This window comes from Mesorhizobium sp. M0159 (assembly GCF_040322295.1).
Lineage (GTDB): Bacteria > Pseudomonadota > Alphaproteobacteria > Rhizobiales > Rhizobiaceae > Mesorhizobium.
The window spans coordinates 1-53,028 of the sequence record NZ_JAMYTF010000039.1; the positions used below are offsets into that span (position 1 = coordinate 1).

General features: G+C 62.8%; 54 protein-coding genes. 37 read left to right on the forward strand and 17 right to left on the reverse strand.

The window, feature by feature from the left end; translation table 11 throughout:
• Nucleotides 1-446: 446 nt before the first annotated feature.
• Nucleotides 447-1,268, forward strand: a complete 822-nt coding sequence (fabI, locus tag NKJ32_RS27155; RefSeq protein WP_352449903.1) for an enoyl-ACP reductase FabI — start codon at nt 447-449, stop codon at nt 1,266-1,268.
• Nucleotides 1,269-1,299: 31 nt separating this feature from the next.
• The gene (locus NKJ32_RS27160) at nt 1,300-1,887 is read left to right on the forward strand and encodes a histidine phosphatase family protein (protein ID WP_352456876.1); all 588 of its coding nucleotides are present in this window, start codon (nt 1,300-1,302) and stop codon (nt 1,885-1,887) included.
• 63 nt (nt 1,888-1,950) lie between these two features.
• Here the strand turns inward: NKJ32_RS27160 and NKJ32_RS27165 are convergent, their stop codons facing one another.
• Nucleotides 1,951-2,214 (reverse strand): DUF1344 domain-containing protein, encoded by a 264-nt coding sequence (locus tag NKJ32_RS27165; RefSeq protein WP_023716902.1) that lies wholly within the window; start codon nt 2,212-2,214, stop codon nt 1,951-1,953.
• A 274-nt stretch (nt 2,215-2,488) separates the two neighbouring features.
• On the opposite strand from NKJ32_RS27165, the gene aroC reads away from it, so the two are divergent.
• Together aroC and ribB are read left to right on the forward strand one after the other, a co-directional pair.
• Nucleotides 2,489-3,589, forward strand: coding sequence for a chorismate synthase (gene aroC, locus NKJ32_RS27170; protein WP_352829435.1), 1,101 nt, complete (start codon nt 2,489-2,491; stop codon nt 3,587-3,589).
• A 97-nt stretch (nt 3,590-3,686) separates the two neighbouring features.
• Complete coding sequence (gene ribB / locus NKJ32_RS27175; protein ID WP_352449900.1) at nt 3,687-4,787, forward strand: 3,4-dihydroxy-2-butanone-4-phosphate synthase; 1,101 nt, start codon at nt 3,687-3,689, stop codon at nt 4,785-4,787.
• Nucleotides 4,788-4,844: 57 nt separating this feature from the next.
• Here the strand turns inward: ribB and NKJ32_RS27180 are convergent, their stop codons facing one another.
• Nucleotides 4,845-6,068: an MFS transporter gene (locus NKJ32_RS27180; RefSeq protein WP_352708197.1), complete on the reverse strand. Its 1,224-nt coding sequence runs from the start codon at nt 6,066-6,068 to the stop codon at nt 4,845-4,847.
• Nucleotides 6,069-6,186: 118 nt separating this feature from the next.
• Between NKJ32_RS27180 and NKJ32_RS27185 the strand changes: the two genes are divergently transcribed.
• From NKJ32_RS27185 to NKJ32_RS27215, 7 genes are all read left to right on the forward strand, one after another.
• Nucleotides 6,187-6,840 carry a TetR/AcrR family transcriptional regulator gene (locus tag NKJ32_RS27185; protein WP_352593335.1) on the forward strand — a complete coding sequence of 218 codons (654 nt, stop codon included), beginning with the start codon at nt 6,187-6,189 and terminating at the stop codon, nt 6,838-6,840.
• Between the two features lie 133 nt (nt 6,841-6,973).
• Entirely contained in the window at nt 6,974-7,900 is a 927-nt protein-coding gene (locus tag NKJ32_RS27190) for a histone deacetylase family protein (RefSeq protein ID WP_352456880.1), read from the forward strand.
• Between the two features lie 3 nt (nt 7,901-7,903).
• A complete protein-coding gene (locus NKJ32_RS27195) occupies nt 7,904-8,155 on the forward strand; it encodes an exodeoxyribonuclease VII small subunit (protein WP_352829437.1) in 252 nt (83 codons plus the stop codon).
• Nucleotides 8,156-8,264: 109 nt separating this feature from the next.
• Entirely contained in the window at nt 8,265-8,531 is a 267-nt protein-coding gene (locus NKJ32_RS27200; RefSeq protein WP_023716908.1) for a DUF2277 domain-containing protein, read from the forward strand.
• 9 nt (nt 8,532-8,540) lie between these two features.
• Complete coding sequence (locus NKJ32_RS27205) at nt 8,541-9,461, forward strand: pirin family protein (protein ID WP_352593341.1); 921 nt, start codon at nt 8,541-8,543, stop codon at nt 9,459-9,461.
• An 81-nt stretch (nt 9,462-9,542) separates the two neighbouring features.
• The gene (dxs, locus tag NKJ32_RS27210) at nt 9,543-11,456 is read left to right on the forward strand and encodes a 1-deoxy-D-xylulose-5-phosphate synthase (RefSeq protein WP_352593344.1); all 1,914 of its coding nucleotides are present in this window, start codon (nt 9,543-9,545) and stop codon (nt 11,454-11,456) included.
• 210 nt (nt 11,457-11,666) lie between these two features.
• Nucleotides 11,667-11,960: a hypothetical protein gene (locus tag NKJ32_RS27215; RefSeq protein ID WP_352593347.1), complete on the forward strand. Its 294-nt coding sequence runs from the start codon at nt 11,667-11,669 to the stop codon at nt 11,958-11,960.
• A 27-nt stretch (nt 11,961-11,987) separates the two neighbouring features.
• Here the strand turns inward: NKJ32_RS27215 and NKJ32_RS27220 are convergent, their stop codons facing one another.
• Entirely contained in the window at nt 11,988-12,389 is a 402-nt protein-coding gene (locus NKJ32_RS27220; protein WP_352622973.1) for a GFA family protein, read from the reverse strand.
• A gap of 175 nt (nt 12,390-12,564) precedes the next feature.
• On the opposite strand from NKJ32_RS27220, the gene NKJ32_RS27225 reads away from it, so the two are divergent.
• Genes NKJ32_RS27225 through NKJ32_RS27235 form a run of 3 tightly spaced genes read left to right on the forward strand, consistent with a single transcriptional unit; the run spans nt 12,565 to nt 15,028 of the window.
• Nucleotides 12,565-13,344: a TlyA family RNA methyltransferase gene (locus tag NKJ32_RS27225; RefSeq protein WP_352622972.1), complete on the forward strand. Its 780-nt coding sequence runs from the start codon at nt 12,565-12,567 to the stop codon at nt 13,342-13,344.
• Nucleotides 13,341-14,582, forward strand: a complete 1,242-nt coding sequence (locus NKJ32_RS27230) for a class I SAM-dependent RNA methyltransferase (RefSeq protein ID WP_352622971.1) — start codon at nt 13,341-13,343, stop codon at nt 14,580-14,582. Before NKJ32_RS27225 ends, NKJ32_RS27230 begins: the two co-directional genes overlap by 4 nt.
• Nucleotides 14,583-14,641: 59 nt before the next feature.
• Nucleotides 14,642-15,028, forward strand: a complete 387-nt coding sequence (locus NKJ32_RS27235) for an antitoxin Xre/MbcA/ParS toxin-binding domain-containing protein (RefSeq protein WP_352622970.1) — start codon at nt 14,642-14,644, stop codon at nt 15,026-15,028.
• Between the two features lie 54 nt (nt 15,029-15,082).
• Here the strand turns inward: NKJ32_RS27235 and NKJ32_RS27240 are convergent, their stop codons facing one another.
• The 4 genes from NKJ32_RS27240 to NKJ32_RS27255 all read right to left on the reverse strand — a co-directional run bounded on the left by NKJ32_RS27240 (nt 15,083) and on the right by NKJ32_RS27255 (nt 17,950).
• Complete coding sequence (locus NKJ32_RS27240) at nt 15,083-15,472, reverse strand: type II toxin-antitoxin system VapC family toxin (protein WP_023674128.1); 390 nt, start codon at nt 15,470-15,472, stop codon at nt 15,083-15,085.
• Nucleotides 15,459-15,734 (reverse strand): AbrB/MazE/SpoVT family DNA-binding domain-containing protein, encoded by a 276-nt coding sequence (locus NKJ32_RS27245; protein WP_023674129.1) that lies wholly within the window; start codon nt 15,732-15,734, stop codon nt 15,459-15,461. Before NKJ32_RS27245 ends, NKJ32_RS27240 begins: the two co-directional genes overlap by 14 nt.
• Nucleotides 15,735-15,885: 151 nt before the next feature.
• Nucleotides 15,886-17,298, reverse strand: a complete 1,413-nt coding sequence (gene tldD, locus NKJ32_RS27250; protein WP_352622969.1) for a metalloprotease TldD — start codon at nt 17,296-17,298, stop codon at nt 15,886-15,888.
• 127 nt (nt 17,299-17,425) lie between these two features.
• A complete protein-coding gene (locus tag NKJ32_RS27255; RefSeq protein ID WP_023674131.1) occupies nt 17,426-17,950 on the reverse strand; it encodes an invasion associated locus B family protein in 525 nt (174 codons plus the stop codon).
• A gap of 359 nt (nt 17,951-18,309) precedes the next feature.
• Here NKJ32_RS27255 and coxB point away from each other — a divergent pair, with 359 nt between their 5' ends.
• The 12 genes from coxB to NKJ32_RS27315 all read left to right on the forward strand — a co-directional run bounded on the left by coxB (nt 18,310) and on the right by NKJ32_RS27315 (nt 28,091).
• Nucleotides 18,310-19,200, forward strand: coding sequence for a cytochrome c oxidase subunit II (coxB, locus tag NKJ32_RS27260; RefSeq protein WP_352622968.1), 891 nt, complete (start codon nt 18,310-18,312; stop codon nt 19,198-19,200).
• A 38-nt stretch (nt 19,201-19,238) separates the two neighbouring features.
• The gene (ctaD, locus tag NKJ32_RS27265) at nt 19,239-20,891 is read left to right on the forward strand and encodes a cytochrome c oxidase subunit I (protein ID WP_352622967.1); all 1,653 of its coding nucleotides are present in this window, start codon (nt 19,239-19,241) and stop codon (nt 20,889-20,891) included.
• 75 nt (nt 20,892-20,966) lie between these two features.
• Nucleotides 20,967-21,911, forward strand: a complete 945-nt coding sequence (locus NKJ32_RS27270; RefSeq protein WP_352622966.1) for a heme o synthase — start codon at nt 20,967-20,969, stop codon at nt 21,909-21,911.
• Nucleotides 21,908-22,075 (forward strand): cytochrome c oxidase system small membrane protein, encoded by a 168-nt coding sequence (locus NKJ32_RS27275; RefSeq protein WP_502894815.1) that lies wholly within the window; start codon nt 21,908-21,910, stop codon nt 22,073-22,075. Before NKJ32_RS27270 ends, NKJ32_RS27275 begins: the two co-directional genes overlap by 4 nt.
• A 7-nt stretch (nt 22,076-22,082) precedes the next feature.
• Nucleotides 22,083-22,715, forward strand: a complete 633-nt coding sequence (locus NKJ32_RS27280) for a cytochrome c oxidase assembly protein (RefSeq protein ID WP_352622965.1) — start codon at nt 22,083-22,085, stop codon at nt 22,713-22,715.
• A 1-nt stretch (nt 22,716) separates the two neighbouring features.
• Nucleotides 22,717-23,598 carry a cytochrome c oxidase subunit 3 gene (locus NKJ32_RS27285; protein ID WP_352578608.1) on the forward strand — a complete coding sequence of 294 codons (882 nt, stop codon included), beginning with the start codon at nt 22,717-22,719 and terminating at the stop codon, nt 23,596-23,598.
• A gap of 113 nt (nt 23,599-23,711) precedes the next feature.
• On the forward strand, nt 23,712-24,098 hold the full coding sequence (locus NKJ32_RS27290) for a DUF983 domain-containing protein (protein ID WP_352621654.1): 387 nt from the start codon (nt 23,712-23,714) through the stop codon (nt 24,096-24,098).
• A complete protein-coding gene (locus tag NKJ32_RS27295) occupies nt 24,095-24,850 on the forward strand; it encodes an SURF1 family protein (RefSeq protein WP_352622964.1) in 756 nt (251 codons plus the stop codon). Before NKJ32_RS27290 ends, NKJ32_RS27295 begins: the two co-directional genes overlap by 4 nt.
• Before the next feature lie 107 nt (nt 24,851-24,957).
• Entirely contained in the window at nt 24,958-25,962 is a 1,005-nt protein-coding gene (gene ispH, locus NKJ32_RS27300; protein WP_352829439.1) for a 4-hydroxy-3-methylbut-2-enyl diphosphate reductase, read from the forward strand.
• Between the two features lie 5 nt (nt 25,963-25,967).
• Nucleotides 25,968-26,930: a homoserine kinase gene (locus NKJ32_RS27305; protein WP_023674141.1), complete on the forward strand. Its 963-nt coding sequence runs from the start codon at nt 25,968-25,970 to the stop codon at nt 26,928-26,930.
• Nucleotides 26,927-27,454, forward strand: a complete 528-nt coding sequence (gene rnhA / locus NKJ32_RS27310; RefSeq protein ID WP_023674142.1) for a ribonuclease HI — start codon at nt 26,927-26,929, stop codon at nt 27,452-27,454. Before NKJ32_RS27305 ends, rnhA begins: the two co-directional genes overlap by 4 nt.
• Before the next feature lie 43 nt (nt 27,455-27,497).
• Nucleotides 27,498-28,091 (forward strand): histidine phosphatase family protein, encoded by a 594-nt coding sequence (locus tag NKJ32_RS27315; RefSeq protein WP_352829441.1) that lies wholly within the window; start codon nt 27,498-27,500, stop codon nt 28,089-28,091.
• Nucleotides 28,092-28,095: 4 nt separating this feature from the next.
• Here NKJ32_RS27315 and NKJ32_RS27320 read toward each other — a convergent pair whose 3' ends face one another.
• The 3 genes from NKJ32_RS27320 to NKJ32_RS27330 form a co-directional block, all read right to left on the reverse strand.
• On the reverse strand, nt 28,096-28,575 hold the full coding sequence (locus tag NKJ32_RS27320) for a DUF2938 domain-containing protein (protein ID WP_352571387.1): 480 nt from the start codon (nt 28,573-28,575) through the stop codon (nt 28,096-28,098).
• 147 nt (nt 28,576-28,722) lie between these two features.
• Nucleotides 28,723-29,223, reverse strand: coding sequence for a peroxiredoxin (locus NKJ32_RS27325; protein WP_023674145.1), 501 nt, complete (start codon nt 29,221-29,223; stop codon nt 28,723-28,725).
• An 81-nt stretch (nt 29,224-29,304) separates the two neighbouring features.
• Complete coding sequence (locus tag NKJ32_RS27330; protein ID WP_023674146.1) at nt 29,305-30,111, reverse strand: protein-disulfide reductase DsbD domain-containing protein; 807 nt, start codon at nt 30,109-30,111, stop codon at nt 29,305-29,307.
• A 147-nt stretch (nt 30,112-30,258) separates the two neighbouring features.
• On the opposite strand from NKJ32_RS27330, the gene NKJ32_RS27335 reads away from it, so the two are divergent.
• Nucleotides 30,259-30,867 (forward strand): YqgE/AlgH family protein, encoded by a 609-nt coding sequence (locus NKJ32_RS27335; protein ID WP_031211061.1) that lies wholly within the window; start codon nt 30,259-30,261, stop codon nt 30,865-30,867.
• A gap of 24 nt (nt 30,868-30,891) precedes the next feature.
• Here the strand turns inward: NKJ32_RS27335 and NKJ32_RS27340 are convergent, their stop codons facing one another.
• The 4 genes from NKJ32_RS27340 to thrC are packed head-to-tail and all read right to left on the reverse strand — an operon-like array spanning nt 30,892 to nt 37,099.
• The gene (locus NKJ32_RS27340; protein ID WP_352829443.1) at nt 30,892-33,780 is read right to left on the reverse strand and encodes an EAL domain-containing protein; all 2,889 of its coding nucleotides are present in this window, start codon (nt 33,778-33,780) and stop codon (nt 30,892-30,894) included.
• A gap of 2 nt (nt 33,781-33,782) precedes the next feature.
• Nucleotides 33,783-34,379, reverse strand: a complete 597-nt coding sequence (locus NKJ32_RS27345; RefSeq protein ID WP_023674149.1) for a GNAT family N-acetyltransferase — start codon at nt 34,377-34,379, stop codon at nt 33,783-33,785.
• A 15-nt stretch (nt 34,380-34,394) separates the two neighbouring features.
• The gene (locus NKJ32_RS27350; protein ID WP_023674150.1) at nt 34,395-35,687 is read right to left on the reverse strand and encodes a M16 family metallopeptidase; all 1,293 of its coding nucleotides are present in this window, start codon (nt 35,685-35,687) and stop codon (nt 34,395-34,397) included.
• 14 nt (nt 35,688-35,701) lie between these two features.
• Nucleotides 35,702-37,099, reverse strand: coding sequence for a threonine synthase (gene thrC / locus NKJ32_RS27355; protein ID WP_023674151.1), 1,398 nt, complete (start codon nt 37,097-37,099; stop codon nt 35,702-35,704).
• Between the two features lie 128 nt (nt 37,100-37,227).
• Between thrC and NKJ32_RS27360 the strand changes: the two genes are divergently transcribed.
• Nucleotides 37,228-37,926 carry a hypothetical protein gene (locus NKJ32_RS27360; protein WP_023674152.1) on the forward strand — a complete coding sequence of 233 codons (699 nt, stop codon included), beginning with the start codon at nt 37,228-37,230 and terminating at the stop codon, nt 37,924-37,926.
• Between the two features lie 38 nt (nt 37,927-37,964).
• Here the strand turns inward: NKJ32_RS27360 and NKJ32_RS27365 are convergent, their stop codons facing one another.
• Entirely contained in the window at nt 37,965-38,654 is a 690-nt protein-coding gene (locus NKJ32_RS27365) for an HAD family hydrolase (RefSeq protein ID WP_023674153.1), read from the reverse strand.
• A 180-nt stretch (nt 38,655-38,834) separates the two neighbouring features.
• On the opposite strand from NKJ32_RS27365, the gene NKJ32_RS27370 reads away from it, so the two are divergent.
• Nucleotides 38,835-39,968: a site-specific DNA-methyltransferase gene (locus NKJ32_RS27370; RefSeq protein ID WP_023674154.1), complete on the forward strand. Its 1,134-nt coding sequence runs from the start codon at nt 38,835-38,837 to the stop codon at nt 39,966-39,968.
• A 65-nt stretch (nt 39,969-40,033) separates the two neighbouring features.
• Here the strand turns inward: NKJ32_RS27370 and NKJ32_RS27375 are convergent, their stop codons facing one another.
• Both NKJ32_RS27375 and mutY read right to left on the reverse strand, forming a co-directional pair.
• Nucleotides 40,034-40,645 (reverse strand): HAD family hydrolase, encoded by a 612-nt coding sequence (locus NKJ32_RS27375; RefSeq protein WP_352829445.1) that lies wholly within the window; start codon nt 40,643-40,645, stop codon nt 40,034-40,036.
• 11 nt (nt 40,646-40,656) lie between these two features.
• A complete protein-coding gene (gene mutY / locus NKJ32_RS27380) occupies nt 40,657-41,769 on the reverse strand; it encodes an A/G-specific adenine glycosylase (protein ID WP_352829447.1) in 1,113 nt (370 codons plus the stop codon).
• A 49-nt stretch (nt 41,770-41,818) separates the two neighbouring features.
• Between mutY and NKJ32_RS27385 the strand changes: the two genes are divergently transcribed.
• The 8 genes from NKJ32_RS27385 to nadE all read left to right on the forward strand — a co-directional run bounded on the left by NKJ32_RS27385 (nt 41,819) and on the right by nadE (nt 52,811).
• Nucleotides 41,819-42,319, forward strand: coding sequence for a DUF721 domain-containing protein (locus NKJ32_RS27385; RefSeq protein WP_023674157.1), 501 nt, complete (start codon nt 41,819-41,821; stop codon nt 42,317-42,319).
• A gap of 129 nt (nt 42,320-42,448) precedes the next feature.
• Entirely contained in the window at nt 42,449-43,174 is a 726-nt protein-coding gene (locus NKJ32_RS27390; protein ID WP_023674158.1) for a DsbA family protein, read from the forward strand.
• Nucleotides 43,175-43,291: 117 nt separating this feature from the next.
• Nucleotides 43,292-46,750, forward strand: a complete 3,459-nt coding sequence (gene smc / locus NKJ32_RS27395) for a chromosome segregation protein SMC (RefSeq protein ID WP_352829449.1) — start codon at nt 43,292-43,294, stop codon at nt 46,748-46,750.
• 109 nt (nt 46,751-46,859) lie between these two features.
• Nucleotides 46,860-47,831 (forward strand): NAD-dependent epimerase/dehydratase family protein, encoded by a 972-nt coding sequence (locus NKJ32_RS27400; RefSeq protein WP_352829451.1) that lies wholly within the window; start codon nt 46,860-46,862, stop codon nt 47,829-47,831.
• Nucleotides 47,832-48,016: 185 nt separating this feature from the next.
• Complete coding sequence (gene asnB / locus NKJ32_RS27405; protein ID WP_352829453.1) at nt 48,017-49,954, forward strand: asparagine synthase (glutamine-hydrolyzing); 1,938 nt, start codon at nt 48,017-48,019, stop codon at nt 49,952-49,954.
• Nucleotides 49,955-49,973: 19 nt separating this feature from the next.
• Nucleotides 49,974-50,237, forward strand: a complete 264-nt coding sequence (locus NKJ32_RS27410; RefSeq protein ID WP_352635421.1) for an acyl carrier protein — start codon at nt 49,974-49,976, stop codon at nt 50,235-50,237.
• Between the two features lie 22 nt (nt 50,238-50,259).
• On the forward strand, nt 50,260-51,807 hold the full coding sequence (locus tag NKJ32_RS27415) for a class I adenylate-forming enzyme family protein (RefSeq protein WP_352829455.1): 1,548 nt from the start codon (nt 50,260-50,262) through the stop codon (nt 51,805-51,807).
• Entirely contained in the window at nt 51,804-52,811 is a 1,008-nt protein-coding gene (gene nadE, locus NKJ32_RS27420; RefSeq protein WP_352829457.1) for an NAD(+) synthase, read from the forward strand. Before NKJ32_RS27415 ends, nadE begins: the two co-directional genes overlap by 4 nt.
• Nucleotides 52,812-53,028 lie beyond the last annotated feature (217 nt).

Genomic DNA, 53,028 nt, shown 5'->3' on the forward strand with positions numbered 1-53,028 from the left:
CTCCGCTAAACACGGGGGCTGCGCGGCGGACACGCCGACGTCACCGCAATGCCACGCCATTTTGCAGAACTTGACGCACACAACTGGATTCGAGACGGGATTTCTGCTGTGACGGAAGGACTCGGTAGCGACGTCAAGCGGTCGTTCGATGTAAGCGGTCCCATTGTCGGCTTGGGGTCATGAGCGTGACTTCGGCCGCTGGCCAGCGAACTTTCCGCCAAAGGGTCATCTTCCGCCGTGACACACCGATACCAGTGTCGGATTTTTCCACTGGCCCACGACTGCAAGGTCAAGGCGCTATAGCGTCCTTTGCGCGCCCAAAGGACGCGCGGCTCTGTAGACCAGCGGCTTTGTCCCCCGAACTGTCCGCTTTGAACGCTTGAAGGGGCACTGTGGCTGTGCGATAGGCACTCCACAAAGTAGAGAACCTTGCGGAGAGCGCTGAGATGGCGGGTGGACGGGGCCTTATGGCCGGCAAGCGCGGCCTTATCCTTGGCATCGCCAACAATCGCTCGATCGCTTACGGCATCGCCAAGGCCTGTGTCGACCATGGCGCCGAGATCGCGCTGACCTATCAGGGCGAGGCGTTCAAGAAACGCGTCGAGCCGCTCGCGGCGGAACTGGGCGCGCATGTCGCCGGCCATTGTGATGTGACCGACCCGGCCAGCCTCGATGCGGTGTTCGAAAATGTCAGCAAGCACTGGGGTGGCAAGCTCGATTTCCTCGTCCACGCAATCGCCTTTTCCGACAAGGACGAACTGACCGGCCGCTATGTCGAGACGACGCGCGACAATTTCCTGCGCACAATGGATATTTCGGTCTATTCCTTCACGACCATCGCCAAACGTGCCGAGGCGCTGATGACCGACGGCGGCTCGCTGCTGACGCTGACCTATTACGGCGCGGAAAAGGTGATGCCGCACTACAACGTCATGGGTGTCGCCAAGGCGGCACTCGAAGCCAGCGTGCGCTATCTGGCCGTCGATCTCGGCGCCAAGAAGATCCGTGTCAACGCGATCTCCGCCGGCCCGATCAAGACGCTTGCCGCATCTGGCATCGGCGATTTCCGCTATATCCTGAAATGGAACGAATACAATTCGCCGTTGAAGCAGACGGTCACGCAGGAGGAGGTTGGCGATTCCGGCGTCTATTTCCTATCCGACCTTTCGCGCGGCGTCACCGGCGAGATCCATCATGTCGATTCCGGCTATCATGTCGTCGGCATGAAGGCGGTCGACGCGCCGGATATTTCGACGGTCAAGGACTGACGCCACCGCCTGACCTCTTCCGGAAGACCTGATGTACCCGCTCGTCTATATCGTGCGCCACGGCCAGACGGCGTGGAACGCCGAGGCCCGGCTGCAGGGGCAGGCCGATACCGACCTCAACGAGCTTGGCCGCGAGCAGGCTAGCCGCAACGGGCGCAGACTGGCCGAACTCATCGACAAGCCCGAAGATTTCGACTTTGTCGCCAGCCCGATGCGGCGCACGCGCGAGACGATGGAGCGCCTGCGCGCGGCGATGAAGCTCGATCCGCACGCCTATCGTACCGAGCCGCTGCTCGTGGAATTGAGCTTTGGCGACTGGCAGGGTTTCACCTTTGCCGAACTCGAGGCGAACAATCCCGGTTCGACCAGGCGCCGCCGCCTCGATAAATGGAATTTCCAGCCGCCCGGCGAGGGCGCCGAAAGCTACCAGATGCTGCTCGAACGGGTGAAGCCGTGGTTCGACGCGCTCGATCGCCAGACGGTCTGCGTAACCCATGGTGGCATCATGCGCGTAATGTTCCGCTTGGTACTGGGGATGTCCGAACAAGATGCGGTCAGCATGGAAGTGCCGCAGGACCGCGTGCTCAGGCTGGACGGCCGGCGCCTGGAGTGGCTTTGAGACCGATGACGTAGCCTATGTTGAGATCAGGTCGGGCCGGCCTCAGCTGAATATCGACGCGCCCTATTCCGTCGATCCGGTGTCCGGCAGTTCCATGTCGGTGACGACGTTCTCGCCATTCGTCACGTCGTAGGCGAGGACGATGTCCATGCCTGGCTTCAGCGCATCGAGGTCGGTTTCGGCGTTCAGCTTGTAGGATTTGCCGTCGTCCAGCGTCAGCGTCAGCGCATCCTTGTCGACCTTCTTGATCAGGCCTTCGGTCTGGCCGGCGAAGGCGGCGGTGGAAATCAACAGCGTGGCGGCAACAGCGCCAATCAGGATACGCATCATCGTCCTCTTTAATCATTGCCGGTACAGCGGCTCGGTCCAACGGAACGGAACTGAGCAGAAACCAATCGAATGTGTCAAAACTAAATCCGCGGGATCACAGTTTGACCACTGTGGAAAACGCCAATAGAAGGCAGGCGACAGCGCCGCGCGTCCTCCTGGACGCGCAAGGACGCTGTAGCACTTTTGATTTTGTGCATGATCCTTTCCGAAAATCGCTCCGATTTTCGGGGTCATGCGCTGAGCCGGCTCCGACGCTGGCAGGGCTGGTTCCATGTCGCACAACACGTTCGGCCATCTTTTCCGCGTCACCACCTGGGGCGAAAGCCACGGGCCGGCGCTGGGCTGCGTCGTCGACGGCTGTCCGCCCGGCATCCGCTTCAGCCGCGACGAGATCCAGGCCGAACTCGACAAGCGCCGCCCCGGCCAGTCACGTTTTGTGACGCAGCGTCGCGAACCTGACGAGGTCAAGGTCCTGTCCGGCTTCATTCTCGATGAGGACGGCGAGACGATGATCACCACCGGCACGCCGGTGTCGATGCTGATCGAGAATGTCGACCAGCGCTCCAAGGATTATGGCGACATAGCCCGTCAGTTCCGGCCGGGCCATGCCGATTACACTTACGAGGTCAAATACGGCCTGCGCGATTACCGCGGCGGCGGCCGCTCCTCGGCGCGTGAGACGGCGGCGCGGGTGGCGGCCGGAGCGCTTGCCCGCAAGGTCGTGCCCGGCATGGTGGTGCGCGGCGCGCTGGTGTCGATGGGCGATAAATCGATCGATCGCCCCAATTGGAACTGGAATTTCGTCGGCGACGCTGAAAACCCGTTCTTCACGCCTGATCCGGCGTCCGTCGCCGTCTTCACCAAATATCTGGACGGCATCCGCAAGGCGGGCTCCTCGGTCGGTGCGGTCATCGAGATCGTCGCCGACGGCGTTCCGGCGGGGCTTGGCGCGCCGATCTATGCCAAGCTCGACCAGGACATCGCCGCCGGCCTGATGTCGATCAACGCCGTCAAGGGCGTCGAGATCGGCAACGGTTTCGAGGCCGCCCGCATCACCGGCGAGGAGAATGCCGATGAGATGCGCATGGGCAATGACGGCAAGCCGGTCTTCCTATCCAACAATGCCGGCGGTATCCTCGGCGGCATCTCGACCGGCCAGGCGATCGTCGCGCGTTTCGCCGTCAAGCCGACCTCGTCGATCCTGACGCCGCGAAAGTCGATCGACAAGGACGGTAACGACGTCGAGATCATGACCAAGGGCCGGCACGATCCATGCGTCGGCATCCGCGCCGTACCGATCGGCGAGGCGATGGTTGCCTGCGCCATTGCCGATCATTATCTGCGTCATCGGGGACAAACGGGAGGGGAGTAGGGGAGTAGGTTACGCAACTCCCACAACAGCATTTTTTCCTTTCCCCTACTCCCGTACTGCCCTACTCCCCTATTCCCTGCGAGCGAAGCGAGCACTTATGCCTTACGACCAGAAGAAGATCGTTGAAGCCCTGCGCGCCTTCGAGCGCGGCGAGATCGTCGTCGTTATGGACGATGACGGCCGCGAGAACGAGGGCGATCTGATCGTCGCCGCCGTCCATTGCACGCCGGAAAAGATGGCGTTCATCGTCCGCAACACGTCAGGCATCGTCTGCACGCCGATGCCGCGCGAGGAAGCAAAGCGGCTCAACCTGTCGCCGATGGTGGCCGACAATGATTCGGCCCACACCACCGCCTTTACCGTCAGCGTCGACTTCAAGCACGGCACCACGACCGGCATTTCGGCCGACGACCGCACGCTGACGGTGCGCAATCTGGCCAACGGCAATGTCGGCGCCTCCGATTTCGTCCGCCCCGGCCACATCTTTCCGCTGATCGCGCGTGAAGGCGGCGTGCTGATGCGTTCGGGCCATACCGAAGCCGCTGTCGACCTCTGCAAGCTCGCCGGCCTGCCGCCGGTCGGCGTCATTTCCGAGCTGGTCAATGATGACGGCACCGTCATGCGTGGCCCGCAGGTGCAGGCGTTCGCCGAAAAGCACGGGTTGAAGCAGATCTCGGTTGCCGACCTTATCGGCTACCGGCAACGCAAGGAAACGCTGGTCGAGCGCGTCGCCTGTTCCGACATCGAGACGCCGGGCGGCAAGGCGCAGGTCTTCACCTACACGCTGCCCTGGGACTCCATGCATCACGTGGCGGTCGTCTTCGGCGATATCCGTGACGGCGTCGAGGTGCCGGTGCGCCTTCATTCCGAGGACGTGGTCAGCGACGTCTTCGGCACCAGCCACCGGCTGGACGCCATCATGAAGGCGATGGGCGAGCGCCAGCGCGGCGTCATCGTCTATCTGCGCGAAGGCTCGGTCGGCGTCGCCCATCAGGAGCGCAAGCGCCCGGCTGCCGGCGATCGCGAGGATCACGAAGAGGCTCGTCGCCGCGAAAACGAATGGCGCGAGATCGGCCTCGGCGCGCAAATCCTCAAGGATCTCGGCATTTCCTCGATTAATCTGATCGCCTCGCGCGAGCGCCATTATGTCGGCCTCGAAGGTTTTGGCATCCACATCGCCAAGACCGAGATTCTTTAGGCCATTCTCACGGTGCTGGTATGCGTCCGGCCCGGCGCGGGCCGGACGCACCGGAAACTATTCCGCAGCGACCGCGGCTGCGTCGCATGCAGCCATGTCGCAGCCCGGCGCGGCAAGGCTGCGCTGGCCGGCGAGCACGATGACCAGCGCGATTGTGCCCGATGCCACCGATACCCAGAACCCGTTCTGCGCGCCGAAAGCGTCCACCACCCAGCCGGCGGCGAACGAGCCGAGCGCCATGCCGATGCCGATGCCGGTCATCACCCAGGTCACGCCCTCGGTCAGCACCGCCTCGGGCACGCGCCGCTCGATCAGGCCGAATGCCGTGATGAAGGTCGGCGAGATTGCCACGCCGCTGACAAAGACGGCCAGTGCCAGCAGCGGCACGGTGTCGGCGACGAGCAGCGGCAGCGTGGTAAGCGCAATGATGGCGATTGCGATGGCAAGCTGAATCTGCAGCGGCACTTTCAGGTTCAGGGCGCCGATGATGATGCTGACGACGAACGATCCGAGCGCGTAGACGCCGATGACGAAGCTGGCGGCGCCCGGCTGGGCAAGCTCCTTGGTGATCGCCACGGTGCTCACCTCCGTGGTGGCAAAGGTCGCGCCGATGAAGATCAGGGCCAAGGTGATGATCTGGACCGGCCGCAGGCGGATTGCCGAGCCGCCTGAACCATGTTCCACCGGTCGGGCTCGCGGTTCGGTCGAGCGCTGCAGGATGAAGGCCGTCGAACCGAAGGCGAGGAACAATGTGCTCGCGAGCACTCCCGCTTCCGGGAAAAGCGCGACACTCAGTCCGACCGACAGCGATGCGCCGGCGATGTAGACCAGTTCGTCCGCCGCCGACTCGAAGGCGAACGCCGTGTTCAACTCGGGGCGGTTGCGAAAAATCTCGGTCCAGCGTGCGCGCACCATTGCCGGTATGCTGGGCATGACGGCGGCGAGCAGCGCCGAGACGAATAGCGTCCATATCGGCCAATGCTGATTGGCCGCTGCAGTCAGGATCGCGAAAGCGAGCGTGGAAATGATGGTGGTCGGCACCACAATCCGCGTCTGGCCGAGGCGGTCCACCAGTCGCGATACCTGCGGGGCGACGAAAGCGTTGGCCAGCGCATATGTCGCGGAGACGGCACCGGCCAGCCAGTATTCGCCATCGGTCTGCGACAGCATCGCGACGATCCCGATCGGAGCCATGGCCATCGGCAGCCGGGCAACGAAGCCGGCGGCGGCAAAGCCCTTGGCGCCCGGCGCGCGAAAGATCTGGGAGTAGGGATTTTGCATGGTCTGGTTCCTCGACAACGGCCGGTTCGGCGATTACATACGTGGCGTATGAGTCTAAATAGATCATACGCGGCGTATGTCAATTGGCATACGAGACGTATGTTAATAGGGCCAGAGCATGCATAGACCACGCAAGGAGATGATTGCCGAAACCCGCGCCAAGCTGATCGGGGCGGCGCGCCAGGCCTTCGGCACGCTCGGCTATGCCGAAGCCTCGATGGACGATTTCACGGCATCGGCCGGGCTGACGCGCGGTGCGCTCTATCATCACTTCGGCGACAAGAAGGGCCTGCTCCAGGCGGTTATCGCCGAGATCGACGCCGAAATGTCGGCCCGGCTGAAGGTCGTTTCGGCCAAGCCGGACAATCTCTGGCAGGGCTTTGTCGACGAATGCACCGCCTATATCGAGATGGCGCTGGAGCCGGAGATCCAGCGTATCGTGCTTCGTGACGGGCCGGCGGTGCTCGGCGATCCATCGCAATGGCCAAGCCAGAGCACATGCATCCGCTCGATGACAGAGAGCCTGCAAAGACTGAGCGACGAGGGGACAATTCTCGCCGTCGATCCCGAAGCCGCGGCAAGGCTGGTCAGCGGCGCCTCGTTGCATGCGGCGCAGTGGATCGCAACTTCGAACGATCCCGAAGCGACGTCGAAGAAGGCAGTGAAGGCGTTCAAGGTTCTTCTGGAAGGGCTGCTCAATCGCACCGGCAGGCTGCCTCAGCCTGATCGATCGTCAGCGAAGCAGCCCCAGATTGACCGATCACCGGCCTGAGGTCATTCTTTTCGCAGATCCCAGGCGGCTCGCGGTGGGCTCAGCCGACGCCGGTTGCCTAAACCCTGTTGAACATCGCCTCACCAGCGCGCGAAAACATGGCCAAAGCGGCGAGGCGCGCCTATATCGGGGCATGGTCACGAGACTTTACACCCACCCGATTTTCCTCGAGCACATAACACCGCCCGGTCATCCGGAGCGGCCGGACCGTTTGCGCGCCATAGAGCGTGTGCTTGACGACGAGGCCTTCGCGGCGCTCGATCGCGTCCAGGCGCCCGAAGGCGACGAGGCAACCATCCTCTACGCGCATCCGCCCGAATTCGTCGAACGTGTCCGCGCAGCGATACCGGACACCGGCATCGCCCGTATCGACGCCGATACCACCGCCAGCCCAAAGAGCTGGCAGGCGGCCGTGACCGCGATCGGCGCAGCCAACGCCGCGGTCGACGACGTCTTCACCGACCGTGCCGAAAACGTCTTCGTCGCCGCACGGCCGCCCGGCCATCATGCCGAAAAGACCACCTCCATGGGTTTTTGCCTGTTCAACACCGCCGCGATCGCGGCACGCTACGCGCAGAAGAACCATGGCGCCGACCGCGTCGCCGTCGTCGACTGGGATGTGCATCACGGCAACGGCACGCAGGACATTTTCTGGGACGATCCATCGGTGCTCTATTGCTCGACACACCAGATGCCGCTTTACCCGGGAACCGGGGCCGTGAGCGAAACCGGCGCCGGCAACATCGTCAACGCGCCGCTGGCGCCGCAGAGCGGCAGCGATAGTTTCCGCGACGCCTTTCTGTCGCGCATCCTGCCGGCGCTCGACAATTTTGCGCCCGACCTCATCATCATCTCCGCCGGTTTCGATGCCCACCACCGCGATCCGCTGGCCGAGATCAACCTGACTGAGGATGATTTCGACTGGGCGACCGGCCAGTTGCTCGAACGAGCCGGGCGCCATAGCCGCAACCGGCTCGTCAGCGTGCTCGAGGGCGGCTACGATCTGCAGGGATTGGCATTTTCAGTCGCCGCCCATGTCGGGCGGCTGATGAAGGGATAGACGATGGCTGGTGAGACCAACGAAGATGTCAAGGCGATGAGCTTCGAGCAGGCGCTCGAGGCGCTGGAGAGGATCGTCGACGATCTGGAGCGCGGCGACGTTCCGCTCGACCAGTCGATCCGCATCTACGAGCGCGGCGAGGCGCTGAAGTCGCGTTGCGACCGGCTGCTGAAGGCGGCCGAGGACAAGGTCGAGAAAATCAGGCTGTCGCGTGACGGCAAGCCGGCGGGGACAGAGCCGTTGGACGCGGATTGAGGCGCGGCCTCGAACGACAATTTTGCTTACCGGCTTTGGACATCATCACGATTGAGGATAAAACTCATCCCGTTTGAAACGGCTCCAGGACGAGAGGAGATTGCGAACGATGTGCAGAAACATCAAAACCCTGTTCAATTTCGATCCGCCGGCAACCAATGACGAGGTCCGCGATGCCGCGCTTCAGTTTGTCCGCAAGCTGAGCGGAACGACGCGGCCGTCGAAACAGAACCAGCATGCGTTCGACCATGCCGTCGAGGCCATTGCCGCCTCGGCGCGCGAATTGCTCGACAGCCTCGAGACGACGCAGCACCCGCGCAATCGCGAAGAGGTGGCGGCCAAGGCGAAGGCCAAATCTGCACTTCGCTTCGCCTGAGGGGACCGCGTGAGCTTCTTTCCCGGAAACGATCCGCAGATGGGCGATGCCTTCGCCAGCGATCAGATCGAGCTGATGGTCATTCCGAACGCCAAAGATATTGGCGGATTTCAGGTTCGCCGCGCCTTGCCGACGGCCAGGCGCCGGCTGGTCGGACCCTTCATCTTCTTCGACCGCATGGGTCCAGCCGTTCTGCGAGCGGGCCAGGCGCTGGACGTGCGTCCGCACCCACATATCGGCCTGTCTACGGTGACTTACCTGTTCGATGGCAAGATCAGGCACCGCGATTCGCTCGGCACCGAGATGGTAATCCAGCCCGGGGACGTGAATTTGATGACCGCCGGCCGTGGCATCGTCCATTCGGAGCGGACGCCGGAAGAACTCCGCGGCGCGCCGATGTCGGTTTCCGGCCTGCAGACATGGCTGGCGCTGCCGGACGGCAAGGAAGAAGTCGCGCCGGTCTTCGAGAACACCCCGGCCCTGCGCCTGCCCGAAATCGATGCGGAGGGGGTTAGCGGCCGTGTGATCATCGGTGCGTTTTCCGGACTGCGCTCCCCGGTCGCCACCGCTTCGGACACGCTTTATGCCGATCTCAGGCTGGCGCCGGGTGCCAGCGTGAAAATCCCGGCCGATGCCGAGGAGCGCGCCATCTATACGCTGGAAGGCCAGGTTTCGATATCCGGTGACCGCTTCCCGGCCGAGCGGCTGCTGGTTTTCCGGCCCGGCGATGAGATCGTTGTCTCATCGGAACGCGGCGCCCATTTCATGCTTTTTGGCGGCGCTTCGCTCGGTTCGAAACGTTATATCTGGTGGAATTTCGTATCGTCCTCAAAGGAACGCATCGAGCAGGCGAAAGAAGAATGGAAGACGGGCCGCTTCGATATCGTTCCTGGAGACGAGCAAGAGTTCATCCCGCTGCCCGAAAGCTGATGCGCGTTACCGCCACATTTACATTCGCCGGCCAGCGGCATATTTCACGATGAACAGAAAATCTGACCAGGCTCGCAAACAGTGAACGCAAAGCCCGATACGCCGCTTCTCGACAAGGTCCGCGTCCCAGCCGATTTGCGCACGCTTGCCGAAGGCGACCTGCCGCAGCTGGCGTCAGAGCTTCGCGCCGAACTGATCGACGTCGTTTCCCACACCGGCGGCCATCTCGGCGCCGGCCTTGGCGTGGTCGAGTTGACCGTCGCGCTGCACTACGTCTTCAACACGCCGGACGACCGGCTGATCTGGGACGTCGGCCACCAGGCCTATCCGCACAAGATCCTGACCGGCCGCCGCGATCGCATCCGCACGCTGCGCCAGGAGGGCGGCCTGTCCGGCTTCACGCGTCGCGTCGAGAGCGAATACGATCCGTTCGGCGCAGCCCACTCCTCGACCTCGATTTCAGCCGGCCTCGGCATGGCGATGGCGCGCGATCTGTCCGATGGCCGCAACAATGTCATTGCCGTCATCGGCGACGGCGCCATGTCGGCCGGCATGGCCTATGAGGCGATGAACAATGCCGGCGCACTCGATGCCCGGCTGATCGTCATCTTGAACGACAACGATATGTCGATCGCTCCGCCGACCGGCGCAATGAGCGCCTATCTGGCCCGTCTGGCGTCGGGCAAGACCTATCTGGGCTTGCGCGATTTCGGCAAGAAGCTGACGTCGTATCTCGGCGAGCGCGCCGATCGCGCCATCAAGCGAGCGGTCGAGCATGCGCGCGGTTACGTCACCGGCGGCACGTTGTTCGAGGAAATGGGGTTCTACCACATCGGCCCGATCGACGGTCACAACCTCGAGCACCTGATCCCGGTGCTGAAGAACGTCCGCGACAATGCCGACGGCCCGGTGCTGATCCATGTCGTGACCCAGAAGGGCAAGGGCTACGCCCCGGCCGAGGCGGCGGCCGACAAATATCATGGCGTCAACAAATTCGACGTCATCACTGGCGCCCAGGCCAAGGCGCCCGCCAATGCGCCGAGCTACACCAAGGTGTTTGCCGAAAGCCTGATCCAGGAGGCCCGAGAGGACGACCGCATCGTCGCTATCACCGCCGCCATGCCGAACGGCACCGGGCTTGATCTGTTCGGCGAAGCGTTTCCGGCGAGGACCTTCGATGTCGGCATCGCCGAGCAACATGCGGTGACCTTCGCCGCCGGCCTTGCCACGGAAGGCTTCAAGCCTTTCGCGGCGATCTACTCGACCTTCCTGCAGCGCGCCTACGATCAGGTCGTCCACGACGTGGCGATCCAGAATTTGCCGGTGCGCTTTCCGATCGACCGCGCCGGCTTCGTCGGCGCCGATGGTGCCACCCATTGCGGCGCCTTCGACACGACCTTCCTGGCGACGCTGCCCGGTTTCGTCGTCATGGCCGCGGCCGATGAGGCCGAGCTGCGCCACATGGTACGCACCGCCGCAAGCTACGATGACGGCCCGATCGCGTTCCGCTACCCGCGCGGCAACGGCGTTGGCGTCGAGATGCCGCAACGTGGCTCGGTATTGGAGATCGGCAAGGGCCGGATCGTCAGGGAAGGCACTAAGGTTGCGCTGCTTTCCTTCGGCACCAGGCTGCAGGATTGCCTGGCCGCAGCCGAGGAGCTTGGCGCGGCCGGGCTTTCGACCACGGTCGCCGATGCCCGTTTTGCCAAGCCGCTCGACGAGGACCTGATCCGGCGGCTGGCCCGTTCACACGAGATACTGGTGACGGTGGAAGAGGGCGCGGTCGGCGGCTTCGCCAGCCATGTGCTGCAGTTCCTGGCCCATGAAGGGCTGCTGGAGAGCGGCTTGAAGGTGCGCCCGCTGGTGCTGCCCGACACATTTGTCGACCATGCCAAGCCGGAAAAGATGTATGCCGATGCCGGGCTGGACAGCGCCGGCATCGTGCGCACCGTGTTCGTGGCGCTGGGGCATACCGCGCAGGCCCAGCGCGCCTAGCTTTTAGACGCATTCCCGCGACGCCGACGCGATTCAACTTGGCTGCAAGATGCCAGTCTGAATCAAATTCTCAACTGCTTGAATAAAATTGCCGGCGGACGGTCGTAAGATGCTGTTTACGCTGCCGTTTGGTGATCTGCTTACCGTGTCCTTTGGCCGTTTTTCAACGCCGCCCTGCTAGAAGGCAACCAGGCAGCGGAAAGCAGACCAATGAGATCGCTTTTGGGCGGCATCGCGCTTGCGGCCATCTTCGTCTTGTCGGCTACAGCCGAAACGCGCTACGACCGCAAACTCGAAAAGGCGGTGATGGGCATCGTCGCCGGCAAGATCGGCGAAATCCGTGGCGGCTTTTCCTACAAGCAGGCGCCGCAATTCGTCGTCGTGCCAGATACCTTGCCGAAGGCGTCCAGTTCCGCTGACCGGCCGCACACGCAGGTGTCCGGCGACAGCAGCGACGGTCTGACGCCGGCCGTCGAACGGCGGGCTTCGCGGACCATATTCTAAAGCACGATCCCGAAGAGACTCTAGAAACTAGAACCACATGTCGCGCACACAGCGACCATCTCTCGGCAAATCCTCGAATGTATCGAGACCATCGAAATGGTCGATCGGGAGATCGGCGACGGCCTCGGGCGGCGCAAGCCTCACATTGACGGCGACGCGGTAGCGCCCAGCCGCATCGGGATGCAAACCGCGCCAGGCCAGGACGCAAGCGCAGGTTGGGCAGAAGAGAATCTCAAGCGAAGGATGAGCCTTTCCGACGCGCCGATAGGCGCTTACGGGCCCGGCAAGGCGGATGCGTTCGTCGACATAGTCGTAAGCCCAGAGCGTGCCGTAGCGACGGCAAAGTGTGCAACTGCAGGCAGTGATCGAACCGGGATCGCCCTCCAGGGTCCAGTGGGCTGCCCCGCAGTGGCAGGTTCCCGTCAGCATGTTCCTCCTCCACGTTTCGACGGCTAAACGGCATCTCTTTCTTAGCATTGCTTCGGGTCTCGTGCGAGGTTCGACAAACAGCGCAGTGGCTTGATGCGTTCACCGCCTTTCCAACTATGCCTTGTCTGATCGCCAATCTCCTTGCCATCATCGTTGGCTTTCGCCATGAAGGCCGATGACTTCCCTTCCGCCAGCCAGCATACGCCAGCGGCTCGACGAATTGCTCGTCCAGCGCGGCCTGTTTGCCAGCCGCTCGCGTGCCCGCGACGCGGTCGAGCGCGGCACCGTGACGGTCGATGGCATCGTCGCCCTCAAGCCGGGCCAGGCCGTTCTGCCTGAGTGCAACATCGTCGTTGACGATCCGGCGCAAGGTTACGTGTCGCGCGCTGCACTGAAGCTGAAGGCTGGTCTCGACCATTTCGCCCTCGACCCCACCGGCAGCGAAGCGCTCGATGTCGGCGCCTCGACCGGCGGCTTCACGCAGGTGCTGCTCGAACGCGGCGCGGCGCATGTCACGGCGATCGATGTGGGGCACGGCCAGATGCACTCCAACATCGCCGGCGATCCGCGCGTGACGGTAATTGAAGGCCTGAATGCGCGCGAACTGTCGGCCGCCGATCTCGGCGGCCGTGTGCCGGATTTCATCGTCTCGGATGTCAGCTTCATATCGCTGAAACTGGCGCTGCCGCCGGCGCTTGCCTTGGCCAGGAATGGCGCAAAAGCTGTGTTTCTGGTCAAGCCGCAATTCGAGGCCGGCCGCGAGGCGATCGGCAAGGGCGGCCTGCTGAAGGACCCCTATGATGCGGCGCGCATTGCCGGCCTGATGCAGGACTGGCTCGATGCCATTCCCGGCTGGCGCTCGCTGGGGCTTTATCTGTCACCGATAGAGGGCGGCGACGGCAACCGCGAGTTCCTGCTCGGCGGCATCAAGGACGTCGAGACCCAGAAGCGATGAGCACCCGTTTCACGATCGCAAGGTTGGGCTCGCAGGGCGACGGCATCGCCGAGACGGAAACCGGCGAGGTTTTCATTCCGTTCGCGCTGCCGGGAGAGGTCGTCACCGCCGCGCGGGAGAAAGATCGCGCCACCTTGATGTCGGTCCTTCAGGCTTCGCCGTTGCGGGTCGATCCGCCGTGCCGGCATTTCGGCGCGTGCGGCGGCTGCGCCGTCCAGCATCTCGAGACTGAAGCCTATCACCGGTGGAAGCGCGAAAAGGTCGTGCATGCGCTGAAGAGCAAGGGCATCGCTTGCGATCTCGGGGCGCTGGTGCCGTGCGCGCCGCACACGCGCCGCCGTGTCGTCTTCACCGCCCGGCGGAGCGAGGTGGGAATGCAGTTCGGCTTCGTTCGCGCGCTGTCATCCGAGATCATCTCGATCGAGGAATGCCCGATCTCGCTGCCGCAGATCGTCGCTGCGCTCGACCGTTTGAGGATGCTTGCCGGACTGATCTGCACCACGACCAAATCGTTCCACATGGCGGTGACGGTGACCGGTTCCGGCCTCGATGTCGCGGTTCACGATTCCGGCAAGCTCGGCGAGAACCAGCGCCGCGTCGCCTCCAACTTCGTCATCGCCGAGGGGCTAGCCAGACTGTCGGTCGACGGCGAGGTCATTATCGAACCAAACAAACCGGTCGTCCTGTTTGGCGGCGTCGCCGTCGCAGTGCCTCCGGGCGCTTTCCTGCAGGCGACCGAGGCTGCCGAACAGGCGATGGCCAACATTGTCGGCCAGCATTTCGCGCGCGCCAAAAAGGTCGCCGATCTCTTCGCCGGCTGCGGCAGCTTCGCGCTGCGCCTGGCCGCAAGATCGGAGGTTCATGCGGTGGAAGGCGATGCGGCAGCACTCGCGGCGCTCGACCGGGCATTCCGTTTCGCCAGCGGCCTGAAGCGGGTGACCGGCGAACGTCGCGACCTGTTCCGGAGGCCGCTGACATTCAAGGAGTTGAATGCCTTTGACGGCGTTGTCTTCGACCCGCCTCGCGCCGGCGCCGAGGACCAGTCGAAGCAGATCGCGCGCTCCGACGTGCCGCTCGTCGCCGCGGTGTCTTGCAATCCGGTAACGCTGGCGCGGGACCTACGCATCCTCATGGACGGCGGCTACGCCCTGAAGAGCGTGACGCCGATCGACCAGTTCCTGTGGTCGCCGCATGTCGAGGCCGTGGCGCTGTTGGAGAAGCCGAGACGAAGGCGCTAGCAGCCAGGGCCTGAAACGCGCACCAAAAAAGCACATTTTTAGCGCACGTCGTTCAAACTGTGCCAGGAAATTGCCATGAGCACCGCAGCCTTCGAATTTCGGCATCGCGCTTCGGCGAGGAGCGGGCGCCGTTTCTCTCGCCAAGGCGGGTCGCTGAACTGCTAGGGGTCAATATGACAGAACTGGCGGGGCTGACCGGTCTCGCGCGCAACACGCTTGCCGCCAAGCCCGGTGCGCGCATGGTCGACGCCGCATTGAGTCCCATCGTCCGTATCCTGGCGATGGCCGGCGAGATGGCCGGTGATGAACATCGTGCGGCGATCTGGTTCAAGCATCAGCCGATCCCCGGTTGGGCCGGAAAGACCGCCTACGATCTGGTTCGCGAAGGCAAGACGGACAAGGTGCTTGCCTATCTGGAGGCAGTCCGCTCCGGCATCTATGCCTGAAACCAGGCTGACCCTGTGGCGCGCTTTTGTGCCGCGCTGGGCCGCTGTGAGCTGCTATGCTTCTTGCACGCGTTCGTATCCGGCCGCCTTCGCGGCCCTGACGAACTTGCGGTCAAAAGTCGCGAAGCCAGCGCAGTGAGCGGACTTGCCCAGATGCAGCGCATCAGCGAAATCCAACCCCTGTTCCGAGAGGTCGAGCGCGGACGACACGACCGCCCCGTCTTCCACCTCTACCGTGGGAAGCCCGCTAAACACCCGTAGCGTACGGGCGATTTCAAGAGGCGCAAAACCGTAGGCGCTGCGCAACACCCATTCGACTTCCAGCATCACCGTGACGGCGACAAAGACCGGCTGGCTATCGATCAGCGCCCGGGCGCGGGAAGACTGCGACGGGTGATCGCCCGTCAGGTAGCGGACGATCAGGTTGGTATCAATTGCGAGCATGGCGCCGCCGCGCTTCGGCGAGCACGCCCGCGTCCATTTCTTCCAACGTCTTCGGCCTGCCGCTATAGCGCAGCGATCCAAACACGTCCTCTGGCCGCGTCTCGGCGAAGACTGGCGCAGGCTTCAGTAGCACGCCCTCCGGGGTATCCTCGACCAGAAGGCGTGTGCCGGCATGCCATTCCCTCCGTTTCCGGATCGCGCTGGGCAGGATGACCTGTCCCTTGGTCGAGACCGTAGTTACGAGCTTCTCTGCGGCAGCCATCTCGGCACGTCCTTAGGTGTAAGACGAATGTAAGATAGTCGAAGCTCTCGGCAAATTCAAGGCGCAAGCTACTCCTACTTAAAGCGATGACAAGGCAGTGGGCGGCGGGGATTGGTTGTTCCGGAGCGGCGATAATTCGACGTCAACTCCATCAAACCCTGGTGCCGCCGACTGTCATCTGGTTCATCCTGAGATGCGGCTGGCCGACGCCGACCGGCACGCCCTGTCCGGCCTTGCCGCACATGCCGATGCCGGTGTCGAGCTTAATGTCGTTGCCGATCATCGCCACACGATGCATGGCATCCGGCCCGTTGCCGATCAGCATGGCGCCCTTGATCGGTTGCGTCACCTTGCCGTTCTCGATCATGTAGGCTTCGGTGCAGCCGAACACGAACTTGCCCGAAGTGATGTCGACCTGGCCGCCACCGAACGACACGGCATAGATGCCGTTCTTGACCGAGGCGATGATCTCGTCCGGCTCCATGTCGCCTGCTGTCATGTAGGTGTTGGTCATGCGCGGCATAGGCTCGTGCGCGTAACCTTGGCGTCGTCCGTTGCCCGTGGCTTTCATGCCCATCAACCGGGCGTTCTGGCGGTCCTGCATGTAGCCGACCAGCTTGCCATCGTCGATCAGCACGTTATGGGCCGATGGCGTGCCCTCATCGTCGACGGTAAGCGAGCCACGCCGCTCGGGCAGGGTGCCGTCATCAACGACGGTGACGCCTTTCGCTGCCACCTGCTGGCCAAGCAGGCCGGCGAAGGCCGACGTCTTCTTGCGGTTGAAATCGCCTTCCAGCCCGTGGCCGACCGCCTCGTGCAACATGACGCCCGGCCAGCCGCTCGACAGCACGATGTCGAAAGTGCCGGCAGGTGCTGGAACCGCTTCGAGATTGACCAGCGCTTGCCGCAATGCCTCCTTGGCCGCGTGCCGCCAGCTGTCCTCGATCAGGAATTCACCAAAATCCTTGCGGCCTCCCATGCCGTAGGAGCCGCTCTCCTGGCGGTCGCCGCCGCCGACCACCACCGACACGTTGATCCTGACCAGCGGACGGATGTCGCGCACCATCTGGCCGTCGGCGCGCACGATCTCGACATGCTGCCAGGAGGCGGCGAGCGACGCCGTCACCTGCCTGACGCGCGGATCCTCGGCCCGCAGCCATGCATCGATTTCCTGAAGCAGCTTGGCCTTGGCTTCGAAGGAAGGTGAGGGGATAGGGTTTCCGTCGCCGTAGAGATGGCGGTTGGTGCGGGCAGGCGCTGCGGCAAGCGTACCGGAATAGCCGCTCTTCACCGTCGAAACGGCATCGGCGGCGCGCAGCAGCGAGGCTTCGGAGAGATCGCTGGAATGGGCGTAGCCGCTGGCTTCGCCGGCGACGGCGCGCAGGCCGAAACCCTGGTCGGTGTTGAAATTCGCGGTCTTCAGCTTGCCATTGTCGAACATCAGCGATTCGCTTTCGCTATATTCGAGAAACAGTTCGCCGTCGTCGGCGCCGTTAATAGTCTCGGCAACGATTTGCTTGATGCGATCGTCGGAAATGTCAAATTGGCCGATCAGGCTGTTCATGGCAGGTCCATTCGCAGGAGGATTGTTTCCCACGATGTAGGCGCGAAGGCCCTCACAGACAATCTGAAATGAGATTTGCCGTGACCCGGCCGGTCAACATCACTGGATCGTGCTACAAGACCCAGTCTCAAGGCAGGGCGGCGAAGCCGTCGGCGAAACCCTTGAGGTCGACGGGAATGCCGATGCCCTCTTCCGGCGTCTGGAAGACGATGAAGGTCGCCGACGTACCGGTCTTCAGCGTGTCGAGCAGCGGCTTTTCCAGGATGACCTCGGCATAGCAGCCGTCCTGGAAACAGCGCACGAAATAGGCGCGGCCGATATCCTTGCCGTCGACATTGAGGCCGAGGCCGTTGGGCAACAGCACGCCGAGCGGCGCCAGCACACGCAGGATTTCGGCCTTGTTGTCGGCTGTGCGCAGCACGACGACGGAAAGCCCCATTTCCGGGCGGTCCTCGGCGACGACGTTCTGCATCATCACGCATTGTTCGGATGTAGCACCGGCCGGCGTATCGCAGATGATCGACCACGCCCCATGCGTCGACTTCACCGTGCCGCTTGGCTGCGCGGCATTGGCCAGGCCGGCGCCGGACAAGGCTATTGCGGCGGCAACAAAGATGACCTTCGCCAAGGTTCTCGAAAGCCAAGGGTTCATGACGGCTCCATTGCGAATCACGGCACTTTAAGCCGCACTAAACCCAAGTAAAGGACGAGACCCCGGCGATCTGCCCCGACACAGGCGACAATGCGCTTTTCAGTGCCAATTTCGCCCTAATTGCGACGGCTCCGCACGCCGCGCGGCTCATTCTACCCGGATGCCGCTCTGGTGATTCGCGGCAAGCAGTCACCGCACGAAGCCACAGCCGCGCTTGCGCGCAAAAATGCCGCACGGGTTCCGGCGCTCCTTTCTTGCGGAGGCAAATAGAGTATGGTTTGAACCAGCCTTGAATTGTCCGGGATTCCCGTCCCGGCATTGTTCGACATTCTTGCGGTCCGATCGCGAGGAACTGGGAGATGACGAGGGCGATGAGAAAATTCCTGGCAACCGCCAAAATCGTAGCTAGTGCCGCCGCCACGTTGTTTGCCGCTGCATCCGCTCATGCAGCCCAGCCCCAACCTTGGGAAACCAGTTTTCAGCCTCCGGCGACCGACATTATGCGGCAGATCGAGTGGTTCGGGAACTACTCGTTCGCGTTCATCATTGTGATCACCGCCTTGGTGCTTTTCCTGATTGCCTACTGCATTTTGCGGTTCCGGGCGAGCGTCAACCCGACGCCGTCGCGCACCAGCCACAACACGCTGATCGAGGTCATCTGGACTGTCGGTCCCGTGGTCATCCTGCTCTGTCTCGCCATTCCCTCGTTCCAGCTGCTGACCGCGCAATACACGCCGCCGGAAGAAGCCAAGCTGACCGTCAAGGCGACCGGCAATCAGTGGAACTGGGACTACGAATACCAGGTCGACAACACGCTTTCCTTTAATTCCGCGATCCTTCAGGATGCCGACAGGGCTGCTGCCGGCAAGGAAGATCGCGCCGCGTATCCGCGCCTGCTCGCCGTCGACAATGAGATGGTGGTGCCGGTCAACACCATGACCCGGGTGCTGGTGACGGCGACCGACGTCATTCACGCCTTTGCCATGCCGTCCTTCGGCATCAAGACCGATGCGGTGCCGGGCCGCATCAACGAGGTCTGGTTCAAGGCCGACAAGGAAGGCCTCTATTACGGCCAGTGCTCGGAACTCTGCGGCAAGGACCACGCCTTCATGCCGATCGCCATTCGCGTCGTCTCCGATGCACAATACAAGACCTGGCTGGCGGCAGCCAAGACCGACCTTCCCGGCGCCAACAAAGCGCTGATGGCCGAGGTCGATGGCACGAACAAGGTAGCGGCCGCCGGCAATTGATGCCGCGACCAGAAAAGATTCAGGGAACGGAGCCGACCATGGCGAACGCTGCAGCTCACGACGACCACGACCACAAGCCGTATCATGGCTGGGTCCGGTGGGTGTATTCGACCAACCACAAGGACATCGGTACGCTTTATCTGATCTTCGCGATCATGGCGGGCTGCATCGGTGGCGCCTTGTCGGTCGTCATGCGCATGGAATTGCAGGAGCCGGGCATCCAGATCTTCACTGGCCTGGCGCAGATGGTCTACGGCATGAACGGCGACGCCGCCATCGACGGGGGCAAGAGCATGTACAATGCTTTCACCACCGCGCATGCGCTGATCATGATCTTCTTCATGGTGATGCCGGCGCTGATCGGCGGCTTTGCCAACTGGATGGTGCCGATCATGATCGGCGCGCCGGATATGGCCTTCCCGCGCATGAACAACGTCTCGTTCTGGCTGCTGCCGCCGGCTTTTATCCTGCTGATTTTCTCGGCCTTCGTCCCGAGTGCGCCCGGCGCCTACGGCGTCGGCGGCGGCTGGACGCTTTACCCGCCGCTGTCGACATCGGGCCAGCCTGGACCAGCCATGGATCTGGCGATCCTGTCAATCCACATCGCCGGCGCCTCCTCGATTCTTGGCGCCATCAACTTCATCACCACCATCTTCAACATGCGCGCGCCCGGCATGACCATGCACAAGATGCCGCTTTTCGCCTGGTCGGTGCTGATTACCGCCTTCCTGCTGCTGCTGTCGTTGCCGGTGCTGGCCGGCGGCATCACCATGCTTTTGACCGACCGCAATTTCGGCACCACCTTCTTCGCCCCGGACGGCGGCGGCGATCCGATCCTGTTCCAGCACCTGTTCTGGTTCTTCGGCCATCCGGAGGTCTACATTCTGATCCTGCCGGGTTTCGGTATCATCAGCCATATCATCTCGACCTTTTCGAGGAAGCCGGTGTTTGGCTATCTCGGCATGGCCTATGCGATGGTTGCCATCGGCGCGGTGGGCTTCATCGTCTGGGCCCACCACATGTACACGACGGGCCTATCGCTCGACACCCAGCGCTATTTCGTCTTCGCCACCATGGTCATCGCGGTGCCGACGGGTGTGAAGATCTTCTCCTGGATCGCCACTATGTGGGGCGGGTCGATTTCGCTCAAGACCCCGATGCTGTGGGCGATCGGCTTCATCTTCCTGTTCACTGTTGGCGGCGTCACCGGTGTGCAGCTGGCCAATGCCGGCCTCGACCGCCCGCTGCACGACACCTATTTCGTGGTCGCGCACTTCCACTACGTGCTGTCGCTGGGCGCGGTCTTCGCGATCTTCGCCGGCTGGTACTACTGGTTCCCGAAGATGACCGGCTACATGTATTCGCCGGTGATCGCCAACACCCACTTCTGGGTCACTTTCGTCGGCGTCAACCTGGTCTTTTTCCCGCAGCACTTCCTCGGCCTTTCCGGTATGCCGCGTCGCTATATCGACTATCCGGATGCCTTCGCCGGCTGGAATATGGTGTCGTCCTACGGCTCGTACATCTCGGCTGTCGGCGTCGTCATCTTCCTGTTCGGCGTCTTCGAGGCGTTCCAGAAGAAGCGGGTCGCCGGCGCCAATCCTTGGGGCGAGGGTGCGACCACGCTGGAATGGCAGCTGCCTTCGCCGCCGCCGTTCCACCAGTGGGAACAGTTGCCGAAGATCAAGTAGGCGGTTGCCTCCTTAATACGGAACCGCCGGCCGGCCGGCGGTTTTGGCCAACGGAATGATGGACTTTAAGTACGCATGGCCCTTGCCGAAGACAGACTGATTGACGAGCCGGGCTTCCGCATGTCGGAAGCGACGGCGGGCGATTTCTTCGCCCTGCTGAAGCCGCGCGTCATGTCGTTGGTGGTGTTCACTGCGTTTGTCGGCATGGTCGCCGCCCCGGTGACCATCAATCCGCTGCTGGCGGTGATCGCGATCCTGGCTATTGCCATTGGCGCCGGCGCGTCCGGTGCGCTCAACATGTGGTACGACGCAGACATCGATGCGGTGATGACGCGCACCGCCGGCCGTCCCGTGCCGGCCGGCCGCATCCGGCCAGGCGAGGCATTGAGTTTCGGGTTGGTGCTGTCGGTTCTGTCGGTGATGACGCTCGGCGTGCTGGTCAACTGGTTGGCAGCGTCGCTTCTGGCCTTCACCATCTTTTTCTATGCCGTCATCTATACGATGTGGCTAAAGCGCTGGACGCCTCAGAACATCGTCATCGGCGGGGCTGCCGGTGCCATTCCGCCGGTCATAGGCTGGGCGGCGGTAACCGGATCGGTCAGCCTCGAAAGCTTGGTGCTGTTCCTGGTCATCTTCCTGTGGACGCCGCCACATTTCTGGGCGCTCGCGCTCTTCAAGTCGGAGGACTATGCGAAGGCAGGCATTCCGATGATGCCGAATGTCGCCGGCCAGGCCTCGACCAGACGCCAGATCTTTGCCTATGCGCTGGTCCTCGCGCCGGTTGGCGTGCTGCCCTGGGTTCTCGGGTTCACCACGCCGGCCTATGGCATCGTTGCATTGCTGCTCGGCGCCGGCTTCGTCTGGTATGCGTGGAAGGTGCTGCAAATGGCCGATGACGACCGGGCGATGAAGCCGGCCAAGGCCTTGTTCGGCTATTCGCTGCTCTATCTCTTCGCCATCTTCGCCGCCTACCTTGGCGATTGCGTCGTCGCGCGCGCGCTGACCATCGGTGGAGCATGAGCATGATCGAAAAGAAGCTTGAACTGGTCACGCTGACCGAACGTCAGCAGAAGGCCCGCCGCAATCGCTCGGCCGCAATCGGTTTCGCGCTGGCGGCGCTGGTCGTCATATTCTACGTCGCGACCATCGTGAAATTTGGTCACAGTTTCCCCGGCTCGATGTGAGCTCACAATGACCAGGCAAACAGTCACCGATCCTAAGAAGAAGAATACGAACCGCGTCGTCGCCGGCGTCTGCATCGCGTTCTTCGGCGGCATGATCGGCATGGCCTACGCCGCGGTACCGCTCTACGCGATGTTCTGCCAGGCGACAGGCTACGGCGGTACCGTCAAACGGGCGACCCAGCAATATGCCGATCGGGTGCTCGATCGCGACATCACCATCCGCTTCGACGCCAACACCGCCGGCGTTCCCTGGCAATTCCAGCCGGTCGCCCGCTCGATCACCATCAAGATCGGCGAGACCGCCGAAGCGCATTTCAGCGCGACGAACAAATTCAGCCGGCCCATTACCGGACGCGCCACCTTCAATGTACAGCCTGAACTGGCCGGACCTTACTTCAACAAGGTCGAGTGTTTCTGCTTCACCGACACGACACTGAAGCCGGGGGAGACACTGGACATGCCGGTCGTGTTCTATGTCGATCCCGATATCGTCAACGCGCCGGAACTGAAGGATTTGAGGACGATTACCCTGTCCTACACGATGTTCCCGGTCGACAAGACCAAGCCGGTCGCATCATCGGTGCCGGCCGACGGCCGCCGCAACAAGATTTCAGATACCGAAGCAAGCCTCGGGGGTTGATATGGCAGACGCACACGCAAAACCACAACATGACTACCACCTCGTCGACCCGAGCCCGTGGCCTTTCCTGGGCTCCGTCGGGGCGCTGGTGACCGCGTTCGGCGGCGTCTGTTACATGCAATATCTCAAGGGCGGCGATTTCCCGATCTTCGGTTTCAACATCGCTAATCCATGGTTGTTCTTCATCGGCCTGCTGATCGTCATCTACACGATGTTCGCCTGGTGGTCGGATACGATCAAGGAGGCGCATGAGGGACACCACACCCGTGTCGTGTCGCTGCATCTGCGCTACGGCATGATCATGTTCATCGCCTCCGAGGTGATGTTCTTCGTCGCCTGGTTCTGGGCCTTCTTCGACGCCAGCCTGTTTCCGGGCGAGGTCCATCAATACGCCCGTACCGCCTTCACCGGCGGCGTCTGGCCACCCAAGGGCCTCGAAGTTCTCGACCCCTTCCATCTGCCGCTCTACAACACCGTCATCCTGCTTCTGTCGGGTACCACGGTGACCTGGGCGCACCACTCGCTCATCCACGGCGACCGCAAGGGCCTGATCAATGGCTTGGTGCTGACCGTCGGCCTCGGCATGCTGTTCACCATGGTGCAGGCCTACGAGTACATGCATGCGCCGTTCGGCTTCAGGGATTCCATCTACGGCGCCACCTTCTTCATGGCGACCGGCTTCCATGGTTTCCACGTCATCATCGGCACGATCTTCCTGCTGGTCTGCCTGATCCGCGCCATGAAGGGCGACTTCACGCCCAAGCAGCATTTCGGCTTCGAGGCCGCCGCCTGGTATTGGCACTTCGTCGACGTGGTGTGGCTGTTCCTGTTTGCCTCGATCTACGTCTGGGCGTCGAACGGTGCGATGATCGAACCACACTGACATTCGCCTCAGGAAATTGAGGCCCGAGGAATTGGGGTCTCAGGAAATCGACAAGGCGGCTGCGGCGACGTGGCCGCCTTATCTTTTGCGGCAAATGCTCCTAGGATGACCTCATGAGCGACGACAAGGCGATCTGGCCACCAATCGATCCGATCTCGGCCGGCCTGCATGGCCGCTGCCCCCGCTGTGGCGAGGGCAAGCTGTTCTCCGGGTTCCTCACGGTCGGTGATCGCTGCTCCAATTGCGGCCTCGATTATTCCTTCGCCGATGCCGGCGACGGGCCGGCGGTGTTCGTTATCCTAATCATCGGCTTTATCGTCGTTGGCCTGGCGTTGTGGATGGAGGTGACGCTCAATCCGCCGCTCTGGCTGCATCTGCTGCTGTGGATTCCGCTGACGCTGGTGCTTTGCCTGGCGGCGCTCCGGCTGATCAAGGGCGTGCTGCTGACGCTGCAATACCGCAACAAGGCGGCCGAGGGCCGGCTGGACCGCGGCGAATGAGCGAGGCATCCGGTTCGGTGGCCGGCCGGTCGCGGCCGAAGCGCGCATTGGCACTCGGCCTGGGTATCGTCGTGTTTTTGATCCTGCTGGCGCTCGGCACCTGGCAGGTTCAGCGCCTGCACTGGAAAGAGGGGCTTCTCCAGACGATAGACCAGCGCACGCATTCGGCGCCTGTGCCATTGGCCGAGCTCGAAAAGCGGTTTGCTGCCGCCGGCGACGTGGACTACACGCCGGTGATAGTGACCGGCACTTTCCTGCATCAAGACGAGCGGCATTTCCTCGCCACCTGGGAAGGCCAGTCCGGTTTCGACGTCTTCACGCCGCTACGGCTCGACGATGGCCGTTTCGTGCTGATCAACCGCGGCTTCGTGCCTTACGATTTCAAGGATCCAGCCAAGCGGCCGCAGGGACAGGTAACGGGCAAAGTGACGGTGACGGGGCTCGCCCGCAACCCGCTGCCGGCCAAGCCCTCGATGATGCTTCCCGACAACGATCCGCAGAAGAATATCTTCTACTGGAAAGATCGTGACGCGATGGCCTCGAGCGCCGGCCTGCCGACAGGTGCGGCGCTGGTGCCGATCTTCATCGATGCGAACGCCACCCCCAACCCCGGCGGGCTGCCGGTTGGCGGTGTCACCGTCATCGACCTGCCGAACAGCCATCTGCAATATGCGATAACCTGGTACGGCCTTGCCGCCGCCCTTGCCGGCGTCCTGATCTCCTGGCTCCGCCGCCCGGCGAAAGACCAATGATCGCCGCCACTACCCTTGACAGGGCAGGGCCGCGCACCTCATTTCCCGCCTTGAGCTCAGAAGTCATAGTCCGATCAACCGGCCTACAATCAGCGTAAGATGCAATCATGCTTCACACAAAGCCGCCGCTGACCATCCGGCTCTGCCAGCCCCGCGGTTTCTGTGCGGGCGTTGACCGTGCCATCCAGATCGTCGTGCTGGCGCTGAAGAAATACGGCGCGCCGGTCTATGTCCGCCACGAGATCGTGCACAACCGCTACGTCGTCGAAGGGCTGCAAAGCCTCGGCGCGGTGTTCATCGAGGAGCTCTCCGAGATCCCGCCCGAGCATCGCCAGAGCCCGGTCGTCTTTTCGGCGCATGGCGTGCCGAAATCTGTGCCGGCCGACGCCCAGTCCCGCAACCTGTTCTATCTCGACGCGACTTGCCCGCTGGTCTCGAAGGTCCATAAGCAGGCGATGCGCCATCAGCGGCTTGGCCGCCACGTGCTTTTGATCGGCCATGCCGGGCATCCAGAGGTGATCGGCACAATGGGCCAGTTGCCGGACGGCGCGGTCACTCTGATCGAGACCGAAGCCGACGCCGCAAGCTTCGTGCCCGCAGACCCGCAGGCGCTCGGTTTCGTCACCCAGACGACGCTGTCGGTCGAGGACACCGCCGGCATCATCCGCGCCCTGCAGCAGCGTTTTCCCGACCTGCACGCGCCGGCGGCGGAATCGATCTGTTATGCCACCACCAATCGCCAGGAAGCGGTCAAGGAAACAGCGGCCGGCGCCGATCTCTTCCTGGTTGTCGGCGCACCTAACTCCTCCAACTCGCGGCGCCTGGTCGAAGTGGCCGAGCGCGCCGGCGCCTCGATGTCGCTTCTTGTGCAGCGCGCCTCCGAAATTCCGTGGAATGAGATTGCCGGCATTTCGACGCTCGGCCTGTCGGCGGGCGCCTCGGCGCCGGAGATCATCGTCGACGAGATCGTCGATGCGTTCAGGCAGCGCTTCGACGTGACCATCGAGCTGGCCGTGACGGCGACGGAGACGGAGGACTTTCCGGTGATGCGGGTGTTGCGCGATGTCGAACTGACGGCTGCCGACATGGCCTTCGTCAACGGGGCCGCGTAGCAACGATGGCGGTTTACACCGACGTCAACGAGGGCGAGCTCGGCGCATTCCTCAGGAACTATCCGGTCGGCGACCTCTTGTCCTACAAGGGCATCGCCGAAGGTACCGAAAACTCGAATTTTCTGCTGCACACCAGCAGCGGCTCCTACATACTGACGCTTTACGAGAAGCGCGTCGACAAGGCTGACCTGCCGTTCTTTCTCGGCCTTATGGCCCACCTCGCCAGAAAGGGCATTTCGTGCCCGCTCCCGGTCACCGCACATGATGGTGGTGTGATCGGAACACTTGCCGGCCGGCCGGCGGTCATCATCACCTTTCTCGAAGGCCTGTCGCTGAGGCGGCCGACGGCTGCGCATTGCGGCGAGGTCGGCAAGGCGCTGGCGGCACTGCATCTCGCCGGCGCGGATTTTCCGATGACCCGCCCCAACGCCCTTGCCATCGATGGCTGGCGCAAGCTGTGGAATGCCGCCCGCGCCCGCGCCGACGAGGTCGAGCCGGGACTGGCTGCCGAGGTCGATGCCGATTTCGCCGATTTCGAGCGGAACTGGCCGAACGGTCTGCCGCGAGGCATCATCCATGCCGATCTTTTCCCGGACAATGTGTTCTTCCTCGGCGAGAAACTGTCCGGGCTGATCGACTTCTATTTCGCCTGCAACGACCTCTACGCCTATGACGTTGCCACGTGCCTGAACGCCTGGTGCTTCGAGAAGGATTTTTCCTTCAATCTGACCAAGGGCACGGCGCTGCTTGCCGGCTACCAAAGCGTGCGGCCGTTGAGCAGTGACGAGAAAGCTGCGCTGCCGATGCTGGCGCGCGGTTCGGCGCTGCGCTTCATGCTGACCCGGCTCTATGACTGGCTGACGGTCCCGGACGGCGGGCTGGTGATGAAACGCGACCCGACCGAGTATATCCGCCGGATGCGCTTCCACCGGGCGATCAACTCTCCTTCCGAATATGGACTGACATGACCAAGCGCGTTGAAATCTTCACCGATGGTGCCTGTTCGGGCAATCCCGGGCCTGGCGGCTGGGGCGCAATCCTGCGCTTCAACGGCGCAATCAAGGAGCTCCATGGTGGCGAGGCTGCCACCACCAACAACCGTATGGAACTGTTGGCGGCCATCTCGGCGCTTAATGCGCTCAAGGAGCCCTGCGCCGTCGATCTTTATACCGACAGCAACTATGTCAAGGACGGTATTTTCAGCTGGATCGACGGCTGGAAGCGCAACGGCTGGAAGACGGCCGCCAGGCAGCCGGTGAAGAATGCCGAGCTGTGGCAGCAGCTCGACGCGGCGCGTAACCGCCATCAGGTCACCTGGCATTGGGTCAAGGGCCATGCCGGCCATCCTGAGAACGAGCGCGCCGACGAATTGGCGCGGCTCGGCATGGCGCCTTTCAAGAAAGGCCTCGTCAAGACTGCGGCGCCAGAACCAGGTTCGCAGTCAAAGCAGCCGGCGGCCACAAAGGCGCGGCGCTCGACGCAAAGCTATTGAATTCCGGCTGCGGGTCCGCTCTCTGGCAGGAAGAGCTGTTATCATGCCGATTGCATACTACATCACGCATCCCCAGGTTCAGGTCGATGCCAACGTTCCAGTGCCGGAGTGGGGACTGTCCGACATCGGGCGAGCGAGAACATCTGCAATGCTCGATCAGCCGTGGGTTGGGTCGATCCGGCGGATCGTGTCGTCGGGTGAACGCAAGGCGATAGAAACCGCCGGGATACTCGGAAGGCATCTCCGCCTTGCAGTCGAGGTGAGGGAACGGATGCATGAGAATGACCGATCGGCAACCGGTTTCCTGCCGCCATCGGAGTTCGAGGCGGTCGCCGACCAATTCTTCGCCAATCCAAACAGCAGCATTCGTGGATGGGAGCGAGCTATCGAAGCCCAGCGTCGTATTCTAAGCGAGGTAGACACTGTGCTACGCACCGACGCCGCCGTCGACGTTGCTTTCATAGGTCACGGAGGTGTCGGAACGCTCCTGCTGCTCTCTTTGAGCGGTCGGGAAATCAGCCGCGAGGCGGATCAGCCAGGGGGCGGTGGGAACTACTTCGCATACGATATCAGCGCGCGTCGCGTTATCCATGGATGGCAGCCGATCGACAGGCCGACGCAGCGCCGCGACGGTTAATTACCTATCGGATCAGCAGGGCGGTGCCGAACAGTCCGATGGCAAACACCGTATGCGACACAAGATTGAGGGCGCGGACCTGCATCGGATTGGGGCGCTTCGAAGCGGCCCAGCCGGCGCCCATGCCGGGCGCCAGCAGAAACCATCCGGCGCCGACGGTGACGATACCGAGCATAAAAGCCGGCAGGAAGGTCGGCGCGGTGAGCCAGGCCGTTCCGGCCAGCACGACCAGTATGATGCCGTAGACGATGCCGACAGCATAATGAAAGGCCCAGCCAAGTACTGATTCATGCGGGTAGGGCGAGGCCTCGCCAATGTCGTCATGGAAGACCTCGCCTTCCCTGAGATGCCAGACCCAGCGGCCGACCAGCCCCCAGTTCGGCCGCGGTTGAGCAAACGCCTTGCTCAGGAAAATCGCCCAGACATCCATAAGCGCGGTTGCGCCGATGCCGATCGCGACGCTGCGCCAGACGATGTCAGACATAATCGAGGTCCCCAAAAGCAAGCAGTCCCGAAGAGCCGACGCATGGTCCCGAAAACCGGGTCGGCTTTCGGAAGGATCATGCGCCGATGCAAAAGTCAGCGTCCTTTGGACGTTGAGCGCTCGAAGGCGCCCTTTGCCGTGCCTGGCCTAGGCTGTCGCCAGGACGGAAAGCTGTCCGAGAATGTGAGCCGCACCGGATTCGTCGACGCCGGGCTTTGTCTCGACATTGAGTGCGGTGACCTTGCCGTCATCGACGATCATCGAAAAACGCTTCGAGCGTAGCCCCATGCCGCCGCTGGAGAGGTCGGCGTCGAGGCCGACCGATTTGGCGAAATCGCCATTGCCATCGGCAAGATAAAGGATTTTGCCTTCACCGCCGCTGAAGCGGGCCCAAGCCCCCATGACGTGAACATCGTTGACCGAGACAACGGCGATAGTGTCGACGCCGCGCGCCAGGATGGCGTCGTAATTGTCCAGGTAGCCGGGCAGATGATTGTTGCTGCAGGTCGGCGTGAAGGCGCCTGGAACGCCAAACAGCACGACCTTCTTTCCTGAGAATATCTCGCCCGTCGTGATCGGCCTTGCACCGTCGGCGGTCATTGTCTTGAAGGTCGCATCGGGCAGTTTGTCGCCAACGGAGATCGTCATGATGGTCCTCGCTTGGAAATGGAAGGGAGCTCCTTGCGATAGCGAATTAAGGCGCGCCCGGCAACCGTCCAGACGTTGGCATCACGGGAATGGCAACAGGCCTTCGACCGCGCCTGCGGCACTTGTCAGTGTGTAGTGCAGGCCGCCATCGGTTGGCGTTGTCGACGGCCTGTCGAGGATCGGTACAGTAAAGATCAGCTTGCCATCCTTTTCGCTGCGTGCCGGGGCACCGAACATGTAGTCGCGTTCGCCGGCAACGAAGAAGTCGGCGCCCTCGGGGCTGCCCGGAAAGCTCGCTTCGACAATCAGCGTTTCGTGGTCGCCCGGCAGTACGTTTATGCCGAAATCGGGCGTTGCCGTGGCGGGCAGGGTTGCAAGGCCCGCCTTGACCAGTGCCGCATCCTCGGCGTTGTCGGGATCGGCGCCGGGATCGACGGTCAGCCTTGTCTGCACCGGGATGCAGATGGTTTCGCAAATGCCGAGGAAGATGTCCGCATCGATGACGGCCGGTTGGCCGGGCGCTGCAAGCGTGAACGTCACCGGCAACGAAACCGGGTGGTCGTAGCCGGCCCATTTGCCATAGCCGTCATCGTGGCGCTGCGGCGGCGGAAACGAAAGCGTCGCGTCGGCAATGTTGGTGCTGGCCGAGACGTCGATCTGTGGCGGCACCCCCGCATCGCCCGGATCGCGCCAATAGGTTTTCCAGCCGGGCTTCAGCGCAATGTCGAGGACGCCCTGGAGACGTCCGGCCTCGTCGGCTTTGCCGCTTGTTACCAGCCGCACCCTGCCGCCTTCGCTGTTGTACCAGGCCGACGAGGAGGCTGAGGCGGGGAAGCCGGTCGCCGATCCAATGGCCACACCAAGCAGCAGGATTTTCAAGCTTTGCATGGCGATGATTTGATCGTCCGTTGATGGCCGCGCAATGATTTCATGACGCCGCCGGCATCATATTTGCGTGACCTTCGGCTTTTGAGCCTGATCAAATCGGGCGCCGCCCATCTTTTCGACGCCCCGGAAACGCGTTACGCTGTGGCCATGGATTTGTTGCGCCATAAAAGGACGGCCGCAGGACCCGGCTTTCTCGACGATCAGTTCCTGATTGCCATGCCCGGCATGAAGGACGACCGCTTCACGCGCTCCGTCATCTACATTTGCGCGCACAGCGACGAAGGCGCGATGGGGCTGATCATCAACCAGACGCAGCAGATGCTGTTTCCGGACCTGCTCGTGCAACTTGGCATCATGAACGAGCTGGAGGCAATTCGCCTGCCGCCGCCGGCGCGCGACTTCGTCGTGCGCAATGGCGGACCGGTGGATCGCAGCCGCGGCTTCGTTCTGCATTCGGGCGACTACCGGGTGGAATCCTCGCTCGCCGTGTCCGATGATGTCTGTCTCACCGCGACCGTCGACATATTGCGCGCCATCTCCTCCGGCCGCGGACCCCGGCGGGCTCTGATGGCGCTCGGCTATGCCGGCTGGGGTGCAGGCCAGCTTGAAAACGAGATCGTCGAGAATGGCTGGCTGACTTGCCCGGCAAGTGCCGAGCTTCTGTTCGACGCCGACATCGATCGCAAATATGACCGGATCCTCGCCTCGATCGGCATCGATCTCGCGCATCTCAGCCTGGCTGCCGGTCACGCCTGAGCCTCATCACGTCCCCGAAACTTGTCACGCTTGAGTGAGCGGATACTGTTCCTTCAGCGTCTTCAGCACCTGGTCGCCCGGCATCGGCGCGCCGAACATGAAGCTCTGCACGTATTCGCAGCCCATCTGCCGCAACTCCAGCGCATCGCTCTCGTCCGAAATGCCTTCGGCGACAACCGACAGGCCGAGTTCATGCGCCATGTTGACCATGGATTTGAGCAGCACCGCACGTTTCGGCGTCGCGTCGTCGACGAAGCTCTTGTCGATCTTGATAGTGTCGAACGGAAAGCGCGTCAGATAGGCCAGCGATGAATAGCCGGTGCCGAAATCATCCAGCGACAGGCCGATGCCAAGCCGCTTCAACTTGGTCAGCACATGGGCGGTCTGCTCGGGATTGTCCATCACCAGCGATTCGGTGAGTTCGAGCCGGAAGCAGCGCGGTTTCAGGTTGGCTCGCGCGATCACCGAGCGGACGTCGCTGACCAGGTCGCGGCGGATGAGCTGGCGGCTGGACAGATTGACCGAGACCGACAGCGGCGCATCGCCGATCTGCTTTTGCCATCCCGCCAGGTCTTCGGCAGCCTGCTGCATGGCAAACAGCCCAAGCTGCACGATCAGGCCGCAGTTTTCGGCAACCGGAATGAAATCCGCCGGCGGGATCATGCCGCGCCGCGGATGGTCCCAGCGCAGCAGCGCTTCGAAGCCTGCGACGCTGCCGTCCTCCAGCCGCACGATCGGCTGGTAGGCAAGCGTGAATTCGCGTCGTTCGATGGCGCGGCGCAGATCGGACTCGAACTGCAGCCGGTCGGTGCCGACGGTGCGGAAGGCGGGACGGAACGGCTCGATCCGGTCGCCGCCGAAGCGCTTGGCCTGATGCATGGCAAGCTCGGCATCCTTGACCATGTCCTCGGCCGAGGTCTGCGTGGCGGTCCAGGTGATCAGCCCGATCGAGGCCGTCAGCACGATCTCGCGCTTGGCGAAGGTGATCGGGTTGTTGATGGCGTGCTTGATGGCATCGGCAATGGCCGCGATGCGGGCCGGATCCTGCTCCGACAAAAGCATCAGCGCGAACTGGTCGCCGGCAAAGCGCGACAGCGAATCCTTCGGCTTGAGCAGTCGGTGCAGCCGCCGCGCGATAGTCAAAAGGATGGTATCGCCGGCCGAGATGCCGAGCCCGTCATTGACCTGCTTGAACCGGTCTATGTCGATGACGAAGACGGTCGGGCGCACCTTCTCTTCGGTGCGGGCAATCGAAATGATCGCCTCCAGCCGGTTCATGAACAGCTCGCGGTTGGGCAGGCCGGTCAGATTGTCGTGCACGGCGTCATGCAGCAGCCGTTCCTCGGATTTCTTCTGCTCCGTCACGTCGACCATGGTGCCGACGCAGCGGATGACCTCGCCGTCCGAGCCGATCACCGGCCGGGCGCGCAACGAAAACCAGTGATAGTGCCCGTCGGCGCCGCGCAGGCGAAAGTTTTGCGACACCCGGCCGCGCCGGTGCTCGAGCACCACGTCGAGTGTCGTGCGAAACGTGTCGCGGTCGTCGGCATGCAGCACCGGCAGCCAGTTGCGGGCAGGGCCGCCGAGGCTGTTGGGGGCAAGACCGAGCTGAATGCTGACGTCGGGACGAGTGACGACGCGGTCGCGCAGCACGTCCCAGTCCCACACAGTATCGCCCGATCCGGCAACCGCCAGCGCCTGCCGCTCAAGGTCGGAGAACAGGCCCTGATGCAGCGCGCCGCCGGCAAAAGCGTGCTGCATCACGGTGAAGCCGATCAGCAGGATGATGAGGATCAGCCCACCGCCCAGCGCCGGCTGAGCGATATCGTTGTCCAGCATGCCGGTGATTGCCATCCACGATCCGCATAGCCACAGCAGAACCATCACCCAACTGGGCACCAGCATGATGGCGCGGTCGTAACCGCGGATACCGAGGAAGATGATCAGGCCGAGCCCGGTCAGCGCGGTGGCGGCGAAGGACAGCCTGGCAATGCCGGCGGCAACCGCCGGATCGATGATGGCGACACCGGCGATCAGCACCAGCCCGAGAATCCAGACCAGTGCGCCGTAGCTGAAATGGCCGTGCCACCGGTTGAGGTTGAGATAGGCAAACAGGAACACCACGAAGGTCGCCGCGAGCGCCACCTCCGTTCCGGCGCGCCACATCTGCTCATTGCCCGGTGAGATCTCTATGATCTTGTTGAGAAAGCCGAAATCGACGCAGATATAGGCAAGCACCGCCCAGGCTAGGGCCGCCGTTGCCGGGAACATCGAGGTCCCCTTGACGACGAAAAGAATGGTCAGGAACAGCGCCAGCAGGCCGGCGATGCCGATGACGATGCCACGAAACAGCGTGTAGGAATTGACCGAGTCCTTGTAGGATTCAGGATCCCACAGATAGACCTGCGGCAGCTTGGGCGAGGCGAGCTCGGCGATGAAGGTAATCACCGTTCCGGGGTTCAACGTCACCCGGAACACATCGGCGTCGGGGCTGGTCTGACGGTCGAGCGCAAAGCCTTCGCTGGGCGTGATCGCAGCGATACGGGTCGAGCCGAGATCCGGCCAGAACAGGCCGGAATTCACCAGCCGGAAATGCGGTGCGACAATCAGCCTGTCGAGCTGCTGGTCGGTGGTATTGGCCAGCGCGAACACCGCCCAGTCACCGGTCGAGCGCGCATCATTTGCCTCGACCTCGATGCGCCGCACGATGCCGTCCGGGCCTGGCGCGGTCGACACCTGAAAATTCTCGCCCTGGTTCCGGTAGATCGAGACGGCCCCCGAAAGATCGAGCGCAACGTCGTCGCGGGCGATCTTGATCGGTTCTACGGCAAACGCCGAGGATGCCGCGCAGAGCGTGACGATTGCCGCCAGCATAAAGGCAAGCAGCGACCCCTTGCGCAGAAAATTCGTCAAAATCAGTCCTTTGTTCCAACGCCCGGCGGATCGTCCGCGATTCGGGCGTATAGGTAATGGTCCTGCCAGATGCCGTTGATCCTGAGATAGGATCGTAGCAGTCCTTCGCGCCGGAATCCGGCTTTTTCAAGCACGCGGATCGACCGGGCGTTGTCGGGAATACAGGCAGCTTCGATCCGGTGCAATCGCAGCGTTTCGAAGGCGAAACGCGTCACCACCTTGACGGCATCGGTCATCAGGCCGCGTCCGCTGAAGCGCTCGCCGATCCAGTAGCCGATATGGCCGCTTTGGGCGACCCCGTGGCGGATATTGCCGAGGGTGATACCGCCGGCCAGCCTGCCGCTGCTTTTCTCGAAGATGAAGAAGGCGATCGCCGTCCCCTGCGCGTAGTCCTCGCGGTAGCGCCCGATACGATGCCGCCACGCCGTGCGGTCGAGTTCGTCAGGGGTCCATCGCGGCTCCCACGGCTCAAGAAAAGCGCGGCTTTCACTGCGCAGCACCGACCACTCGCGATAGTCGTTGGTCAGCGGTACGCGCAGCGTGACAAGCTCGCCCTTCAGTGCCGGCAGGTCGCGGCGAAAGAAAGGGAGCGCGAACACGACGCTCGAATAGGCTTAGACGGCAAGCTTACGGGCAGTGGTCTGCGTGCCCGAAAGCGAATCGAGGATTGCCTCATAGGGCGCGAGCGTACCCACCGGCCCGACGGCTGTAAGCGTCGGCTTGGTCGAAAAAAGCCGGGACGACAGATCCGTCAGCCGCTCGACAGTCAACGCCGCCAGCCGCTCCATCAGCTCTTCCTTGGCGATCGGCCTGCCGAACAGAAGCAACTGCCTGGCGATCTGGGAGGCGCGGCTGGCCGGGCTCTCGGCCGACATGATCAGCCCGGCGCGGTATTGGGCACGCGCCCGGTCAAGCTCCTCCTGCAGGATGTTTTCACCGGCCTTTTGCAGCTCGTCAATGATCACAGGCACCAGCTCGGCAATATCGCTTTGTCCGGTCGCCGCATGGACCCCGAAGACGCCGGTGTCGGAAAAACCCCAATGGAAGGCATAGACCGAATAGCACAGGCCGCGTTTTTCGCGGACTTCCTGGAAAAGTCGCGACGACATGCCGCCGCCCAGGATCATCGACAGGACCTGGGAGGCATAGAAATCGCGGACGTGATAGGCGCGGCCCTCGAAACCCAGCACGATCTGGGCGTCCATCAGGTCGCGGTCCTCGCGAAAATCGCCGCCGACATACTGCGCATATTGCGGGATGGTGCCGTCGGCCTTGCCGCGGAAGCTGCCGAGACGCTTTTCGACTTCCCGCACGAAATCGTCATGCTTGATATCGCCGGCCGCCACCATCACCATGTTCTCGGCACCGTACTGTCGTTCGATGAAGTCGTGCAGCTGCTTCGAAGTGAAGGATTTGACGGTTTCCGGCGTGCCAAGAATCGAGCGGCCGATAGTCTGGTGGCGGAAGGCGGTCTCGGTAAAGTGATCGAAAACGACGTCGTCGGGCGTATCGTGCGCGGCGCCGATCTCCTGCAGAATCACATGCTGCTCTCGTTCCAACTCCTGCGGATCGAATTCGGATTCCTGCAGGATGTCGGAAAGGATATCGACGGCCAGCGGCACGTCGTCGCTCAGAACCCTTGCATAATAGGAGGTCGTCTCGACGCTGGTGGCGGCATTGATCTCGCCGCCGACGTCCTCGATCTCCGAGGCAATCTCGAAGGCGCTTCGCCGCCTGGTGCCCTTGAAAGCCATGTGCTCGAGCAAGTGCGCCATTCCGTGCTCTTCGTCACGCTCGTTGCGTGCGCCCGACTTGACCCAGGCGCCAAGGGCAACAGATTCGAGGCTTGGAAGGGTTTCGGTGGCGACTGTCAGGCCGTTCGACAGACGGCTTACCTCAACACCCATATGGCAATTACTCCCTAACGCGCCGCCCGCGTGTGGCGGCCGAGATAATCTTCCACCATTTTCAGGTCGGATGGAAGTACCGTGTATTTTTCCTCGGCGCTCATCAACCCGCCTAGCCATGCAGGCAGGGCAGGCGACACGCCGCTGGCGGCTTCGACGGCGGCGGGAAACTTTGCCGGGTGCGCAGTGCCCAGCACCACCATCGGCACCTCACCCGCAGCCTTGCCGGCGGCCACATGCACGGCCGCGGCCGTATGCGGGTCGAGCAGATAGCCGCTCGCCGCAAGTGTGGTGCGGATGGTGGCGGCGACCTCGTCCATGGTGGCGCGGCCGGCGTCGAATTCGGAGCGGATCCTGGCGATTTCCCCGGCCTCGATGGTGAAGGCGCCGGACTGCTTGAGCCCGTCCATGTAGCGCCGCACGGTCGAGGCATCGCGGCCGGACGCCTCGAACAGCAAGCGTTCGAAGTTCGAAGACACCTGGATGTCCATCGAGGGCGACGTGGTCGAAAAGACCCCCTTCATGCGGTATTCGCCGGTCGCCAGCGTGCGCGCCAGAATATCGTTGTCGTTGGTGGCGATGATCAGCCGTTCGATCGGCAGCCCCATCTTCTTGGCGGCATAGCCGGCGAAGATGTCGCCGAAATTGCCGGTCGGCACGGTGAAGGAAACCGGCCTGTCGGGCGCGCCGAGCGACAGGCCGGACGAGAAATAATAGACGATCTGGGCCATGATGCGGGCCCAGTTGATCGAGTTGACGCCGGACAGCGATACCCGGTCGCGAAAACCGTGGTCGTTGAACATGGCCTTTACCAGGCCCTGGCAGTCGTCGAAATTGCCTTCGATCGCCAACGCATGGACGTTTGCGGCGGTCGAGGTCGTCATCTGCCGCTGCTGTACCGGCGAGACGCGGCCGTGCGGGAAAAGCACGAAGATGTCGGTGCGGTTGCGCCCGGCAAAGGCATCGATGGCGGCCCCTCCGGTGTCGCCGGAGGTGGCACCGACAATGGTGGCGCGCTGGTCGCGCTCGGCCAGCACATGGTCCATCAGCCGCGCAAGAAGCTGCATCGCCACGTCCTTGAACGCGAGCGTCGGGCCGTGGAACAGCTCGAGCACGAAGCTGTTCGGCCCGGTCTGCACGAGCGGGCAGACGGCCTCATGGCGGAAGGTCGCATAGGCTTCGCGCACCAGCCGTTCGAACACCGGCGCCGCGATCTCGCCGCCGAGGAACGGCGACAGCACACGGATGGCAAGATCGGGATAGGCAAGGCCGCGCATGGCGCGGATCTCGGCTGCGGAAAAATGCGGCCAGGCGCTCGGCAGGTAGAGCCCGCCGTCGCGCGCCAGTCCGGCCAGCACCGCGTCGGAAAATCCAAGCGCGGGCGCTTCCCCGCGGGTACTCACATATTGCATCGTCACGTTTCCATTGCTGCCGGGAATTTTCGCCCGCCGCGAGGTGGTGGATTTCTGCGCAGGCTCAGTCGCATTTTTGCCGCGCGGTTGATATACGTCACCGGCTTTGCGAGAGGGAAGTGCAGTTCATGGCGTTTCATTCATTCAACGGTCGTTTTGTCGCGGGTCTGGCGCTCGCCGGCTTTATGCTTGCCGCCGCAGGTTGCCAATCGAGCGACAATGGAATTCTCGGCTTCGGCAAAAAGGATACGACACCGCCACCGCCACCCGATCCCAAGGTGCTTTCCAGCCAGCTGCAGGCCTATTGCCCGAAAGTGACGTTGCGTGACGGCACTGCCTTCTTCAATACCTACGCCAAGAGCGGTCCGAAGCCGAAGAAAAAAACCGATGTTGCCGCCGAGGAAGCCGCCCAGCCGGCAGCGGACGCGGCTGGCGCCGATCAGCCGGACGATTCCGCCAAGATCATCTATCAGGCTTCGATCACCGATGTGACCCGCGACTGCAGCCGCGCCAACGGCTCCTTGTCGATGAAGATAGCCGTCGCCGGCAAGGTCGTGCCTGGCCCGATGTTCACCCCCGGCACCATCACCATGCCGATCCGCATCGCGGTGATGCACGGCACCGAAGTTCTCTATTCGCAGCTTCACTCCTATCAGGTCCAGGTTACCGATCCTTCGAGTGCCACGCAGTTCGTCTTCACCGATTCCAACGTCGTCGTTCCGGAGCCGACGGCGAAGGACTACCAGGCATATGCCGGGTATGACGAGGGCGCTCCGAAAGTAGCGACAGACAAGCCGAGGAAGAAGAAAGCCGCCGCGACCAACTGAGCCGCTGCATTCGCGCCACGGCGGTTGGAGGCGGCCTCTCAGGCGTCCGCCGACCATTCCGACAGCGCGGCGATCACGCTTTTCAGTTCCGCCCAGCGGCGGATGACCGTTTCCGCGCCGGCCTCGGTCAGCGCATCGGCGTGGCCGGGATAGCTGTGCGCCGCGCCGGTGAAGCCGATGACGCGCATTCCCGCCGTCTTGGCGCCGGTGACGCCATGCACCGAATCCTCGATGACAAAGGTGTTCGCAGGATCGGCCTTGAGCTTTTCCGCGGCGAACCGAAACACGTCCGGCGCCGGCTTGGATTTCCCGGTCGGGGTTTCCAGCGAGGAAAAGATACGGCCGGCAAAGAACGGCAAAAGCTGCACCTTCTCCAGCATGAATTCGATTCGCTCCGAACGCGAATTCGAACAGACGCAGCGCGGCACTGCTACCGCGGCGACAGCCTCGTGCGCCCCGTCGATGGCACGCACGTCGCTGCGCAGCCGACGATCGACCAGCTGTTCCTCCTTGTCGATCAGCGAGGCCTGGAACGGGATCCGGGACTTTTCCTCGACCCGCATCATGATGTCCTTGAAAGTCAACCCGGCATAGACCTCGGAAATCTCCTCGGCCGATATCTCGTAGCCGGCCGAGGTCAACAGCTCGGCATCGATCCGCGCGGCGATGATTTCGGAATCGACGAGCACGCCGTCGCAATCGAAGATGACAAGGTCTGGCTGGGGCATGGTGATCCGGAAAGCGGGATGAGGGGAATGCCGAGGGCCCTTTGGTCCAAACGGCTCAGGCGGCGCGGCATACACCAACAGGCCGGGCTTCGCAAATTCGGCGGGCTGCTTCACTGAATATTTACGCTGATCGGTAACCATAACGGACAGTAAACAGTAACGCGTGCCTTGGGTGTCACAATGTCTGCCGTGCGTCTTCTCGACGAGCTTTCCGATGCTCCCCAGCAATCCGAGTGGCTGGATACGATCCTGAAGGGCGACTGCGTCGCCGCGCTCGAACGGCTGCCGGAAAAGTCGATCGACGTGATCTTCGCCGATCCGCCCTATAATTTGCAGCTCGATGGCGATCTGCACCGGCCCGACCAATCCAAGGTCGATGCCGTCGACGACCATTGGGACCAGTTCGACAGTTTTGAGGCCTACGACGCCTTCACCCGCGCCTGGCTGCTGGCGGCGCGCCGTGTGTTGAAGCCCAACGGCACGATCTGGGTTATCGGCTCCTACCACAATATTTTCAGGGTCGGGGCAAAGATGCAGGACCTGGGCTTCTGGATCCTCAACGACGTCGTCTGGCGCAAGACCAATCCAATGCCCAATTTCCGTGGCCGCCGTTTCCAGAACGCGCATGAGACGATGATCTGGGCATCGCGCGACCAGAAGGGCAAGGGCTACACTTTCAACTACGAGGCGCTGAAGGCATCGAACGACGACGTCCAGATGCGCTCGGACTGGCTGTTTCCGATCTGCACCGGCGGCGAGCGCCTGAAGAACGACAATGGTGACAAATTGCATCCGACGCAGAAGCCGGAAGCGTTGCTTGCCCGCGTCATGACGGCATCGACCAGGCCGGGCGACATCGTGCTCGACCCGTTCTTCGGCTCAGGTACCACCGGGGCTGTGGCCAAGCGGCTTGGCCGCCACTTCGTCGGCATCGAGCGCGAACAAACCTATATCGATGCCGCCATGGAACGTATCGATGCGGTCCGGCCGCTGGAAGGCGCCAATTTGACGGTACTGACCGGCAAGCGCGCTGAGCCGCGCGTCGCCTTCGTCACGCTTCTCGACAATGGCCTGGTGGCGCCAGGCGCCACGCTTTACGACGCCAAGAAGCGCTGGGCGGCAAAAGTGCGCGCCGACGGCACGCTGGCGATCGGCGACAGTGCCGGGTCGATCCACAAGATCGGCGCCGAGGTGCAGGGGCTGGACGCCTGCAACGGATGGACCTTCTGGCATTATGAGCGCAGCGGCGGCCTGACCCCGATCGACGAGCTTCGCCGCATTGCTCGGCTAGGCATGGAGCGGGCGGGCGCCTGACGGCTTCCGAGTTGCGACAGATCGGTTAATGCGAAGGCTCAACCAACTCCTGGAACCGATTCAAATCACACTTTGATCCCAAGCCGCTCAAGGTCCGCCCTGAGCGTCTTTGCATCGGTGAACAGCACCGACTGCCAGCCCGCCGCCTTGGCGCCGTCGACGTTCTTCTGGCTGTCGTCGATGAACAGCGTCGCTGACGGTTCGAGGCTGAACGCGGCGACGTGGTGGTCATAGATGGCGCGATCCGGCTTGATCTGGCGGATGTCGCCGGAAACGGTGACGCCGCGCGGCCGATTGAGGAAATCGAAGCGCTCGCGGGCCTCGGCGAGCGTATCCGCAGCGAAATTGGTGAGCATCGTCACGTCATGGCCGCTGTCGATCAGGCCGATCATGATGGCGACGCTGTCCTCATAGGTGTGAGGCACCATCTCGTGCCAGTGCCGGCGGAAATTGCGGATATTTTCGGCGTGCTCGGGATATTGCGCGATCGCCAGCGCTTCGGCCTCTTCCCAACTGCGGCCGCGATCCTGCTCGATGTTCCAATCATGCGTGCAGACATTGTCGAAGAACCATTTCCGTTCGTCGGGATCGGGGATCAAGCGACTGAAGGGCAGGTCCGGATCATAGTGGATCAGCACTTTGCCGATGTCGAAAACGATGTGGCGGATTTCAGTCATTCTTCTCTCTTTCAACGCGGCCGCTGCTTTTTCGTCGCGCCCGGCATCGCCGCTTCGATTACCTTTTTCATGACGCTCGGCAGCGCTTCCCCGGAAATTTCATGGGCCAGCGACCAGAAATGCCCGACCGGGGCGGCAACGTCGGTCTCCGCCTTGAACACGTCGAGTTCAAGCGCAAAATGGGTAAAGATATGGCCGATGCGTCCGGCCTGCTGCCAGTTGCCGGGGAGCGGGGCCGCCGCTTCCGTGGTGGCGCCGTCTATGCGCGCCGTCCAGCCGGTCGTCGGCACCTCAGTCATGCCGCCGAGCAGGCCTTTGTCCGCGCGCTTGCGCAGAAGGATGGCGCCGTCGCACCTGACGGCAACGAAGGCGGCACCGCGGCGTAAGGGTCTTTCGGCCTTGGGCAGGCGGACCGGAAAGCGTTCGGGGTCGCCCGAGGTCGTGGCGCTGCAGTCCACGCGAACGGGGCACAGAATGCAGCGGGGCCGGCGCGGCGTGCAGATCGTCGCGCCCAGGTCCATCATCGCCTGCGCGAAGTCGCCGGGCCTTGTCAGGGGAACCATGCGTTCGACCTGGCCGCGTATCTCGCCCTTGGCTTCGCCCAGCGGCGTGGCGATCGAAAACAGCCGTGAGACGACCCGTTCGACATTGCCGTCGACGACCGCGGCTGGTCGGTCGAAGGCGATCGCTGCGATCGCCGCCGCCGTATAGGCGCCGATGCCGGGCAGTTCCTTCAAGCCGGACTCGCTGTCCGGAAAGCGGCCGCCTTGCCGCGCGACGAGATCGGCACAGGCTTTGAGATTACGGGCGCGGGAATAATAGCCGAGCCCGGCCCAGGCCTTCATGACGTCTTGGGTCGGTGCCGCCGCCAGCGCCTGGACCGTTGGCCATTTCTGCATGAACGCCTGAAAATAGGATTTTACCGCCTCGACCGTGGTTTGCTGCAGCATCACCTCGGAAAGCCAGACCAGATAGGGATCGGGCCGCGCCCCGCCCGCCAGCGCGCGCGGCGAAACGCGCCAGGGCAGGTCGCGGTGATGCGCGTCGTACCAGGCAAGCAGCCGGGAGGCGATCTCGACATTGTCTCCGGATACGGCCTTGCGGGTCTGGTCGTGCAGTGCCATTGATCGAGGGTCGGCCCTAATCCATTGGTGCTGAAGCTGGAGAACGCACATGGCAGGGAAAAGGCCCTTCGGCAATCCCGTTCCGGTGAGCGATCTCGCAACCGAGATCCTCGACCCGGTGCTGCGCAAGCGGGCCGGTATGTCGATCGGACTGGTCCAGTCATGGGAAGAAATTGCCGGGCCGCGGCTTGCCGGCCGCTCGCGCCCGGAAAAGATCCAGTGGCCGCGCCGCATGCATGAGGACGATCCTTTCGAACCGGCGGTGCTGGTGATTGCCTGCGAGGGTGTAGCGGCACTGCATCTGCAGCACGAGACCGGCGAGATCATCAACCGGGTCAATGCCTTCCTCGGTTTCAATGCGATCGGCCGGATCAGGATCGTGCAGAAGCCGGTAATGGCGGGCAAGGACAAGCCGAAACCCAGTTTGCGGCCGCTGACTGCGGCCGAGAAAGCGAAGCTGTCGGGCACCGTTGGTTTGATCGAGGACGGCGGGCTGCGCGCCTCGCTGGAGCGGCTTGGCGCCACCATTCTCGGTCAAAAGAAACCGTGATCTCGCGCTATCGTGATGGTATGCCCGGATTTGGCGATTGGAATAGGGGCGGTAATGCCTTAATTCGCGCCAACTCTCGCTTTTTGTAGACTTTGCATTGCAAAATCCAACTATTGCCAGGTGATTCGTATGATCCGTTCCTTGTCCCGCAGAAACCTTTTGACTTCGCTGGCCGCAATACCAGCGGTGGCGCTGCTTGCCGCCTGCAGCGACTCGGGCGAGAAAGCCGAGGCGCAGGATGTGAAGCCTGCGGCTCCGGAACCTGCGAAGCCGGCCGCTCCGGCCGCCGCGGCGGCGCCGGAGGCTCAGGGCACGGTCGATATGGCGGCACTGCTGAAGCCCGGCGCATTGCCCGACATGCAGCTCGGCAAGGACGATGCAAAGGTCACTATCGTCGAATATGCATCGATGACCTGCCCGCATTGCGCGCATTTCGCCGAGACCACTTTTCCGGAGCTGAAGACGAAATATATCGACACCGGCAAGGCCCGTTACATACTGCGCGAGTTTCCGTTCGATCCCAGCGCCGAGGCCGGTTTCATGCTGGCGCGCTGCTCCAAGGACAACTATTTCCCGATGGTCGACGTACTGTTCAGGCAGCAGGCGAACTGGGTTGGTGTGAACAATACCAAGGACGCACTGCTGCAAATCGCCAAGCTTGCCGGTTTTACACAGGAGTCCTTCGAGGCCTGCTTGACGGACCAGAAACTTCTGGACGATGTGAGATCTGTCCAGAAGCGCGGCGCCGACGAATTCAAGGTCGATTCCACACCGACCTTTTTCATCAACGGAAAGACCTACAAAGGGGCGATGTCGATTGCGGAAATGTCGGCCATCATCGACCCTCTGCTCTGACGTTTCGGCAGCGCCGAAGCGGCGTAGCTTCGGCGTGCGCACTTCTTTGTCTTGCCGCGGGTTCTCCTTGCAAAACCGCGGCACAGTTTTGCGAAACTTGGCTATGGGCCGGCGCGAATGAAGTTCTCGCGCCTTCGCCTCCTCGGCTTCAAATCCTTCGTCGAACCCGGCGAGTTCGTCATCGAACGCGGTCTGACCGGCATCGTCGGGCCGAACGGCTGCGGCAAGTCGAACCTGGTCGAGGCGCTGCGCTGGGTCATGGGCGAAAGCTCCTACAAGAACATGCGTGCGTCCGGCATGGACGACGTCATCTTTTCCGGCTCGGGAACGCGTCCGGCCCGCAACACCGCCGAAGTCACGCTGTTCCTCGACAATAGCGACCGCACCGCGCCGTCCGCCTTCAACGACGCCGACGAATTGCAGGTCTCGCGCCGCATCGAGCGCGAGGCCGGCTCGCTCTACCGCATCAACGGCAAGGAGGCTCGCGCCAAGGACGTTCAGCTGCTGTTCGCTGACCAGTCGACCGGCGCCCGCTCGCCCTCGATGGTCGGCCAGGGCCGCATCGGCGAGCTGATCCAGGCAAAGCCGCAGGCGCGCCGCGCGCTGCTGGAGGAGGCGGCCGGCATTTCCGGCTTGCACACACGGCGCCACGAAGCCGAGCTGCGGCTGAAGGCGGCGGAACAGAACCTCGAAAGGCTGGACGACGTCGTCGGCGAGCTGGAGGGTCAGATCGAAAGCCTGAAACGCCAGGCCCGCCAGGCCTCGCGCTTCAAGAACCTGTCGGCCGACATCCGCAAGGCCGAAGCGACGCTGCTGCATCTGCGCTGGACGCTGGCCAAGACGCAGGAAGGCGAAGCGCGTTCGGCGCTGGCGATTGCCACCGCGCTGGTCGGCGACCGTGCCGCCGCCCAGATGGCTGCCGCCAGGGAACAAGGCATCAACGCCCACCGGCTGCCGGACCTGCGCGATGCGGAAGCCGCTGCCGCCGCCGCCTTCCAGCGTCTATCGATCGCCAAGGCGCAGATCGAGGAAGAGGCAGGCCGCATCCGCGCCCGCCAGGCTGAGCTCGACCGCCGACTGCAACAGCTCGATGGCGACCTTGCCCGCGAGGAGCGCATGGTCCGCGACAATGCGGATATCCTCGAACGCCTCGCCGCCGAAGAAGCCGCGCTCAACGCCGAAAACGCCGGCGCCGCCGAGCGCGAGGCCAGCACCCGCGCGGCTTTCGAGCAGGCGGCATCGACGCTTGCCTCGAGCGAGGCCAGGCTCGCCGCGCTGACCGCCGAACGGGCGGAGGCTGCCGCCTCGCGCAACCAGATCGAACGGACGCTGCGCGACACCGCTGAGCGCCGCGACCGCTTTGCCCGCCAGCTTGCCGATGTCGACCGCGAACTGTCGGAGATCGTCTCCAGAGTCGCCGGCCTGCCCGATCCCGCCGAGAAGCGGCTGCTGGTCGATCAGGCGCTGGCGCTGCTCGAAGAGGCTGAGGCAGCCGCCATTGCCGCCGAACAGGCGGTCGCCGAGGCGCGTGCAGGCGAAAGTGCTGGCCGCCCACCGGTTCAGGACGCAAAGGCCGAGCTGGCGCGGATCGAAACCGAGGCCCGCACGCTGGCCAAGATCCTCAACGCCGCCAGCGGCGATCTATTTCCCTCGGTGCTGGAGCAGATCAGCGTCGAGCGCGGCTACGAGACGGCGCTGGGTGCCGCGCTTGGCGAAGATCTCGACGTGCCGCTCGACCGCAGTGCGCCGGTACATTGGGGCCAGAGCGAAATCCAGCCTGCCGACGCCGCATTGCCCGAAGGCATAAGGAGCCTCGCCAGCGTTGTGCGTGCGCCGGCACAGCTGGCCCGCAGGCTGGCCCAGATCGGCATTGTCGAAGCCGCCGACGGAAGACGGCTGCAGACGCTGCTTGCTCCCGGTCAACGGCTAGTCAGCCGCGAAGGCGCGCTCTGGCGTTGGGACGGCTTCACCGCCAGCGCCGATGCCCCGACCGCCGCCGCGCAGCGGCTGGCGCAGAAAAACCGGCTGGCCGAGCTCGATGCCGAAGCAGTCCATGCCACGCGCACCCTGCGCGAAGCTGAACAAGCCCTTGCCCAGGCCGAACAGGCGCTTGCCCAGGCGAGCGAGGCCGAACGCAACGCCCGACAGGCCAGGCGCGACGCCCAGCACGGGCTCGACGCTGCCCGCAATACGCTGGCCGAGGCCGAAAAAGCCGGCGGCGAGCTGTCGAGCCGGCGTGCAGCACTTGACGAGGCGCGCGCACGCATTGTCGACAGCCATGAGGAAACGGCGGCGGCATTCGTCGAGGCGGAAATGCTGCTGCAGGACGCGCCCGATCTCGGCGATCTGCAATTGCAGCTCGAGCAGTCGGCCGCCAACGTCGCCCGCGACCGCGCCGCCCTTGCCGATGCGCGTGCCGTTCACGAGGGCCTGAGGCGGGAAGCCGAGGCACGTGCGCGCCGGCTCGACGCCATCAGCGTTGAACGGCGCAACTGGGTCGAGCGCGCCGAAAACGCCTCGACGCAGATCGCGGCGCTCGGCGAACGCAAGGCAGAGGCCGAGGCCGAGCGCGAGCAACTGGCCGACGCTCCCGACGAGATTGACGCCAAGCGGCGCGCCCTGCTGTCGCAGCTCGCCGAGGCCGAAAGCCTGCGCAAGGCAGCGGGCGACCGCTTGCAGGAAGCGGAGAACCGGCAGTCCGAGCTGGACAAGGCTGCGACTGCTGCCATCCAGTCGCTGGCCGAGGCGCGCGAATCCCGCGTTCGCGCCGAAGAGCGGCTGACCGCCGCCGACGAGCGTCGGCTGGAAGTCGAGGCGCGCATCCAGGAAACGCTGAACACGCCGCCGCATCTGGTGATCCGCCACACCGGCCTCGAATCCGACAGCCCGATGCCCGAAATGGCCGAGATCGAGCGTCAGCTCGACCGGCTGAAGGTCGAACGCGAACGGCTCGGTGCCGTCAATCTGCGCGCCGAGGAGGAGCAGAAGGAACTGTCGGACCGGCTGGAGACCATCGTCTCCGAGCGCGACGACATCATCGAGGCGATCCGCAAGCTGCGGCAGGCGATCCATAGCCTGAACCGCGAAGGCCGCGAGCGGCTGCTCGCCGCCTTCGAGGTGGTCAACGGCCATTTTCAACGGTTGTTTTCGCATCTGTTCGGCGGCGGCACCGCCGAGCTGCAACTGATCGAGTCCGACGATCCGCTCGAAGCGGGGCTCGAGATCCTGGCGCGCCCGCCCGGCAAGAAGCCGCAGACGATGACGCTGCTGTCCGGCGGCGAGCAGGCGTTGACGGCGATGTCGCTGATCTTCGCCGTGTTCCTGACCAATCCGGCGCCGATCTGCGTGCTCGACGAAGTCGACGCGCCGCTCGACGACCACAATGTCGAGCGTTTCTGCAATCTGATGGACGAAATGGCCGCAACCACCGAAACGCGCTTCGTCATCATCACACACAACCCGATCACCATGGCGCGCATGGACCGGCTGTTTGGGGTGACCATGGCCGAACAAGGCGTCAGCCAACTGGTGTCGGTTGACCTGCAGGCGGCCGAAGCCATGCGCGAGGCAAGCTGACGCATCAGCTTAATGGTGGTCTCCACCTCGGCTTTCGACTATAGCACGACAAAATGGGCCGGATCTGCCGCTCCAGATACCGGCCCGGCTATGCGCGTGGAGAAGCTTGTTGCCTATACTTGTCACCGGAGCCGCGGGATTCATTGGCAGCCACGTTTGCCACCATCTGCTCGACCGGGGAGAAGCGGTCGTCGGCGTCGACAACATGAACGACTATTACGACCTGGCGCTCAAAAAGGGGCGGCTTGCCCGCCTTCTGCCCCATAAGGATTTTTCGTTCCACCAGATCGATATTGCCGAACAGGGCGCGCTTGCAGCCGCTTTGGCCGGGCAAGGCATCGTTAGGATCGTGCACCTTGCAGCGCAGGCGGGCGTGCGCCACTCACTCGACAATCCGCGGCTCTATATCCGCTCCAATGTCATGGGCCACCTCGAAGTGCTCGAATTCTGTCGCGCCGAACCGGCATTCGAGCATCTGGTCTATGCCTCGTCGAGCTCGGTGTATGGCGGCAACCGCAGCGTGCCGTTCAGCGAAGCCGATCAGGTCGACAAGCCCGTTTCGCTTTACGCTGCCACCAAGAAAACCGATGAGTTGATGAGCCACACCTACGCCCATCTGTTCGGCATACCGCAGACCGGCCTGCGGTTTTTCACGGTCTACGGTCCCTGGGGCCGTCCCGACATGGCCTATTGGATGTTCACGCAGGCGATGCTCGAGGGCAAGCCGATCCGGGTCTTCAACAATGGCGAAATGTGGCGCGATTTCACCTACATAGACGATGTTGTAAAGGCGGTTGTCGCCGTGCTCGACAAGCCGCCGGCGGCTGACGTTCCGCCGAGCAGGCTCTACAATGTCGGCAACAACCGGCCGGTGCGTCTGGGCGACTTCATCGACATTCTGGAAAGGCTGCTCGAGGTCAAGGCAATCCGCCACAACGAGCCGATGCAGGCGAGCGACGTCGAGAAGACTTACGCCGACATGACCGCGCTGGAGCGGGATTTCGGCTTCAGGCCTAGCGTTTCGATAGAGGACGGGCTGAAGAAGTTTGTTGACTGGTACCGGCCGTACTCGAAGCAGTGATTTGCATCGCTCGCCGTGACGCCTTCAAGCGTGACACCTGGAGTGGGGCGCAAGTCGGTCCGCAAAATCATCGTTTTGTCCTAACATCCTGTTAACCACATGCTTGCTGAAAAGTATCTGATTAACCTTTGAGGCGCTTATGACCGCTATGTTTCGTGGCTTGCTGTTCAGTATGAGCTGTGTGGATGTGCGGATTCGGGGGCTATTTCGGTTCAGTCCGGGATGCGGAAGCTTTGCTTGCGCGCATGACGTCTGCGATCGCCCATCGCGGGCCGGATGAACAAGGGAAATTCGTAGCGCCCGAGGCTGGACTTGGGCATGCGCGGCTGTCGGTGATTGGAATTGGTGATGGCCAGCAGCCGATGTCCGACGAAACCGGCAATTTGACGATTGCGTTCAACGGCGAGATCTTCAACTACGTGGAATTGCGCGAAGGGCTGCTGGCCAAAGGTCGACGCTTCCGCACGTCGAGCGATACCGAAGTTCTCCTGCAGCTGTATGACGAGATGGGCGAAGACTGCCTGTCGCTCCTGAACGGTGATTTCGCCTTCGCGATTTGGGATAACCGGCGGCGGCGGATGGTGCTTGCAAGAGACCGCATGGGTGTTCGGCCGCTGTTCTACACCAGCAAGGACGGGGTGCTCTACTTTGCGTCGGAGATAAAGGCCCTGCTGAAGATACCCGGCGTCTCGGCCGAAATCGATCCGATTGCACTCGACCAGATCTTTACGCTGTGGGCGCCGATCGCTCCACGCACGGCTTTCCGCAACATCCACGAGCTGGAGCCGGCAAGCGTGATGATCGCGACACAGGGGCAAGTCACGGTCAAACCATATTGGCACCTAGACTACCCGTATCCGGATACGCCATCGAAGATCACCAATGAGGACGACGCGGCCGAGGAACTGCAGGCCCTGTTGACCGACGCGGTGAGGCTTCGCATGCGCGCCGACGTGCCGGTCGGTTCTTACCTTTCGGGCGGGCTCGATTCATCCCTCGTTTCGGCACTCGCGGCCGGCATGACTCCTCTTAAGCTGCAGACATTTTCCGTGACGTTCGACAGCGCCGAGCATGACGAAAGCGCCTTCCAGACCGAAATGGCGTCAGCACTTGGCACGCGCCATCGAACCATTGCGTGTCGTGCCGGCGATATCGCCGGTGTGTTTCCCGAAGTCATCCGCTTTACCGAGCGGCCGATCATCCGCACGGCCCCGGCCCCCCTATATCAACTGTCCGGCCTCGTTCGCCAGGCCGGTTTGAAAGTGGTGCTGACAGGCGAAGGCGCCGACGAGGTCTTTGCCGGTTATGATGTCTTCAAGGAAGCGCGGGTTCGCCGTTTCTGCGCGCGACAGCCGGCATCGCGCATAAGGCCACAACTGTTCCGCAAGCTTTATCCCTATCTGCCGGGCCTGCAACAGCAGTCCGTGGAGTACCTGGCTGCGTTCTTCGGAACCGGTAGCGCTGCCCTGGACGATCCGCTGTTCTCGCATCGGCCGCGTTTCAAGACCACATCAGCGGCGAAGATGTTCTTTTCCGGTGACCTGCGCGCGACATTGAAGGGGTATGACGCAGCCGAGGACCTGGCCAGCCGGTTGCCTGAGGCATTTTCCCGGTGGCATCCGCTGCATCAGGCGCAATATCTCGAAACCCGCTTTCTCCTGCCAGGCTACATCCTCTCCAGCCAGGGCGATCGCATGGCCATGGCGCACGGTATCGAAGGGCGTTTCCCCTTCCTTGACCATCGCTTGGTAGAGTTTGCGGCCAGACTTCCGCCGGAGATGAAGCTGAAGGGACTGGTGGAAAAACACATATTGCGCAAAGCTGCCAAGCACCTGCTTCCGACGGCCATCCGCGAGCGCACCAAACAGCCTTACCGGGCACCGGAAGCCCGCTCCTTCGTTGGAGCGGGAGAACTGGACTACGTACGCGATTCACTGAGCGAGGCGAGCATCGCCGCCGGAGGACTATTCAACGCCAAGGCGGTGGCGAACCTGCACGAGAAATGCCGCTTGCAGCCAGCGTCCGGATTCCGCGACAATGCGGCTTTCGTCGGCATTTTGTCGACGCAACTGTGGCAGAAGATTTTCACTGGCGAAAAGGTCGGTGCAGCACGAGCGGCCTGAGAAATCGAGGGAATGAAAAATCATGGTAGCAATCAAGGACAAGGTCAAAGCCTTTATCGTCGACAACTTCCTGTTCGGGGACACGTCCTACGAGCTTGCAGACTCCGTATCACTGATCGAGAACGGCATCATCGACTCGACGGCCGTGTTGGAGCTCGTGGCATTCATAGAGGATGATTTCGGCATAGCGATGGTCGATGCCGACATCGTACCGGCCAATCTGGATTCGATTGACCGCATCTCAGCCTTCATCAAGGCAAAGGCAGAAGCGCTGGCAGCGTAGGCGCCATCGGCGAGGAGCGTCCGTGCGGATCGAACATTTTCTGACGGCGAAGGCCGCTGCCCATCCAGCCAAAACGGCATTGATCACCGAGCACAAAAGGCTGTGCTATGAAGAGCTGGACGATCTTTCGAGCCGTCTGGCCGCCGCCCTTTTCATGAATGGCGTCAGTCGCGACGACCGGGTCCTGATCTTCATGGACAATTGCTGGGAGGCTGCGGTTTCGATTTTCGCAGTTCTTAAAGCAGGCGCGACTTTCAGTCCGATCAATGCATCCACCAAGGCCGAAAAGCTGGCCTACATCATCGCCGATTGCGACGCAGCTGCGATCCTCACGCAAGCAAAACTGATGCCCGTGGTCGCCGAGGCGTGCGGATCGTCCGGCAAGACCGGCATCTTCGTGGCCTCCACCGTTGCTGCCGATAACCAATGCCCGGCAGGGGCCACATCCCTGGCGGATTGCTTGACGCTCCAAGCCAGGGAGATTGACCACCGCGGCGTTGACGTCGATCTTGCGATGTTGATCTACACCTCGGGCTCGACCGGCCGGCCCAAGGGCGTGATGATGACGCACCGCAATTGCGACGCGGCGGCGGGCTCCATCATCACTTATCTGCGCAACTCCCCAGACGACATCATCTTGAATGTTCTGCCCCTCGCTTTCGATTACGGCCTCTATCAATTGCTGATGACCGTCAGGCTCGGCGCCACGCTCGTGCTCGAGAAGTCCTTCGCTTTTCCCCAGGCGGTCTTTGAACGCATCCGCCAGGAAGGCGTCACCGGGCTTCCGCTCGTGCCCACGATGGCAGCGATGATCCTGCAGATGAGGGACCTGGCGCCGGGCTTCCTGCCCAGCCTTCGCTATATTTCCAACACGGCGGCTGCCTTGCCGCCGCCTCACATAGAACGCCTTCGGTTCCTTTTCCCCGGTGTCAGGCTCTATTCGATGTATGGCCTGACGGAATGCAAGCGCTGCACCTATCTGCCGCCCGAGGAGCTCGACCGCCGGCCGGGCTCGGTCGGAATAGCCATTCCGAACACCGAAGCCTTTGTCGTCAACGACGAGGGGCAACGGGTGCCGCCGGGCGTAGCAGGTGAGCTGGTCATTCGCGGGCCGCACGTCATGCAGGGTTATTGGCGAAACGAAGCTGCGACGGCACGAGCCTTGCGCCCGGGTCCGAACCCTTGGGAGAAGGTTCTCTACACCGGCGATCTGTTCAGGGCCGATGAGGAAGGCTTTCTTTATTTCGTCGGCCGCAAGGACGACATCATAAAGTCGCGGGGAGAGAAGGTGGCGCCCAAGGAAGTGGAAGCCGTGCTTCATGCTCATCCGGGCATCGCGGAAGCGGTGGTTGTCGGTGTGCCGGATCCCGTGCTCGGGCATGCGATCGGCGCAGTTATCGTACGGTCCGACCCAGCGCTTAGCGAAAAAGATGTCGTTCGTCACTGTGCACGTCATCTTGAGGACTTCATGGTGCCCAAGATCGTCGAGTTTCGCCGCGAGCTGCCCAAGACGGATACCGGCAAGGTCAGCCGTCGGCTTGCGGCAGAGATGATGGAGGCCGCGCAATGAATGTTCGCCCGACCGAGGACGCGCGGACCTTTGTGGCGAAGGCTCTGGCGATCGACCCAGCCGCTGAAACGGACCGTATCGTAACGGCCTTGCGCCAGCAGTTGCGCGAGCTCCGCAAGCGGGGCCTTGTGCTCGGTCTTTCGGGCGGGATCGATTCGAGCGTGTCGGTCGCGTTGGCCGCACGTGCCGTCGGTCCGCGGAATGTGCTTTGCCTGTTCATGCCGGAAAGCGATTCTGATCCCGAAAGCCTGCGGCTCGGCCGCCTCGTCGCCGAAACTTTTGGTGTCGAGGCTGTGACGGAGGATATCGGGCCGGCCTTGCGCGCGATGGGCTGCTACCAGCGCCGCGACGCCTTCATCCGCGAATTGGTCCCGGCATACGGCGAAGGCTGGGCCTCGAAGATCGTGATCGCGAACGCGCTCGAGGGCCAAGGCTATAATATCTCGTCGCTGGTGGTGCAGGATCCCGAAGGCAAGCAGACGAAACTGAGAATGCCGTTGCCTGTCTATCTCGGCGTCGTCGCCGCTACCAATATGAAGCAGCGCACCCGCAAGCAGATCGAATACTATCATGCTGATCGTCTGAACTTCGCCGTTCTTGGAACACCGAACCGGCTGGAATATGATCAGGGATTCTTCGTGAAGAACGGTGACGGCGCCGCGGACGTGAAGCCGATCGCCCACCTCTATAAAACGCAGGTCTATGCGCTGGCGCCCCATCTCGGTGTTCCGGAGGAAATCCGGAACCGGCCGCCGACCACCGATACCTACTCGCTGGCGCAGACACAGGAGGAGTTCTATTTCTCGCTTCCATATGACCGTATGGATATTTGCCTTTACGGTCTCAACAACGGCATGGCGGCCGAAGTGGTGGGGCAGGCGGCGGGGTTGGCCGCCTCACAAGTGGAACGCGTCTGGGCCGATATCATCGCCAAGCGCAAGGCGACGCGTTATCTGCACCAGCGTCCGCAACTCGTCGAGGAAGTCGAAGAACTCGGTACCTGACCTGCTTCGAGACCGGCCACGTCCCAAAAAGCGCCTTAGGGTCAAAACTCAATCAGCAGGCTGCCGCCAATGGCCGAGATGGGCGGGAAGTTGCCGTTCGTCTCATCTGCCAGACGAGCACGTTGCGCCAATGAACGAACCCGCTCGCGGGAGGGGCGCGGGGTTTGAGGCGTGAGCTTTGTTGGCAGCGTCGGTGAGGCTTTAATCGATCAGGGGT

Coding starts and splice junctions, on each gene's coding strand:
- fabI (WP_352449903.1), top strand. CDS start 447: ATGGCGGGTGGACGGGGCCTTATGGCCGGCAAGCGCGGCCTTATCCTT.
- NKJ32_RS27160 (WP_352456876.1), top strand. CDS start 1,300: ATGTACCCGCTCGTCTATATCGTGCGCCACGGCCAGACGGCGTGGAAC.
- NKJ32_RS27165 (WP_023716902.1), bottom strand. CDS start 2,214: ATGCGTATCCTGATTGGCGCTGTTGCCGCCACGCTGTTGATTTCCACC.
- aroC (WP_352829435.1), top strand. CDS start 2,489: ATGTCGCACAACACGTTCGGCCATCTTTTCCGCGTCACCACCTGGGGC.
- ribB (WP_352449900.1), top strand. CDS start 3,687: ATGCCTTACGACCAGAAGAAGATCGTTGAAGCCCTGCGCGCCTTCGAG.
- NKJ32_RS27180 (WP_352708197.1), bottom strand. CDS start 6,068: ATGCAAAATCCCTACTCCCAGATCTTTCGCGCGCCGGGCGCCAAGGGC.
- NKJ32_RS27185 (WP_352593335.1), top strand. CDS start 6,187: ATGCATAGACCACGCAAGGAGATGATTGCCGAAACCCGCGCCAAGCTG.
- NKJ32_RS27190 (WP_352456880.1), top strand. CDS start 6,974: ATGGTCACGAGACTTTACACCCACCCGATTTTCCTCGAGCACATAACA.
- NKJ32_RS27195 (WP_352829437.1), top strand. CDS start 7,904: ATGGCTGGTGAGACCAACGAAGATGTCAAGGCGATGAGCTTCGAGCAG.
- NKJ32_RS27200 (WP_023716908.1), top strand. CDS start 8,265: ATGTGCAGAAACATCAAAACCCTGTTCAATTTCGATCCGCCGGCAACC.
- NKJ32_RS27215 (WP_352593347.1), top strand. CDS start 11,667: ATGAGATCGCTTTTGGGCGGCATCGCGCTTGCGGCCATCTTCGTCTTG.
- NKJ32_RS27220 (WP_352622973.1), bottom strand. CDS start 12,389: ATGCTGACGGGAACCTGCCACTGCGGGGCAGCCCACTGGACCCTGGAG.
- NKJ32_RS27225 (WP_352622972.1), top strand. CDS start 12,565: ATGACTTCCCTTCCGCCAGCCAGCATACGCCAGCGGCTCGACGAATTG.
- NKJ32_RS27230 (WP_352622971.1), top strand. CDS start 13,341: ATGAGCACCCGTTTCACGATCGCAAGGTTGGGCTCGCAGGGCGACGGC.
- NKJ32_RS27240 (WP_023674128.1), bottom strand. CDS start 15,472: ATGCTCGCAATTGATACCAACCTGATCGTCCGCTACCTGACGGGCGAT.
- NKJ32_RS27245 (WP_023674129.1), bottom strand. CDS start 15,734: ATGGCTGCCGCAGAGAAGCTCGTAACTACGGTCTCGACCAAGGGACAG.
- tldD (WP_352622969.1), bottom strand. CDS start 17,298: ATGAACAGCCTGATCGGCCAATTTGACATTTCCGACGATCGCATCAAG.
- NKJ32_RS27255 (WP_023674131.1), bottom strand. CDS start 17,950: ATGAACCCTTGGCTTTCGAGAACCTTGGCGAAGGTCATCTTTGTTGCC.
- coxB (WP_352622968.1), top strand. CDS start 18,310: ATGACGAGGGCGATGAGAAAATTCCTGGCAACCGCCAAAATCGTAGCT.
- ctaD (WP_352622967.1), top strand. CDS start 19,239: ATGGCGAACGCTGCAGCTCACGACGACCACGACCACAAGCCGTATCAT.
- NKJ32_RS27270 (WP_352622966.1), top strand. CDS start 20,967: ATGGCCCTTGCCGAAGACAGACTGATTGACGAGCCGGGCTTCCGCATG.
- NKJ32_RS27275 (WP_502894815.1), top strand. CDS start 21,908: ATGAGCATGATCGAAAAGAAGCTTGAACTGGTCACGCTGACCGAACGT.
- NKJ32_RS27280 (WP_352622965.1), top strand. CDS start 22,083: ATGACCAGGCAAACAGTCACCGATCCTAAGAAGAAGAATACGAACCGC.
- NKJ32_RS27285 (WP_352578608.1), top strand. CDS start 22,717: ATGGCAGACGCACACGCAAAACCACAACATGACTACCACCTCGTCGAC.
- NKJ32_RS27290 (WP_352621654.1), top strand. CDS start 23,712: ATGAGCGACGACAAGGCGATCTGGCCACCAATCGATCCGATCTCGGCC.
- NKJ32_RS27295 (WP_352622964.1), top strand. CDS start 24,095: ATGAGCGAGGCATCCGGTTCGGTGGCCGGCCGGTCGCGGCCGAAGCGC.
- ispH (WP_352829439.1), top strand. CDS start 24,958: ATGCTTCACACAAAGCCGCCGCTGACCATCCGGCTCTGCCAGCCCCGC.
- NKJ32_RS27305 (WP_023674141.1), top strand. CDS start 25,968: ATGGCGGTTTACACCGACGTCAACGAGGGCGAGCTCGGCGCATTCCTC.
- rnhA (WP_023674142.1), top strand. CDS start 26,927: ATGACCAAGCGCGTTGAAATCTTCACCGATGGTGCCTGTTCGGGCAAT.
- NKJ32_RS27315 (WP_352829441.1), top strand. CDS start 27,498: ATGCCGATTGCATACTACATCACGCATCCCCAGGTTCAGGTCGATGCC.
- NKJ32_RS27320 (WP_352571387.1), bottom strand. CDS start 28,575: ATGTCTGACATCGTCTGGCGCAGCGTCGCGATCGGCATCGGCGCAACC.
- NKJ32_RS27325 (WP_023674145.1), bottom strand. CDS start 29,223: ATGACGATCTCCGTTGGCGACAAACTGCCCGATGCGACCTTCAAGACA.
- NKJ32_RS27330 (WP_023674146.1), bottom strand. CDS start 30,111: ATGCAAAGCTTGAAAATCCTGCTGCTTGGTGTGGCCATTGGATCGGCG.
- NKJ32_RS27335 (WP_031211061.1), top strand. CDS start 30,259: ATGGATTTGTTGCGCCATAAAAGGACGGCCGCAGGACCCGGCTTTCTC.
- NKJ32_RS27350 (WP_023674150.1), bottom strand. CDS start 35,687: ATGGGTGTTGAGGTAAGCCGTCTGTCGAACGGCCTGACAGTCGCCACC.
- thrC (WP_023674151.1), bottom strand. CDS start 37,099: ATGCAATATGTGAGTACCCGCGGGGAAGCGCCCGCGCTTGGATTTTCC.
- NKJ32_RS27360 (WP_023674152.1), top strand. CDS start 37,228: ATGGCGTTTCATTCATTCAACGGTCGTTTTGTCGCGGGTCTGGCGCTC.
- NKJ32_RS27365 (WP_023674153.1), bottom strand. CDS start 38,654: ATGCCCCAGCCAGACCTTGTCATCTTCGATTGCGACGGCGTGCTCGTC.
- NKJ32_RS27370 (WP_023674154.1), top strand. CDS start 38,835: ATGTCTGCCGTGCGTCTTCTCGACGAGCTTTCCGATGCTCCCCAGCAA.
- NKJ32_RS27375 (WP_352829445.1), bottom strand. CDS start 40,645: ATGACTGAAATCCGCCACATCGTTTTCGACATCGGCAAAGTGCTGATC.
- mutY (WP_352829447.1), bottom strand. CDS start 41,769: ATGGCACTGCACGACCAGACCCGCAAGGCCGTATCCGGAGACAATGTC.
- NKJ32_RS27385 (WP_023674157.1), top strand. CDS start 41,819: ATGGCAGGGAAAAGGCCCTTCGGCAATCCCGTTCCGGTGAGCGATCTC.
- NKJ32_RS27390 (WP_023674158.1), top strand. CDS start 42,449: ATGATCCGTTCCTTGTCCCGCAGAAACCTTTTGACTTCGCTGGCCGCA.
- smc (WP_352829449.1), top strand. CDS start 43,292: ATGAAGTTCTCGCGCCTTCGCCTCCTCGGCTTCAAATCCTTCGTCGAA.
- asnB (WP_352829453.1), top strand. CDS start 48,017: ATGTGCGGATTCGGGGGCTATTTCGGTTCAGTCCGGGATGCGGAAGCT.
- nadE (WP_352829457.1), top strand. CDS start 51,804: ATGAATGTTCGCCCGACCGAGGACGCGCGGACCTTTGTGGCGAAGGCT.